The following is a 57,671-nucleotide window of genomic DNA, read 5'->3' as shown; positions in this document are numbered from 1 at the left end:
TTTCCCGAAGAGGGGTACGTGGAGGAGTACGACATGCCGCAGGGCAGCGATGTGACCGACAAACCGGGATCGAGTCCCGGCAGGCTCAAGGTATTTCTCGGGGCTGCCCCAGGGGTGGGCAAGACCTACCGGATGCTGGACGAGGGCCGGCGCCGGGCGGCGCGTGGCAGGAACGTGGTGGTGGCCTTTGCCGAATGCCACGGCCGTCCGTCCACCGAGGCCATGCTCGAAGGGCTTGATGTGCTGCCCCGCGTGACGCGCAGGCATGGCGGCTCGGACGTCACAGAGCTCGACCTCGACCTGGTGCTGGAGCTGCGTCCACAGGTGGTGCTCATCGACGAACTCGCCCACACCAACGCGCCGGGCGGCCGCAACCCCCATCGGTGGCAGGACGTCGAAGAGCTGCTCGGGGCCGGGATCGACGTGGTGGCCACGCTCAACATCCAGCACCTGGACTCACTCAGCGATGTGGTCGAGAAGATCACCGGTGTGCCGCAGGACGAGACTGTGCCCGACGAAGCCGTCCGCCGCGCCGACCAGATCGAGCTGGTCGATCTGCCCGCCGAGGGACTGCGCCGCCGTATGGCGCACGGCAACATCTTCCCGCCCGAAAACGTCGACGCGGCACTGTCGCACTACTTCCGGGTGGGCAACCTCACCGCGCTGCGGGAGCTGGCGCTGCTGTGGGTGGCGGGCCGGGTGGACGAAGCGCTGCGCAAGTACCGGTACGAGCACAGCATCGGCCGGGTGTGGGAGACCCGCGAACGCGTGGTGGTCGCGCTCACCGGTGGCCCGGAGGGCGCAACCCTGATCCGCCGCGCCGCTCGGATCGTGGGCCTCCCCCGAGCTCTCAGCTCCGTTCGAGCAGGGGAGACCCCCATCTCCGGTGGTGACCTGCTGGCCGTCCACATCACTCGCAGCGACGGCCTGTCCGGCTCCTCGCCCGCCGCACTGGCCGGGCAGCGGCAGCTCCTGGAAAGCCTCGGCGGCAGCTACCACTCGGTGGTCGGTGACGACGTCCCCGCCGCCCTGTTGGACTTCGCCCGTGCCCAGAACGCCACTCAACTGATCATCGGGGCCAGCCGTCGGGGGAGGCTCCGGCGGGTGCTGGAGCCCCGTGGGGTGGGGGAGACGGTCGACGGACTCTCCGGCGATATCGATGTCCACACGGTTGCTCATGAAGGCGCCGGTCAGGGGAGGAGACGGGCCGCCCCCGGCGGTGGTCTGCCGCGTTCACGCCGCGTGGCCGGACCGGTCGCGGGTCTCGTACTGCCCGTTCTGCTGACCATGGGACTGCGGGCGAGTTCCGGCCCGCTCGCGCTCAACCTCACCAGCGAGGCTCTGCTCTTCCTGCTCACGGTGCTGGGCGTGGCCTGTATCGGTGGCGTGGTCTCCGCGCTGCTCGCCTCGGTGACGACCTCGCTGCTGCTGAACTACTACTTCATCCCGCCCCTCGACCACTTCACCTTCGCCGAGGCCAATATCGTCGTCGCCCAGGCAGCCTTCACCATCGTGGCCGTCACCGTCGCCGCGATCGTCGACCGGTCGCTGCGCCTGAGCCGGCAGGCCGCGCGGGCGACCGCGGAAGCCGAGACCTTGACCTCGTTGGCGGGCGGCATCCTGAGAGGTGACCGGGCCGTGCCCGCACTCCTGGAACGCACCCGCGAGACCTTCGGGATGGACAGCATCGAACTGCGGCCCCGCAGGCGAGAGCCAGAACTGGGTGTCGTGAGCGGCCCGGCGTCCGAGCACGAGACCAAGGTCGCGATAGGGGACGACAGTGTCCTGGTGCTGAGCGGGCGCCGGCTGCCCGCCTCCGAGCACCGCGTGCTCACGGCCTTCGCCGCGCATCTGACCGCCGCCGTCGAGCGCGCCCGGCTCGCCGAGGCCGCGGCCGAGGTCGAGCCGGTCAAGGCGGCCAACCGCATGCGCACCGCGCTTCTCGCCGCGGTCGGGCACGACCTGCGTACGCCCCTGGCCGGATGCTGGGCCGCGGTCAGCTCGCTACGCAGCCAGGAGGTGGACTTCTCCCCCGAGGACCAGGAAGAACTCCTCGCCACTGCCGAGGAATCCCTGGCCAAACTCAGTCGCCTGGTCGACAACCTCCTCGACATGAGCCGGCTGCAGGCGGGCGCGCTGACCCTGCACCTCGAGCCGATCGGGCTCACCGACGTGCTCCCTGCGGCGCTCGACACCCTGCCCGACTCGCCCCCGCAGGTGCTCGTACACGTGGTGACCCAGGGGCTGGAGACCACCCCCGCTGTACTCGCGGACCCACCGCTGCTGGAACGCGTCATCGCCAATCTGGTGTCCAACGCGGTACGTCATTCGCCCCCCGGGCGCCCGGTCACCATCGGCGCCAGTGCGCTGGCCGGGCGTGTGGAGCTGCGGGTCATCGACCGTGGCCCCGGCATCCAACTCCCGGACCGGGAGAGGGCGTTCGAGCCTTTCCAGCGTCTCGGGGACACCGACAACACCACCGGGCTCGGGCTCGGCCTCGCGCTCTCCCGCGGTCTGACGGAGGCGATGGGCGGCACGCTCACGCCCGAGGAGACCCCCGGAGGCGGCCTGACGATGGTGATCTCCCTACCGGCTGCACCACTTCCCCTTGCGGTCTCCTCCGGGAGGGAGCGCCGGAGCGAGCAGGAGACACGAGCTGAGGTGTGAGAGGTTACGCACGAGGCACGCGCCGGGTGCCGAGGCTCCGGCGCACCGCGGCAGCGCGAGAGGAACGACGCGGCCGGCTGTCCCGTTTCCTCGGCTTCGATGGTGAGCACCCGGCGTACGGACTCGTCGGGCGTGATCGGCGCCGTGGCGGAGAGGGCTCCCGGGAGCACCCTCGCCGCAGGGGGCGGTGCACCTGCGTCGTGGGCGTAGGCCAGTCGGGTGTATGCGCCGTTCGGATTCCGTTAGGGAACCGATCGCCGTGTTCGTGAGTCGTCGTGTGGGCCGTCACGGTGGAGTCGGTCGGGGTGGTCGGCGAATTGAGGAGGTTCCTTGATGTGCGGAGACATGATGTCGGCGGTGATGTCGTGAGCGCGGAGCGCATCGTGGGGCTGCTGGTGGCGGCATCGCTGGTCGGGATGCTCGTGATCGTCGTCAAGTTCCCGGACCGGTTCTGAGGTTGGCGTCCGCGTCCCCGGGAAACGGGGAGCACGTCAGGAATCACTCGTCGCCGAGCCCGGCCTCTTCGAGGTCCAGCCTGCGTTGCAGCCGGCGCCGGGTGATGTCGCTGATGTGGTTGTCCGCATACAGGCTCTGGAGTTTCGCGGTTTCGGCGGCAATGACGGTGCGGCGCAGATCCCGGTAGCCGGTGACGGAGGCCGAGGAGGACGGGGCGGTGTCGTCGTCCTGGTCGGCATCGGCCTGGTCGAGCCGGGCCAGCAGGCTGCGGCGCAGTTGATTGAGGAGAGTGGCAGGCGCTGCCTCGACGGCTTCGAGTTCGTCCAGACAGTCCAGTCCGGCCCTGGCGATGCCGGCGCGAGCGCGGGCCTCTTCGCGTGCGGTGTGCTCCGGTTCCAGCGCGATCTTGGACCAGCGGACCACCGGGGCCAGGGTGAAGCCCTGCAGGACGAGGGTGAAGACGACGACGCCGCTGGTGAGGACCAGGATCAGCGGGCGGTGCGGCAGCGGGCTGCCGTCGTCGGCGGCCAGGGGGATGGACAGGGCGGCGGCCAGCGGCATGACCCCACGGGTGCCCGCCCAGGAAACCACCGCGGGGATGCGCCAGGTGACCGTGCCGTTGCCGCGGCGGCGCTGCATGACGGCGGAGAGGGGCAGGACCCCGAGGAGCCGTACGGCGATCACGGTGGCGGCCACCGCGAGCACACCGAGCGGCCAGCCGTGCTCGTCCGCGGTCAACTGGCGTACGAGGGGCGGGAGTTCCAGGCCGATGAGGGCGAAGACGACACTCTCCAGAAGGAAGACCACGGTGCCGTAGACGGCGTGCACCTGGAGGCGGATGGTGGCGGTGGTGAGCTTGTGCCCGGTACTACCGAGCACCACCCCGGCGACCACGATGTGAGGGCTGCCCGGGCTACGTCAGCCCCACGGGCTCCTCCGCGGCAGCGGCCCGCAAGGAGAGGACCATGGTCAGCCCGCCTCCGGGGGTGTCCTCGGGTGTGAGGGTGCCGCCCATCGCCTCGGCCAGGCCTCGGGAGAGCGCGAGCCCGAGACCCAGACCGGCGGTGTTGTCGCTGTCGCCCAGGCGCTGGAAGGGTACGAAGATCCGGTCCCGGTCTTCCGGACGCAGGCCCGGCCCCCGGTCGACGACCCTCAACTCGACGCGCGGGCCGAGGGCGCTGGCACTGATCAGCACCCGCTGATGTCCGGGTGAGTGCCGTACGGCATTGACGACCAGGTTGGCGATGACGCGCTCCAGAAGGGGCGGGTCCGCGAGCACGTCGCAGATCTCCGCCAGCCCCTGGGACTCGATCGGCACCGGTGTCGCGGAGAGGGTGTCGAGTGCCAGGGGGAGAACATCGGCGAACGCCGTGGGCTGAAGATGCAACGTCAGGGCACCGGCCCGGAGTCTGCTCATGTCCAGGAGGTTGTCCACCAGGCGGTTGAGCTTGGCGAGCGACTCGTCGGCCGTCGCCAGCAGCTCGTCTCGTTCTTCCACGGAGAAGTCCACGTCCGTGCTGCGTAACGAGCTGATGGCGGCCCGCCCGCCGGCCAGTGGCGTCCGCAGGTCGTGGCTGACCGCGGCGAGCAGCGCCGTACGCATCCGGTCCGCAGCCTTCACCGGCTCGACCTCGGCGGCAGCCTCGGTGAGGCGGGCGTGGTCCAGCGCAGCGGCCAGGTGCGCCGCGAAGGCGGTGAGCACCCGGTGCTCGGAGGCAGGAAGGCTGCGGCCTCGGAGGACGAGCATGCGGTCCGGCCCGGCCGGCACCTTCACCAATCCGTCGCCGCCATCAACCGCTTCGGTCTCCTGATCCGAACGCGGGACGAGTTCAGCGGACTCCATGCCGAAGGTCTCACGGGTGCGCTCCAGGAGGATCGGCACCGCTTGGTCGCCCCGGAGGATGTTCCCGGCCATGGAGGACAGGGTCTCCGCCTCCGCGGTGGCCCTCGCCGCGCGCCGTGCCAGTCGCAGCGAACGGTCGACGAGCGCGGCGACCGTGACGGCGACCACCACGAAGACCGCAAGCGCGAGCGCGTTGTTGGGCTCGGTGATGGTGAATTGGTCGCTCGGCGGGATGAAGGAGTAGTTCAGCAGCAGCGACGCGGTGAGCGAGGCGAGCAGCGCGGAGACCACACCACCGAGGCAGGCCACGCCGATCACGGTGACCAGGAAGAGCAGGGCCTCGCTGGTCAGGTTGAGGGTGCTGCGGGTGTGGGCGAGGACGGCGGTCAGCAAGAGGGGGAGCACGACGCCGGCCAGGGGGCCTGCGACGTGGCGTGCGTGCGGCAGCTGCCGCCCGGGGACGGGCAGCCGGCGTCCGCGGCCGGCCCGTTCGTGGGTGACCATGTGGACGTCGATGTCGCCGGAGAGCTCGACCGTGTCCTCGCCGATACCGCGCGGCGCCAGCAGGCGGGAGAGCCAGCTGCGGCGGCTGGTGCCCAGGACGAGCTGGGTGGCGTTCTCGGCTCGCGCGAAGTCCAGCAGCGCGGTGGGCACATGGTCGCCGACGACCGAGTGGTAGCTGCCGCCCAGGCTTTCGACCAGTTCGCGCTGTTTCGCCAACGCGGCAGGGGAGGCGTCGGCGAGGCCGTCGCTGCGGGCGACATGTACGGCCAGCAGATCGCTGCGCGAGATGGGGGTCCCCCCTGCTCGAACGGAGCTGAGAGCTCGGGGGAGGTCCGCGATGCGTTCGGCCCGGCGGATCAGCGTTTCGCCCTCCGGGCCGCCGGTGAGCGCCACCACGACACGTTCCCGCGTTTCCCACACCGTGCCGATGCCGTGCTCGGAACGGTACTTCTGCAGAGTCTCGTCCACCCGCCCGGCGACCCACAGGAGCGCCAGTTCCCGCAGAGCCGTCAGGTTGCCGACGCGGAAATAGTGCGCGAGCGCGGCATCGACCTTCTCCGCCTGGTAGATGTTGCCGTGCGCCATCCGCCGGCGCAGCGCCTCAGCGGGCATATCGACGAGCTCGATCTGGTGGGCGCGGCGGACGATTTCGTCAGGGACGGTCTCTCGCTGCGGGACGCCGGTGATCTTCTCCACGACGTCATTGAGCGACTCAAGATGCTGGACGTTGACAGTCGTGACCACGTCGATCCCGGCTGCGAGCAGCTCTTCGACGTCCTGCCACCGCTTGGCGTTGCGTCCCCCGGGAACGTTGCTGTGGGCCAGCTCGTCGACGAGAGCCACCTCGGGCCGGCGGGCGAGGACACCGTCGAGATCCAACTCGCTGAAGGTGCCTCCACGGTATGCGCGGCCCGTCCGGGGCAGTATCTCCAGTCCTTCGAGCTTTTCCTCGGTGTGCGGCCGGGCGTGGCACTCGGCGTATGCCACCACTACATCGGTGCCGCGTCGGGCACGTCGACGCCCTTCGTCCAGCATCCGGTAGGTCTTGCCGACCCCGGGCGCTGCCCCAAGGAACACCTTGAGCTTTCCTGGCCGTACGCCTGGCGTATCGGCTGCGACAACCCTCGGCGCCACCGAAAGCCCCTCCCTTACCGGTCCTGCACAGCCCCACGTCGCCTGGTGCTGCGAGGGGGACCTCGGGTGGCCGAGCGGCATAGGTGGTGTTCCATGGTCACATCGGCCCGCCAAGATCGTGGTTGAGCTCGACGATGTTGACGCTTTCCTGACTCCGGAACCCCGGGATGCGGCACTGGATGTGGTGGGCGATCAGCTGCTTGACCTTGGTGGGGGGCGAGGCGGCGGGCCTGCGCCCGAGTTGCTTGCCGATCTCGACGGTCGCGACGGTCTCGACGGTCTCGATGAGCTTGGTCGCACGGTCCGGCCGAAGGGGCCTCAGAGCCAGCCGTTGCGGCGGAATCCGCGGTACATGAGGCAGCAGGCGAGGGCCATGCCGGCGAGGACCAGCGGATAGCCGAAGGTCCAGCGCAGCTCGGGCATGTGGTCGAAGTTCATCCCGTACACGCCGCAGACCATGGTGGGGACGGCGATGATGGCGACCCACGCGCTGATCTTGCGCATGCCGTCGTTCTGAGCGATGGATATCTGGGCCATGTTGGCCTGGAGGATCGAGTTGAGCAGCTCATCGCAGGAGGTGACGTGCTCGTTGACCCGGGCCAGGTGATCGGCGACGTCACGGAAGTACTTCCGGATGTCGGCGTCGATCAGCTGCGTGGGCTGCTCGGCGAGCAGCTGAATGGGCCGGTCCAGCGGTACCACGGCGTGCTTCAGCTCCAGCAGCTCACGCTTGAGCTGGTAGATCCGGCCGGCATCCACGCCACGTCCCCGGTGGTCCGAGAAGACCTCGCTCTCGACCGCATCGATGTCGTCCTGCACGGCGGATATGACGGCCAGGTAGTCATCGACGACATGGTCGGCTATCGCGTGCAGGACGGCGGAGGGGCCCTTGGCCAGATGGCGGGGCAGCGCTTCCAGGCTCTCCCGAAGCGGCCCCAGCGAGCCGTGGCCGCCGTGCCGGACCGTGATCACGAAGTCGGGCCCCGTGAAGACCATGATCTCCCCGGTGTCCACCACCTCGCTGGTCGCGGTGAGACGGCCGTGCTCGACAAAGGTGACGGTCTTGAGGACGGTGAAGAGCGTGTCGTTGTACTTCTCCAGCTTCGGCCGCTGGTGGCCTTGGACGGCATCCTCCACAGCCAGCGGATGCAGGCCGAAGATCTCGGCGATGCCGGAGAACTCCTCCTCCGTCGGCTCGTGCAGACCGATCCACACGAAGCCGCTGCCGGTCTCGCGGACCTGCTCGATTGCCTCACGCGCCGGGCAGTGGCTGATCTGGCGCACACCGTCCACATAGACCGCGCAGTTCACGACGCAGTTGCCCAGCGGGGACCGCGCCGGATGGCTCAGATCCACTCCGCGCGGGTGCGTGCTCGGGAGGCTCACCGCCTTGCGAAGGCTGTGGATCATCGACATCTCGTCTCCTGCCTGGTGGGGTGGCCGCCCAGTATGCCCAGCCCCGGAGCGCCGAGCCGCGGTGGGTGGGCCGGAGACAGGCTCTGGGCGGGGTCTGCGCGCGGTCTCGTGGCGCCCCGAGGAGGCCACGCACCCGCGATCGCCCCGACCCGTTCGGCCGCCATGGCAACCCGCCCGCCGCGGCACCAGCGTGTCAGGGCCGTGCGCAGGCTGTCACGGCTGGAGGGGGATGACGCGGCTCGAAGGGACCCGGAGCAGAGGTCGCGGACACAGTGAACGAGACGTAACGGGCCCCTACGGGGGAGAGCCATGGGCGCCCCTACGGGGGAGAGCCATGGGCCTGAAGCATCAACCTGTGGCCTCCGTCGGCGGTGTTGACAGTGGTGGCGAAGCAAATGACACGGATCGTCGACACCGAGTGTGCCGACGACCTCGCCTGACCCTTACTCACTGATGTGATGGGAATACGGCGTTGGTCTCAATATCTGTACCCCGGGGACGGGATACCGGAGTGCAGATGGTGTGACGAGAGCGCGATGCCTGAAGGTAATTAGTCAAGGCGGGGAAGTGGGAATCCAGAGAGCGACCAGTGGGCACGCTGAGTACACGAAAAACAGCAATTTTCCCTTAACTTTCAGCCTTTTTCGGTTTGATTTCGACTCGCGTGGCGGCGTAGCGTGGGGAGTGGTCCAGCTGGACAGCTGGATGATCATCAGAGATCCAAGGAGGCACGATGGGCTTCCGAAGTGTATTCCCCCGCAGGCACGGCGACGATTGGGACGGCTACGGCCGACGTGGATACGGTCGTGGACGCCGCTATGGGCGCGGTCGTGGACGCGGTCGTGGCCGTGGACGCGGATTTGGCCGAGGCCGTGGATTCGGTCGCGGAGGCCGTTTCTAGCGACCCCACGGGTCAACTTCGAGGCTGGTCCCCACTCGTGAGGGCTGGCCTCGACGGTGCTGCGAGACCAGCGCTGCCGATCGCGCCAATTCCCCCTTCGCACTATCCGTATCGGGGTGCGAATCCGATGCAGCTTCCCATTTGCTGCCCTCGATGAGGGAAGCGTCATCGGCGCAGGCGGTTCATCACCTTGCGCTCGCGCACCATGAACCCTCGTTCGTTGACAGCTCATTGAGTCTACGGATTGCCGTCGGTGGATTGCATTGCACCGCAATTGTCGATTGCCGTGCGTGCGGCGGCGATCACGGATGTCCAGAACAGCAGCCACACCAGCACGACGGCTATATGCGCGACCGTAAGCGTGGCAATCTGTGGCGCGATGGGGCGGCTGGAGGTCAGGAACTGCGGCACCAGGGTGAGGTAGACCGACGCGGTTTTCGGATTGAGGACGTTGGACCAAAGCCCCCGGCCAAATCCTCCGAGTTGAGCCCACGGCAGGCGCCACCGCCTGCGCGTCGTTGGTTTGACGCCTCGACGTAACGGGAGTGCGCCCAAACCTCCAGTTCCCCCAGTCCAGTTCGAGGCAGGCCAGGACGCGAGCCACCTTCTACCGGTTCGCCGAGGCGGGCGGCCACTCCCAGTGCATCCCGGTGTGGTGGACGAACCGGATCCCCACAGAACCCTGTGGTCGTCCAGGGCATTCCTGCGGGGGTGCCGAGGGCTGCGGTGTCTGACAGCGGTGGCTCGGTCACCGCCCAGAACTTCTCGTCAGCGAGCCGCGGCTGCGTATCCGGATCCACCCGCTCCAAGGGTGCGGTGCAACAGGTGGGCGAGATCGGCGTCAGGTGCTGCCCGGACCATCCTTCGTGGTCGCCGTGGTCGCACTGGTGCGGGTGTAGCGCGCCCGCATGGCGTGGCTGGCGGCGGGGCCGGCGGCGAACGCGCCCGCCGCCGTGGTCGACGAAGCCACCCGCCGCCTGGGCGGGATCGACATCCTGATCAACAACCTGGGTGGCTCCGAAGCACCCTCGGGCGGATTCGCGGTCCTCACCGAAGACGGGGGTGGCGAGATCGGCGGTGATGATGTCCGAGGGGGCGATGCCGTCGGGTCGGCTGCGTGCGGTCACGAGTACGGTGGCGCCCGCGTGGGCGCCTCGCCGCCGTCCGCCTGGACCGCGGCCTGCTGCCCGGAATGATCAAAGCCGGCAAGGGCGTCATCATCCATGTCTCGTCGATCCAGCGCCGCATGCCGCTGTGGAACGGCACCCTCGCGTACGCCGCAGCCAAGGCCGCGCTGACCACCTACAGCAAGGGCCTGGCGAACGAGGTCGCTCCACACGGCATCCGCGTCAACACCGTTTCCCCCGGCTTCGTCCAGACCACCGCCGCCGACAACCTTGTCGCACGGATCGCCGAGAGCGCCGGCACCACCCACGAAGCGGCACTCCAGCAGCTGATGGCATCACTGGGCGGCATCCCCCTGGGCCGTCCCAACCGCCCGGAGGAAGTGGCTGAACTGGTCGCCTTCCTCGTCTCTGACCGTGCATCGGCCATCGTCGGCGCCGAGCACGTCATCGACGGCGGCACCACCCCGACCGTATGACTCCTCCACCGTCAGGAACCGCCATGCGCGACAATCACCCCAAGACGTCGCCCCGGACGCCCTGCCCGATGTGATCACCCGCTACCTGAACGCCCACCGCACCCATGACACCGCCACGGCAATCAGCGCCTTCCATCCAGACGCCACTGTGATCGACGAAGGCAAGACCCACGAGGGAACAACAGCGATCGAGACCTGGCTGACCCGTTCCGCCAGCGAGTACACCTACACGCCGCAGCACCGCTGGACGACGGTACGGATCACACGGATCACACGGATCACACGGATCACACGGATCACCAACGGCTACCGCGACGCGGCCGGTTCTGCGGTCGGACCGCGAAGGCAACGTCGTTCCTTTGCCTGTGCAAGTGCTCATGCGTGGTGGCGGGAACCGTCGCTGTGGGACGCCGAAAACACGCGCACACGGCAGTGAAATGGGCAGGGAGAACTCCTGATGTGCAGGCCGGGTTTCGCGCATGCCGGTTTCGCGCCCGCTGAATGCGGGGGGCTTTTTCGGCCGGGCGCGCAGAGTCGGCACGACGTGCTGCGTCGAGCGGTTTGTGCTGTGCGCGACGCACCCGTTACCCCGTTACTCAGTTCGCGGCTGCTCTGATGAAATCGAACTGACGGGCTTTTTCGTCGCAGCGGTAGCTGACCTGCGGTTTACGGCCAAAAGTACGGATTGCCACGTACGTGCTGCGTGCTGATGTGGCATCGAGTGGTCCGCTCTGCGGTGATTGATGAGTCGACGAAAGTAGCTGAAGCGGACATATCTCTTGAAGTGAAGTGACGGGAGGTGGCAGGGGTGCGGAGCGGGCTAGTGGCCGGATACTTCGACTTCCGACACGTGGGGTTGCGACGACCTGGTAGAAATCGAGCGCGGAAAGACGACTCCGTGATTTTCTCGCGCTGCGGCCGGTTTCAGGTCTTTTGGTCTGCGTGGCGGGAGGCCCCAGTTAACCAGGGTCACATGCATGACGGGGGATCAGAAGTGAGCAATCCTTTCGAGTCCGAGAACGCCTCATATCTGGTCATGGTCAACAATGAGAGGCAGTGCTCTCAGCGGCGCGCATTCGCAGAAGCGCGGGTAGGCCGGGTCATGGTCTTCGGTCCTTCCGGGCGGCAGAGGCAGCAGAGGCGGCAGAGGCGGCAGAGCTGTCTTCGCCACGGAACCGTGGAACCGGAGGGCAACGCAGCCGAGTTGACGGACACTCCGGACTGCGATGCAGCCAAGTTGACGGTCACTCCGGACTGCCATGCCCAGGCGCTCCGCGGCGCGCTGCTGACCGCCTCGACCTGGGGATTCCTCCGCTCGGAGGGGTGCTCCGAGTGGAGAGCAGCATCGAGGTGAACTCAGGTCTCGGGGCCGCGACGAGCGATGTCACGGTAGCCCTCCGCGCCGTGCTCGACGCCTTCGGTCGGGAACTCGACCACTCGCGCCTGCGCCGGCCGGCCGTTCGGGCCCCCTTGACGCGGCCAGGCCGGGACACCCGGCCACGGCGGCATCCGACGTGAACGCCGTATGCGCCGGCGTTGTTATGCCCTCGGCGCCACGGATGGTCTTCTGCGGGCCGGGCCGAGCCGGGCCGAGCCGAACCGCCGCGCCTTCGTCGTCGACGCCGGACACCGACGCGGGCCCGAGCTACGCGGCTCAGGTCGTCCGAAGCCCCTGGCCGAGGACCGCATGTCCCGCCACCGCCCTCTCAGCGACCAGGAGGACACTCACGTGACCGGCCAGACGCGCACCACACGGTCCATGCTCTCCCGGGGGCTCTCGATCCTGAACTGCTTCCGCCCAGGGGACTTTGAGCTGGCCCTGTCCGAACTCGCGCGCCGTGCCGACCTGCCCAAGCCGACCGCCCACCGCTTGATAGCCGAACTCGTCGACGCGGGCATGCTGGAGCGCGGGGACCGGGGCCTGCGCCTCGGGCTCAGCCTGTTCACGCTGGGCACGCGCGTGCCCCGTCAACGCATGCTGAGCCAACTGGCGCATCCGCATCTGAAGCGGATGCATGACCTCACCCGGCAGAGCGCGTTCCTGTTCCTCCCGAACGGTCTGGAACCGGTCATGGCGGGAGCGGTGCTGGGCGGCCGGGGGACCGACCCCGGCGCCGGCTCCCCGGCGGAGAGCGAGGCGGCGGCGTGCGCGGTGGCGAAGCTTCTCCGGGTCCACTGTGCCCGGCTCGCCTCCTCCGGCACCGGCCGTGTCGAGTGGCGCGGACCTCGCCGGGCTGCCCGTGAGCCGTCGGCAGAGGAGCTGGCCCGCGTCGCGGAACAGGGCTTCGCGATCGCGCGCTGCGGACCGGAGACGGTGGCGGTCGCCGCGCCCGTGCTGGACGCTTCCGATGCCCTGATCGCCGCGCTCGCCGTCGCGGGCGCCCCGGAGCGGACACACCCGGTCCGGACGGCCGCGCACCTCCGGGCCGCCGGAGTGCGGCTCGCGCGCGCCCTGCGGAGCGCCTCCGGTCCGGTTCCCGCGCGGTGAACCGCCGATCCGTGCGCCGTCGGCTCCTGTCCGTCATCCGGCAACGGCCCGGCCGTGGGCGGCCGGCACCCTGCGACACCACCCGGGACACCCATGTGGTGGTCAAGCCGGACGGTGTCAGCCGCGGGCTGGCCCCGGAGGTGGTCCGGGCGTTGCGGCAGGCCGGACTGACCGTCGAACCCGTCGGCCATCTCCAGCTGACCAGGGCCCAGGCCGAGCGCTGGTACCCGGAGAAGCTGAACGAGCCGGACGGCACCCTCACGCTCGCCTACCTCTGTGAGGGGCCCATGCTGCTGCTGGCCGTCGTCGGGGACGACGCGCTGCGCCGGACGCGCCTCGTGAAGAAGGACATCCGACGCAGGTTCGGCGCGGACGAGCGGCGCAATGTCGCCCACTGCCCGGAGACCCGCGGCGAACGGGACCACGAGCGGGGCGTGTTCGGTCCCCTCGTACGGCCGTGCCGGTAGGGGGCCGCATCGGCCGCCCCCACCCGGCCCGTGCCGGAGCCCGCCCGGCCGTTCACCCACGGTGGAAGACGACCTGGGCCGAAAGCCGCTCCAGCCCACCCGCCCGGTCGCGCACCCGCTCCACGGCGTGCCAGCTGTCCTCGCCCCGTACGAGGAGGACTCCGGTGTTGGCGTGGGGAGGGACCCGCCGCGCCACATCGTCACCGGACGAGGAAGCCAGCAGCAGCAGATCACCGCCCCGCCCCGCGGGCCACGCCTCGTTGAAGTACAGGACGTGGGTGACCAGTTTCTCCGGCTTGTCGACATGCGGGTCCAGCCAGCAACTCGCGGCGTACCGCCAGGCGTTCACCTCGACGGGCGCGTCGCCGACCGGCAGGCCCGTCAGCTCGGCGACGGCCGCACGGTAGGCCGGCCCCGTGACCTCGGAGACCAGGCGCCGCCAGGGTCCGGCGAGCCCGGCGACGCCGGCCTCTCCGTCCTCCACAGGGTGCAGTTGGCGGTGGTACATCGCGTACGACTTGTCCAGGCCCGTGCGGGTGACCATCCGGAACCCGTCCCGGGGAAACGTCTCGCGCAGCGCCTTCGCGTCGGCGGGAGCGAACATGTCCTGCACGTGGTACCAGCGGAACGGGGCGTCCTCGGCCGTCGTCCGGTCGAAGGAGACCAGCGGTGTGCTCAACGGACCTCCCCGGCACGCAACGGCGCGGGGGCCCGGGGCGCCAGTTCCGTCTCCACGTCGAAGAGGAAATGCTGAAGCTCGGCCGCCCCCACCGCGTAATGGCAGTAGTCACGCCGGATCCGCTCCAGCGCGGCCTGTGCCGTCGTCTCTCCCAGGATCACGTCCAGGCAGGACAGCACGGTCCCGGTGCGTCCGTGTCCGCCGAAGCAGGCCACCTCCACCGTGGCGCCGTTCGCCAGCGCCGTCGCGGCCTCCTTGATCCGTCTCACCAGCAGCGACCTCTCCACCGGGGCTTCCAGCGTGGGCCAGTACACGAAGTACGGAGTGCGGGCGTCCGTCTCGCCGCGCCAGCGTTCGTCGAGATAGAGGCCGATGTCGGCCGGTTCGGCGTACGGTGCGTGCCGGCGGCGCTCCTCACTGTCCAGCGAGGTCCCCCATACCTCGTACGCGCCGACACGGTAACGGGTCCTCCAGTGACGGTCCTTCATGACGTCCTCATGTCTTCCCTCTCGTCCTGTACCGGCGCGCGCCGGCCGGCGCCCGTCCCCGGGATCCAGTAGCCGGCCGTGTGGTACTCATCCGGGCCGAAGGCCGTCTTGAAACGGGTCACCGACGTGCCGGGGTAGGTGTCTCCCATGTGGAGCGCCCGTGCGCCGCGCGCGCAGGCGTCCTTGATGACCAGATGCAGCAGGTAGGGCGCGGCGTAAGTGGGCGCGGACCGGGCCTTGTCCATGGCCCCCTGCCAGTAGACGACGTATGGCCCCTGGTAGAGCGCCACCACCGCCGCGGCCGCCTGACCGCCGTGGCGCGCCAGCCACACACGGCAGTGCCCGCCCAAGTGGTCGGCGACGGCGGTGAACTTCGTCAGCGGGTTCTTCGCTCGCACCCGCCGGCGCAGTTCCCCCGCCGGCTCGTCCGACTGGTGGTCCCAGCGGTCGAGCGACAGCTCGAAGAGCCGGTCGAACTCCGGGAGGAGCCGCCCCGAGCCGTCGTGTTCGACCGTGAGCCCGGCCCGTTCGGCTCGCCGCACAGCGGAGCGCAGCTGGCCCCGGAAGCGGTGGCGCCAGACGTGGTCGAAGCCGTCTTCGAGGTTCAGGATCTGCATCATCCGCGGATTGCGCCGGGTGCCCGGTGGAACCAGCGCCTCCCACAGCGCTGTCGACGCGGGAGACGGACGCAGGTAGACCCGGTCCGCAGGCAGGGAGGCCAGGTCACGCAGCACGGCCCGCGCGCGGTCGGGAGTGACCGCGGCGGGAGCCCCGAGCACACCGCCCACACCCCACCCCACCGGCCACGACGCATACTCCGCACCCGTCCCGGCCGCGGACCGCACCAGTGGCACCAACAGCCTGGTGCCGCCGGGCCAGGTGTAGAGGCGCGTCGCGTCCCGCCAGCCGTGCGCGCACACGGCCGACCGCCATCCCGGCGTCTGGCTCGGCAGCGCGTCCTGGCCGGCCTCGGTGAGGATGTCGTGCCACTCGTGATCCGACACCGGCGTCCGCACCCGGACGCCGTCCCCGGGTGCGCGGGCGCTCATCGACGGCCCTCCGGCAGGTCGCCGGCGCCGGCCGGGTGCCGGGGACGCACGGGCGCGGGCACGGCCAGCAGCTCGCGGACCTGTGCCACGTCGTCCGCCGCCACGCCCAGCGCCAACAGCGCTTCCTCGATGCTGCCATGACGAACCGTCACCTCGGTCAGCCAACGCTCCATCGTCAACGGGGAGGTACGCAGCCGGGAGAGGTACTCCTCACGGGTGTGGCCGCGCCGGAGCCACTTGTCCGTGAAACGGTCGGCCTTGGCGAGCAGGTCGGCCATGCCGGCGGCGTAGTCGGCGGTGATCTCGTGCCGGGAGGCGCCGACCAGCGCCAGCACGGCGGCCACGACCACACCGGTGCGGTCCTTGCCGAAATGGCAGCTCAGCAGGAATGGACGGTCCGCTGCCCCGGAGAGCTCCCGGAACAGGAAGCGCCAGCTCCCGGGGGCCGCTCCGGTCAGGATGCCGTGCAGGTAACGCGTACGGTCGGCGACGCCGGGCTGCCGCGCGGCGATGGTGTCCCGCGGATAGCCGGTGAGCGGTACGCGCAGCCAGCGCACGCCGTGGGCGAGCAGTCCGCGCGGAGGCCCGTAGCGTTCCACCTCGGAATCCGAGCGGAGGTCCAGTACCGAGGCCAGGCCGTGCTGTGCCACGAGCACACCGGCCTCGTCCGCCGTGAACGCGGTGAGGTCACCGGACCGGTGCAGAATGCCGGGCCGCAGACCGGAAGCTCGCGGCATGCGGTAATTGATTCCGGGTGCGGCGGACACGGCGCTCACCGCGCCCGGCCTGGCAGGGCGAGCGCCGCGGTGACCTCGCCCCAGAACCGCGGGAAGTCGGCGTTGACGTCCGGACCGTAGCGGACCCTGATGCACGGCAGGGCACCGAGCGCGGCGAGGACGTCCGCGCGGACCGCGGGCTCGGGGTGCGGACGTGGCAGCAGACCGAGGTAGTCGGTGTAATGCCGCAGGTCCGGCCCGGACAGCAGGGCGCCGTCGAGCGCCTCCGCCCGGTCGGTGACGGGCTCGATCGTCCAGCCCCTGACATTTCCGTCCGCCCGCGGCAACACGATGCCCGCCGGGCGGGCGTCCGTGGCCACGGCGGCTCCGGTCAGCGAAGTGAACTCGTCCAGATCCGCGAAGACCCGCTTCCTGCCCTCGGGCGCGGTGCTCCACGCGGCGTCGGCGGACACCCGTGGAGTGCCGGAACCGTGGCGCCGCAGCGACGCGCGCGCGAAGGCACCGCGGGCCGGATGGCCGGCGAGCAGGGCCGTGGCGATGCCGATGCGTTTCGGCCAGCCCCGCAGGACCGGCGGGACACCGGTCCGCTGCGCCCAGGCGACGAGGGTGTCGTCGGACACGAAGTCCGCGCCGCACAGCGTGACGGCGAGGAAGGCCAGCGACGACTTGCCCCGGTGCCTGGGCCCCAGCATCACCACCGAGGAACCCTTCACGGCCACGGCCGATCCGTGCAGGAACACCGCCCCACGACCGGTGAGCTGCGCGCCGAGGAGCGTGCCCAGAAACCGGACGACGGCCCGTACGGAGGCGGGCCCCGCGTCCGGCGCCTCGGCGGACACCGCTCCTGTGCGCGGTGTGGCGGTGACGACGAGGGGTGCGCTGTCGGCCTCGCCGTCGCGCAGGAGCACGGTGCGGTCGGCGGAGCGCTCCAGAACGACGAAGCGCGGCCCGTCCGGGTGCACCAGCAACTGCGGGGCGGTGCCCAGTTCCTGTGGGCCGGGCAGGGGGGTCCGCGTCGTCACCGTCAGGCGCGGTGCCGTCGGGGACACGGTGTCGCTCACCTCGAACAGGGGGTGCACCAGGGCACGGACGGCCGCTCGGAGCCCGGGCAGCGCACTGTGCACGGTCAGTTCCGCCGGTGGAAGAGCGAGCCGGAACGACTCGGCGGCCGGAAGCGGGCGCGCGGGACGGGAGCCGGTCTGTGCGGATGCGGCGGTGACGGCCATGGGCCTCCTTCGTCGGGGGCGTGGAGGCACGAAGGCTCCGCGGGTCCTGACGGTGTGATGGTGGCCGACCCGACGGGGCTGGAGAAGGCGGTGTTCCCCCACGTGGAACGGTGATCTGCGCGGTTCGCCGTTTCGTTCCGCTCGGTGGAACGCCGGAGGGGCCCCGAACGGTGCGGTAGTACGGACAGGACCGGTGGCAGGGACAGGGCCCGGCGGCGCGGACAGAGCCTGGTGGCAGGGCCAGGGCCTCGGGTGGCACGGACAGAGCCCGGCGGCGCGGACAGAGCCCGGTGGCACGGATAGAACCTGGTGGCAGGGACAGGGCCCGGTGGCACGGATAGGGTGCGGTGCGTGATCGAGATCGTGGAATACCGCGATGCCTGGCCAGAGCTCTTCGCGGAGTTGGGCGGCCGCTTGCGGGCCGGGCTCGGGGACGTCGCACTGCGTATCGACCACATCGGCTCGACCGCGGTGCCGGGGCTGAGGGCGAAGCCCGTGATCGACATCCAGGTGTCCGTCGGCGCGTTCGAACCCGCCGCCTTCCGCGCACCGCTGGAGGCGGCGGGGTTCGGGTTCCGCGCGGGCAACCCCGACCTCACCAAGCGGTACTTCCGAGAGACGTCCGGCCCCCGCACCCATGTGCACGTCCGGCGGGCGGGCAGCTTCGCGGAGCAGTTCTGCCTGCTGCTGCGCGACTATCTCCGGGACAGTCCCGCGGAAGTGGAGCTGTACGGAGCGCGGAAGGCCCTGCTGACCGAGCAGTACGGCATGGACCGGCGCGCCTACACCGCGGAGAAGTCCTCGGTGGTGTGGGAGCTGATGCGCCGAGCCGATGCGTGGGGGCAGGAACGCGGATGGCAGCCCGGCCCGAGCGATGCCTGACCGGTGCTGTCAGGCGCCCGGACCGCCCCACCCGGTGTCGTGGCTGAGTGGTGTCGTGACCACCGTGAGGAACACGATGGCGGCCGTGACGGCCGCACCGGGGCCCGTCGGCATTGGGTCGGCCAGGGTAAGCGCCGTGGCCGAGAGCACCAGGGCGTACAGCACGGGCAGTCGGGCGCGCACGCCGTCGGCCGCGGCGCGGCGCGCGGTCCGGGCCGTGGCCGTCGCCACGCGCGCGGAGAACTCCGTGTGGCGCAGCAGGAGCAGCGGGACGAGCGCCGCCCCGGACGGGCCGGTCCAGGAGTCCTCCGTGGCGGTGCGCACGATACGGCGCACCGCGCGGGCCGCTTCGGCGTCCGCGCCGCTGAGGGCCGGCGCGGCGGGGGCCGGCCCGGTACGGCACAGCGGCAGGAAGGCCAACGGCAGCACCGGGTGCACGGCGAATGCCACCCCCAGGCGTACGGCACGGTCCACGGTATGACGGACCGTTGACGGCGGGGGACCGGCGAGTGCCTGCCCCGGCGTTCGTACGGCGGCGGCGCGGGTGCCCGTCCAGCGGCCCACGACGCCGGCGCAGCAGAACGCGACGGCCGCGCCGTACAACGGCGGTTCCAGGGCCCCGCCGGTCCGCGCCGCGTGCGCCAGCAGGCCCACGGCAGCACCCAGCAGGGCGGCCGTCGCGCCCAACAGCCCCGCGACCAGCTTCATGGGACAGGCGCGCTTCACTACGCGGCTCCGTCGGGTACGGCCTCGTCGGGCGTGGCTCCGTCGGGTACGGCCTCGTCGGGCGTGGCTCCGTCGGGTACGGCCTCGTCGGGCGTGGCTCCGTCGGGTACGGCCTCGTCGGGCGTGACGTCCTCGGGTACGGCCTCGTCGGACGGGACCCCGTCGGGCTCGGCAGACACCCGCACCCGGACACCGGTGTGGGAACTCCAGTCGGCCAGTACCGCAGCCAGGAAGGGGTCGGGCTCCCTGGGCAGCAGTACCTCTGTCGCACCCAGTTCGAGGAGGGCACTGACCCGCGCGGCGGCGATCCTCCGCCACGTCTCCTCGTCCAGGTCGACACCGCCCGAGAACTCGGCGGACGGCACGGTGCGCCAGCCGTGCGGCAGGGACTGTGCGAGATCTTCCAGGTGGCACAGCCGTACGGTGCGGGGAAGCTGTTCCGGTACGGAATCGTCCGGGCCGAGCGCGCCCAGGTGCACGTTCTCGGCGAGGCCGGCGAAGCCCAGGCGGCTGGGCCGCACCGGGACGACGACGAGCCCGGCGGGCGCGGCCCCTGGCTCCCCGCCGTCCGGTACCGCCGCCCGCTCGACCTCCCGCAGATGACGCCGCGTCACCCGCCAGTGCCGTACGGCCGTCAGGTCCACCGCCGTCAGACCGTACAGAACGCGGGCGAGCAGGAGCGCGGCCGCACACAGACCCACGGCGGCGTCCGGACGGCGTGCCGCGGCGAGCACCGGTAGCAGCGCGGCAATGGCGGCGAGCACACCGATGAGCACGGTGACGGTCCGCGCCTCGTGACGGCGGGCATCCCAGCCGGCCCGCCCGGTGCCCCCCGCGCGCAGCCCGCGAGGCCGCACCACCAGACCGAGCGCGAGCGCGACACACAGGCCCGGACCGACCGCCAGAGAGGGATCCACAACGGCGAGTGCCGCGCACAGACTTGCCGGTGTCAGCAGGGAGTTGGCGAGCTGGGCGAGGACGGCGACGGCCGCACCCGGCTTCGGCTCCCAGCGGATCGCTACGCCCGCCGCGGCGTACAGGTGGTCCCGCAGCGGTCCGGGGTCCGGGTGGCCGGGGGCCGCGCCCAGCCGCTGCACGGCGCCCAGCAGCCTGACGCGGGCGGCCCGGTCCCGGGCGCGGGCGGTGGGGGCCAGCGCGGCGGTGCCCAGGGCGGCCCCGGCCTGGTACAGCAGCCAGCATCCGATGAGCCACCAGAGCACGGCGGATGGTGGGCGGACGAGCAGCAGGACGCCCGTCGCGCACCCGGCGCCGCGCAGGACGGCGCCGCCGATGACTCCCAGCGGCCCCCACATACCGGTCACGGGCCCGCGGCACGACGGCCGGACGGAGGGGCACCGGGCGCCTCCGCCAGGACGCGGTCCAGGGCCTCCTCGGCTCGGTGACGGACCGGATCCCAGGCAAGGGCGGTCCGGGCCACTTCTTCGGCAAGGGCGGTCCGGGTCACTTCTTCGGCAAGGGCGGACGGGGCCACCTCGTCGACAAGGGCGGACCGGGCCACCTCGTCGACAAGGCCGGCGACGCCCCGCACCCCGGCGGGACCGCCCGGGGCCGGCCACACCAGGCAGCCGGCATCGGAGGGGAGCGAGTGCGCCCGGACGGCCGCGGCCGTCACCTCGGGGGCGACCGCCCGCGCCACGGGCACGTCGCCCGCCGCCGGGGACAGGACGACCAGCCTGCCGAGCGGGGCGCAGTCGGCGGTGCGGACGTCCAGGACGCGCTCCGACTCCGCAGGGGTGAAGACCACTTTGGCCGGTGTCAGTGGCAGGTCGGCCACCCGGCAGCAGCCGTCACCGTGGCGCAGCAGAGCGGCGTCGCGCACCCGGTTCGCCAGACCCAGCCCTTCCAGCGTGCCCCAGTGGAAGCGGGGCAACAGCCCGGACCCCACGGCCCACCAGCCACCAGGACCCGGTACCAGCAGGGTCCGGTCGCCGCTCACGAAGCGGCCACCGGCCCGGGCGAGACGCAGGGCGAGCGTGCTCTTGCCCGTACCGGAGTCGCCGAGGAACACGACGGCCCGTCCGTCCCGGCCGGTCACGGCGGACGCGTGCACCGTCATGCCCCCGAGGGCCGCGAGCGCGGCGGCCACCAGGGCCCGCAGCACGATGTCCCCGGTCCGCGCGCGCTGACCGGTACCGCTGCCGTCGTCGTGCAGGATCGTCCACCGCCCGTCATGACGGGCGACGGCATGCCGGGGGAGCGCCGGCTCCGTCGCGTCCGCTGGCCGGTTGCCGCAGCACAGCCACGTCCCGTCCGGGGCCCGCCGGTAGTTCTCCTCACGCAGCCGCTGGGCGGGCCCTGATGCCACCTGCTCCAGCCGGTCCAGCGCTGCCGGGTCCCGCGTCGAACGCACACCGAGGCGGATGCGGCCGTACGAGGGCCAGACCGAGGGCGTGGTCGTCATGAGCTGCGCCGCGACCCGTGCGGTCTCGGCGTCGTCGCCGGCCGTGTACGACCAGGCCACCGGCCCCCACTGGGCGGACGCCGTCCGGCGGTCGGGCGGTTCGGTCGTCATGTCAGGCGGCCTCCGCCCGGCGTGCGGTGAGCAGCGAGGGCAGCAGCCGACCGCCCAGGTATTCCTCCCGGGCGGTGGTGAGTGTGCGGCGGATGAGTTCCACCGGCTCCTCGCCGTAGATGCGGACCACGCTCCCGTGGAACAGCCGCACCACTTTCAGCCGGTCCGCCAGCAGCGAGACGGCCCACTCCCGCAGATCCCTGCGGACCACCCCGGTGAACCCGGCCTCGCGCAACTGCCGCAGCCGGTCCGGCAGGGACGTGACGAAGAAGACGTCCGGCGGGTGCACCTCATGGAAGGCAGCGGACGGTTCGCGGCCCGGCGGCGCCACGCTCACTTCCTCGGTGACCACGAGCAGACCCCCAGGGCGCAGCAGCCGGGCCGCCTCCCGCAGTACCGCACCGGGCCGCGGGAAGTGCGGCATCGAACCGGTCACGACGACGACATCGAGCGCCCCGTCGGGCAGGGGCACCTTGGATGCGTCGGCGCAGATCTCGGTCACGTCGGAGCGTCCCTGAGCGGCGGTGATGCGCCGGCTGACCGCACAGTGCTCGGGGACCAGATCGATGCCGTACATCCGTGCCACGCCTCCGCCGCCGGTGGTGAGCGCGTCCGCCATGTACCGCAGCGCGCCGCCGAAGCCGCTGCCCAGTTCCCCCACGGTCAGTACGTCGTCCGGGAACGTGTCGCGGACGAGGCGGGTGACGAGATCGCAGCCCTGCGGGCCGAAGTGGCCCATCTGGTCCAGGCCCAGCAGTCCCTTGGGGCCGCTCTCCCCGGTGAACTCGACGATGGAGGCTTCCGTCCGCTCCCAGTCGTGCAGGGCGGGGAAGAGCTCCCGGTGGTAGCGGTGCTGCACCCGGGTCTGCTCGGTGTCGCCGTGGCGGCCGTGTGCCGGGGTCACCATGTCGCGCGCTCCTCGGACACGAAGTGCAGGAGCAGCACGCGCCGGTCCTGCTCCGCCCCGTCGGCGACCGGCATCACGGTGTGCCACGAGTCGGGTGAGGGGACCAGCAGGACCGAGTCGGTCAGTCCCGGCAGGACCTCGGCGGCGACATCGTCCACGGCGGGGGAGCGCAGGATGCGCAGCGCTCCGCTCCATTCCGGGCGCCAGCCCTCGTTGAAGTACCAGGTCTGCGTGACGATCTTGTCGGCGCGGTCGGTGTGCGGGTCGATCCACGACCCGGAGCCGTACCGTACGGCGCGCACCTCCAGGGCACAGCCGTCGAGGTTCCGGCCGGTGGCTTCGGCGACCGCCGCGCGGTAGCCGTCGTCCAGCAGGGACGCGACCAGGCCCTGCCAGAGCGGCGTCAGCCGGCGCATGCCCTCGGGCAGAGGGACGCCGCCTCGGACCAGTGTCAGGTTCCATGTGCGGTACCCCTTGCCGGCGGCGGTGCCGCCCGCCCGCTCGGTGAGGGCGAACCCCTCGGAGGGGAACTCCGCGGCGAGACGGCGTCGGACGGACTCCCCGGGCAGGGAGTCCGTCACCAGCCCCCAGGCGAAGGGCTCGCGAGCCATGGTCGTGCGGGCGATGGCGTCCCGGTCGAGCACTGCGGTGGCCGTCATGCGGTCTTTCCCGTCTCGCCCGTCTCTCCTGTCTGTCCCAACTCTCCCGTCCGTCCCAACTCTCCCGTCCGTCCCAACTCTCCCGTCCGTCCCAACTCTCCTGTCTCTTCCGGCACTTCGATGCGTGCTCCCAGCGCGGCGAGCTTGGCGGGCAGGTCTTCGTAGCCGCGCGCCAGGTGGCCGACGCCGTGCAGCTGGTGCGGGGCGCCGGTCCCCAGCGCGGCGAGGAGCAGGGTGGCGGCCGCCCGCAGGTCACCGGCCAGCAGGGGACCGGGGGACGGCTTCAGGGGACCGGGGGAGATGCGCAGCTCGTTTCCGGCCCGGTCGAGCACGGCGCCCATACCGCGCAGGCCCTCCGCATAGCCGAACCGGTTCTCCCATACGCCGTCCGTCAGCCGTGACGGTGCGTCCGCGCCCAGCAGCATCAGCGCGAACAACGGACCGGCGTCGCTGTACACATGGTGCGAAGCGGCCAGGACGTCGGTGCCCCGCAGGCACTCCGGCGGCCTGATCCGCAGTAAGGACCCCTCCCAGCTCAGTGGCACGCCCATCGCGGCGAGGCATGCCAGCTCCGGGGCGAGACCCGAGCGGACCACATCGGGCCGCTGGAGCGTCAGGTCCAGCTCGCGGCGCAGATGGACCGCCCACGCGATGAACGTGACGATCTCCATCAGGTCGGAGGGCAGCGTGATGTCCGCACCGCCCAGCGGGCCCCTCAGACCCTCCACCGTGATCCGCTCCCGGGACACCTCGACCCGCGCTCCGGCCCGGCCCAGCACCCGCGCCAGCTCCAGCGCGTCGGGCTTGGGGTACGGGTTGTCCAGCACCGTCGTTCCTCGTGCGGTGACCGCAGCGAGCAGCGCCGTCTTGGTCGCACCCGAGTAGTGCGGACCGGTGGGAGTCCCCGTGCGGGGCTCCGGCTCCGCGAAGTCCGCGAGGTCGATCCGGGCGCCCCGCAGCCCGCCCCGGGGCGCCGTGGCGCGGAACCCTTCAGCGCTTACTTCGCACACGGCACCGAACCGCTCCAGGACCGCGGCTATGTGGGACAGCGGACGGGAGCCCTGCGTCCCACCCCCGATCGCACAGCCGCCGTGCCGGCCGGAACTCACCTCGCCGCGCGTCGCGAGCACCGTGGGCAGCAGGTACACACCGCCGTGGATGCCGGCACTCCAGTGCGTCGGAATGCCGGCTCCGTTGAGGCCGGACGCATCGACGGTGACGCGGGGCCCGTCATCGTCCACCGTGGCACCGAGATGCCGCAGCATCGCGGAGAGCAGCCTGCGGTCCTCGATCCAGGGGGCGTTGGCGAGGCGCCACGGGCGGTCGGAGAGGCAGGCGGCGGCCAGGCTCGGCACGAGCAGGTGCTTGAAGCCGCCCGGGGTGAGCGTGGGGCGCGGGACGGCCGGTCCTCCGCGGACGGTCCAGTGCGCCGCCGGTGCGGTGGGCGTGCGGTGGTCGTCGGGCCGGCCGCCGTCCACGACGGCCACGGCGGATGGGGTGTTCGGCACGCGGCTGCTCCTTGGGATGTGGTCAGCCGGGCGGCGTCACCCGGCGGTGTGTGCCGTCCCGCCCTCGGTGAGGCCGCCCGGATGACCGAGGACCAGCACGAGGAACCACGGCTTGCGCGACAACTTGTCGAACCTCTTCCCGAACTCCTCCCGCCGGGCCGGGTCGGCCCGCGGTTCGTACAGCTCACGCAGGACGAGCCCGGCGCGGTGCACATCGGAGACCATGCTGCCGAGCGGGCGCCGGAAGAACCGGACGACCGGGGTGGGCGGTCCGAAGCCGGCCCACTCGTCCTGCAGTTCCTCGATGCGGAAGTAGTCGCCGCTGGGGGACATCTCGAAGTCGTTCAGCGGATGGTGTGTGGAGAGCACCACGGTGCCCCCTGGCGCGAGGACCCGGCGGAACTCGGACAGCGCCGGGACCCAGTCCTCCAGATAATGCAGGGTGAGCGAGGACACCACCACGTCGACGGATGCATCGGCCAGGAAGTCCAGCGGCTCGCGCAGATCGTGCACCCGCACCTCGGCCCGGTCGCCCAGCCGCTCGCCGGCCAGCTTCACCAGGGTGGGACTCGCGTCCAGCGCGACGACCCGCGCCGCCCCCTGGTCCACCAGCCAGCGCGTCAGCTGTCCGCCCGCGCATCCGGCCTCCAGCACCCGCCGCCCCGCGAGCGGAGGGCACTTGCTCTGCACCGCGGGACGGTCCAGCAGCGTGTTGTAGATGTTGTCCGCACTGCCCCGGTCGTACTGGACGGCGAATTCCTCGTAGCTCCGGTCGCGAGCCATGGTTGCTCCACTCCTCATCGCACTCGGCAATGGTCGGGCACCGGTGCCCGGCCCTCCGCGTGCCGTGCCGTGGCGGCCCCCTCGGCGCCGGTCTCCGGGCCGGTGGCCGGACCGGCGGCCGGGTCGGCGGAGGCGCCGTCCTCCGGCAACCTATCGCGGGCTCCGGGCCCGGCGTCGGACGTGTTTCGTGCGGCGGAACGGAATTCGTCGGGCACCGCCGCGCAGGTCGCGTCCAGGATGCCCAACGCCTCCTCGGCCTCCTCGTCGGTGGCCACCAGCGGCGGGAGCAGGCGGATCACCTCCGGCTGTCCCAGGCACGGGGACACCACGAGCCCGCGCCGGCTCAGTTCGAGCAGGACGTCACCGGCCGCACCACCCGGGCCGAACTCGACGCCCCACAGCAGCCCTTGGCCGCGGACCCCGGTGACCAGCCCGGCGTGACGGCGCGCGATCCGGCGGAGCCCGTCCGCCATGAGGCCCGCAAGCCGCTCGCCCCGGGGCGCGAGGACCTCCACCGCACGCAGTGCGGCGCTTCCCGCGGCGGTCGCGAGGGGGTGGCCCGAGAACGTCGTGGTGTGCACGAACGGGTCGGTGGCCAGCGGCCGGTACAGCTCCTCGGTCGCCACCAGCGCGGACAGTGGCTGGACACCGCCGCCCAGCGCCTTGCCGAACAGCACCGCGTCGGGCCGCAGCCCGGCGGCGACACTCAGCGCCCGCTCCCCGCACCGCCGCAGGCCCGTCTGGACCTCGTCGGCGATCACGAACGCCCCGTGCTCACGGGCGGCAGCGGTGAGGGCGGCCAGGAACGCCGGCGGCAGTGCCCGGACGCCGCCCTCGCCCTGGACCGGTTCCACGATCACTGCGGCGACGTCCCCTTCCCCGAAGGCTGCGGGCACCGCTTCGGGGTCGGCGGGGAGGTGCGTCACCCCGCCGAGCAGCGGCTCCAGGGACTGGCGGTAGCGCCGGTTCCAGGTGGCGGCGAGCGCCCCCAGCGACTTTCCGTGGTAGGCGCCCTCGACGGCGATGACCCTGGTCCGGCCGGTGGCCAGCCGGGCCAGCTTGAGCGCGGCCTCCACCGCGTCGGAACCGTTGAGACCCAGCCACACCCTGGTCAGGCGACCGGGGTCGGTGTACTCGACCAGCTCGGCCGCGAACCCGGCCGTCGTGCCGTTCGCCAGGACGCGCGTGGAGACCGGCATCGTCTCCAGTTCCCCGCGGACCGCACGCAGCACATCCGGATGCCGGCGGCCGAGCAGAGTGACCGCGTAACTGCCGAAGTCCAGTGCGGACCGCCCGTCCGAGAGGACGATCCTGGCCCCGTCTCCGTGGGACTCGACCGCCCCCGCGCCGTTCATGCCGTAGACGAGGGCCAGCCCCGGTGAAAGGTGCGCCCGCACCCGGCCCAGCACGGCGCGTGCGTCCGGGCCCGCCCCCGCCCGCTCCGGTGCCGCACTCACGCGCGCCCGCCTCCCGCCGGCACAGCTTCGGTGGCCGCGGGGTCCGGCGCGCCGTCACCGAGCGAGCCGGGGATCTGGACGAACCACTGGTGCACCGCTGTCGTCGCGTAGCCGCCGGACGGCAGAAAGAAGGAGAGGGTGCAGGCGAAGTGGCCCGGGTGCAGAGGATCGGGCTCGACGCGGTGAACCGAGAGGTGCGTCTGCAGCACGGTCGGGCGTGCGGCGGTGCTGCGGACGCACACCCCGTCCGTCCAGCGGTAGCGCACGTAGTCCAGCTCCGGGCAGCGCGCCGCGAGGGCGAGCACGGCCCGGCGCGTGGTTGCGAAGGCGTAGGGCAGGCCCTCTCGCTCGACGTGGGCCACCTCCGCGCCTGCCGGCTCCCGGAGCAGCTCCCGCACCTGCGCATTCCACTCGAACGAGGCGTGCGCGCACCGGTAGAAGACGGGGACGCGAGGATCCAGACGCTTCCAGAAATCGCGAGCAGGCCCCTGGTACTCCAGCGCCTGCGCACCCTCGGCGGACCCGGAGCGGCGCAGCAGATCCAGCGCCGTGTCCTCGTCGCCGGCGAGCAGGGCCCCGCCGATCAGATGGGTCTGCTTCGGCCCGCCCGGCACGCCGAAGCGCTGTGTGTCGTAGTAGTTGACGAAGTAGAGGGTGTGCCGTCGCGGGCCCTCGGCCAGGGCCGTGGCCGAGGGCCCGTCCACACCCCGGACGACCAGCCGGAAACAGTTGCCGTCCAGCTCTCCGGTCCGCAGCGCCGTGGCGCCGGTCCCATGCGGTGTGACCTGCCACTCCCGGTCCTTGCCCTCGGAACGGCCGCGGGCGTTGGCGCGTTCGACGTCACCGGACGACAGCGCGGCGCGCACCGAGACGAACTGCTCCGTGATGCCGTCCTCGTCCTTCAGCCCGGCCGCTGCCACGTCCTGCACCTCCACGCCGAACGCCTCGGAGAGCGCGCCGAGCGCCTCATGAGTGGTCAGGCCGCGCTTCCACAGCAACAGGTAGGTGTGCGTGGACGCGTCGGGCGATGCCGTCTCCAATCCGAGGGTCTCGGTGACGCGGAAGTCCTCCGGCCGGACCTTGAGCAGGGGCAGGCGCATCGCATCTCTCCGGACTCTGGACAGCCAGCTGACGGGCAGCCGGCCGGACGACAGGGCGACAGGGCGGGGGTACCGCCGGGAAGCAGCTCCGGGGACGGTCGCCGGGCATGCGAGCCCCGGCGAGGTCCGCCGGCCCCCTCCCGGTGATCCGCTCCCCGCGCGCCAGCCGCCGTGATGACCGGTGGTTGCGCCCTGCTCGCACGGAGGAGCGTCTACAGGTGACTGCCGCCCGCTGCCTTCGGCGTTCCCGTACCCGAACGGGGAGCCCGACCGTCCGGCGCACGGGCCGGAAGGGCGCCTCGCCGCGCACGACCGGCACGACGACCACTGAAGTGGATCACATGGGATTCAAGAGGCGACAGGTGATGACTCAATGGCGTCGAGCCGTGGCGGCAGTTCTGCCTCGGCAAGTTGTACCGGTCGTCCGCTTCCCGGATAAGGGCTGTTCCGCGCACCGGAACACTTCCCGGTCCTCCTTGCCGCGCCCTCCGCCGCCTGCCTACGGTGACCGGGCTGTCGGGCCCGAGGAAGTCCGCTCCCCAGCTCTCTTGCTCATCGCCAAGCTGCCGCCGGGAGGCCCCAGACCGTCATGGAACACACCTCTGCACCGGCCGCCTTTCCGGAGCGGCACGTTCTCGAAGGGCGCTTGCGGAAGTTCCTGGAGGAACGCGGTCTCGACATCGGCGAGGTGATCGGCGAGACCGATCAGGGCCTCGGCCGGCCGGCCCTCGCAGTGGCCGCCGGTTCGGTGCTGGCCGGGTTCGGCAACCACCGCAGTGACCTCGATCTGCTGGTCCTCGTCGAGAACGATCAGCTCACCAGGTTCCCCATCCAGTCGCACCAGCACGGCACCCTGATCGACGTCAACATCCGTCAGGCGAGCGCGGTCCGGGACCGTACCGCACACCTCCGCGACAGTTCCTGGCCCCACTTCGCCACGGTCACCCAGGAGGCGTGGAACCACCGGCGCCGCACCCTCAAGACCGCGAGCAGACTGGCCCTCGGACTGGAGCTGCTCGTCACCGAGCCGTGGAAGAACTGGCACGCCGGCCTGCGGGAGCCCTGGCTCGCGCGGGTCGTCGAGCAGTGGTGGACGGTCGAGGCGCACCGGCTCGCCCGCGCCGCTCAACTGCTCGCCGCGGAACGGCCCATGGCCGCCGCGGTACGGGGCCGGGAGGCCGTCGTGGCCGCCCTGAACGCACGGGCCGCCGCTGCCGGACAGCTCTACTTCACCGAGAAATGGGTCGGTGAGAAGCTCAGGGCCGCCGGGGACCATGACGCCCTCGCGCTGCTCCGTGAGGTCCTCACGCCCCCGCTCGCCCCTCTCGACCGGGTGGCGCGCTGCCTCGGTCTCGTCCATGAACTGACCGCCCCCGAGGCGCCCTTGCACACCGTGCTGCGCTGGGCGACCGGGATCGGCACGGCACCGCTGGACGACCGCACGGTCGTCGACCGCTGGCAGCTGCGCGCGCTGGAGATTCCGCGCACCGACCTGCCGCCCGCCGGAACCGACGACATCCTCTGGTCGGGTCCGCCCGACGCCGATCCGCCCGCGGACCTCAAGCGGCTGTTCGTCCACGACATGCTGTGGCTCGCCGTGGCGGTTGCGCAGGAGGGGGAATCCGGACGATGACAGCACCGCACAGCACGACCCACGAGCCGCTGCCGGATGTGCGCCGGCTCATGGCGTTCCGCGCCCATGGAGCGGTTCGCCTGCTGCTGAAGTGCCGCGCCGCACAGGAGGACGTCGAGGGCGCGGTATCGGCGGGACAGCCCGAGGTCGCGGTCCTCATGGCCTACGACCTGGTGCAGCTCTCCCTCTCCGTACGGGGTCTGCGCACCCACGGCGAACTGATCTACACCGGTGAGCAGGCGGGCTTCGACCCGTTCGCCGGAGTGCCGGCACCGGACGTCGAGGACGGACTGCGCCTCGCCGCCGCCGGGCTGGAGGCCATCCCCCTGGGCCGGGGCGAGGCGTGGCTGGACCGGCTGCGCGCCCATCTGGACGTCACCGAAGGGCAGTTGGGCTATGCGCAGAAGCTGCCCAACGTCCGTGCCGGCAGCGGTCTGATGAAGGGGTTCAAACTGGCCCGCACCTGGTCGCCCCATCTGGAGCGACTCGGTCTGCCGGACGTCATGCCGAGCAACTGGACCCGGCGTGCCGACTGAACCCCGCACCGCCCCCGGCTCCGACCGGGCGGGCGACGGCCCCGCCCTGACCTTGCATGGCATCAGCAAGCGGTACGGAAAGCTGACGGCGCTCAGCGAGGTGGATCTGGACATCGCGCCGGGGGAGATCGTGGGCCTGCTCGGGCACAACGGCGCCGGCAAGACGACCCTGATGTCCATTGTGGCGGGGCTGTTGCGCCCGGACAGCGGGTACGTCCGGGTCCTCGGCAGGGACCCGGTGCGCGAGCCGCACGAGGCCCGGCGCCGGCTCGGGCTGGCGCCTCAGGAGCTGGGCCTCTACCTGCCGTTGACGGTACGGCAGAACCTCCTGTTCTTCGCGGAGCTCGCCGGACTGCGCGGCCGTGCCGCGGACCGCCGCATCGAGGAGGTCGCCGAGCCCCTGGGGCTGACCGAACTGCTCGGCCGGCGGGTGTCCCGGCTGTCCGGCGGGCAACAACGACGCGTGCACACCGCGATGGCCCTGGTGCACCGGCCGCCACTGCTGCTGCTGGACGAGCCGACGGCCGGGGTGGACGTACAGACCCGTGAACAGCTCCTGGAGATGGTCCGCACGATGGCCGCCGACGGCACGGCCATCTGCTACTCCACGCACTACCTGCCCGAGGTGGAGACTCTCGACGGTTCCGTCGCCGTTCTGAACGGCGGCCGCATGGTCGCCCGCGGCACGCTGAAGGAACTGGTGAGGCAGTACGGCGACAGCGGCATTGAGCTCTCCTTCTCCGGCGGCCCGCCCGACCTGTCCCTGCCCTGGCCCGTGGTGCGCGACGGCCGGGTCCTGCGCGTGACCGTGGAGCAGCCGCATCTGGCCGTGCCGCAGGTGATGGAGGCTCTGGGGGACGCGGCCGGTGAGCTGGTCAACCTCCGGCTTGTCCAGCCCAGTCTGGACAGTGTGTTCCTGCGGGTCACGGGGCGCCGGTACGCCGCGGCCGCCGAGGAGGCAACCACATGAACGAGGGTTCGCCGGGACGGATCGCCGCGCTGGTCCGGCACGACATCCGGCTCCAACTGCGCGACCCGGCCCCCTTGCTCGTCCGTACGGTGATGCCCCTGCTCCTCATGGGGTTCATGCAGCCCCTCTTCCGCACGGCGCTGCGGGCCGACCGGGTCGAGGGCGCCACGGGCGCGGAGCAGGCGGTGCCCGGTATGGCGGTCATGTTCACGTTCTTCTTGGTGAACCTGGTGGGCTTCGGGGTCTTCCGGGAGCACGGGTGGAAGACCTGGGACCGGCTCCGGGCGGGACCCGCCAGGCCCGGCGAGGTCGTCGCCGGCCGTGTCGTCGTCCCGCTGGGCATTGCCATGCTGCAACTCGCGGTGGTGTTCCTGACCGGCGGGCTCGTGTACCACCTGCGGGTCAGCGGGTCGTGGCCGGCGCTCGTGGCGGTCGGCGCGGCACTCGCGCTCTGCGTGGTCATGTTCGGCATGGCGCTCGTGTCGCTGTGCCGGACGGTCTCCCAGCTGGCCGTGTTCGCGAACCTCGGGGCGCTGCTGTTCGCCGGCCTCGGCGGTGCGCTGACACCCTTGTCCGCCCTGCCGGACTGGGCGCTCCCGCTGGCACCGGGAGTGCCCAGCTACTGGGCGATGCGCGGCTTCACGGCCGTCGTCATCGACGGCGGCGGAGCCGGTGCGGTGGTGCTGCCCGTGGTGGTGCTGCTCGGCTTCTCCGCCGTATTCGCCGCGGTGACGCTGACGTTCTTCCGCTTCGAGCACCAGAAGGTCTCGTGGTCATGACGGCGGGTAAGGCGGACACGGGGGACGACATGGATGACATGGACGACAGGGCACGCAGCACGACCGTGGTGGTCTTCGACTGCTTCGGCACGATCATCACCGAGCGGCTCCCCATGCCGGGCCCCGAGGACTTCACCCGGGCGGTCGCCGATGTGCTCGGCCTCGACCGGAGGCTGGCCGACGCGGTCGTGAAGGGGGTGTTCACCACGGTGTACACCGCGCTCGTCGACAAGTCGGCCCTCCAGCCGGCCACCCGGGGCGTGCTCGACACCGCCCTGCGGGACCGGGGCGTGGTCCGCCCGGCGGAAGACCTGGACCGGGCGCTGTGGCGGGCTCTCGGCTGCGAGGACGACGAACGGTACGCGTTGTGCGAACCGGCCGCCGATGCCATGCGCCGGACGGCCGGGGCCGGGCACACGGTCCGGCTGCTGTCGAACTGCTATCTCCCCGGCGACCTGATGCGCCGCCTCCTGGCCAACCTCAAGGTCCCCGAGGTGTACGACCGCGCCCACTTCACGGCAGACGGCGGGCCGAAGAAGCCGGACGCCCGGGCCTTCGAGCTGATCACGGCCGGTCCGTTCGGGCGCAGGATCATGGTCGGCGACTCCGACGACAACGACCTCACCCCGGCCCGCCGGCTCGGCTGGGACGTGGTTCCCGTGGATCCCGGCCGCCCGGACTTCGGGGGCCTGGACACACTGCTGTTCAGTGACGCGCCGGAATTCCGTTCCGTACAGAGAAACGCCCGCTGATCGACCGGTCGTCCACGGCTAGTTTTGACGGCACATCGGCACATCGGCACATCGGCACATCGGCACATCGGCACATCGGCACATCGGCACATTGGCACCTCGCACCGCATGGCCCGTCCCGCCCTTCGCCCTTCCGCTCCGCGCCATGCCGAAGGAGTTCCCTGTGAGAGTCCTGGTCATCTGGCCTCCGCATGTACCCAGTTACTTCAACGCAGGTCACCACACCCCGCTGTACATGACGGCCGGGCACCTGCGCCGGCTGCCGTCGGTGGACCGGGTCGACGTGCGGGACGCCGGTGTGCTGAACACGCACTGGAAGGCGATCGGCGATCTCCTCTACCAGGGCCGCTACGACGTCATTGCGATGATGAACGACTTCGACGTGATCGACGGCTTCGAACGGTTCACGGCCTACGCCCGCGAGCTCTCCCCGGACAGCCGGCTGATCACCTTCGGCCGGCTGAGCAGCATGAACCCCGGCTTCTTCCAGCGGTACGGGCTGGACGCCATCGTCCGGTCCGGTGACTACGAACCGGGTGTCGCGCACTACGTCGCATCCCTCGCCACCGGTGCACCCCACGCCGCCCTGCCCGGCGTCGCCGTACGCGACGGGGAACGCTGGCAACCGCCGTCGCGCGACGGCGACAGCCTGGCCCCCGAGACGTGGGCCCTGCCCGAGGTGCGGGAGATCCCGTACGAGCACTACGACCGGCTCTACGCGCGGGACGAGGACAAGTTCTGCGGCATTCCGTTCCGCCGTGAACTGGTGGTCCCGGTCGCCCGCGGCTGCCCCATCGGCTGCGAGTTCTGTGAGGTGCACGAGATCTTCGGGCTCCGCGAGCGGCGGCTGTCCGTCGACGCGACCGTCGCGTACATCGAGGAGAGCCTGCGCGCCCTGCCGTTCGAGTACGTTTCGTTCTACGCGCCCACCTTCACGCTCGACAAGCGGTGGGTGCGCGAGCTGTGCGAACGGTTCCTGGCCGGCCCCGTGTCGCCGCGGTGGAAGTGCGCCACGACGGTCCACCATCTCGACGCGGAACTGGTGGAGTTGATGGGCAGGGCGGGCTGCGTGCGCATCTCGGTGGGCCTGGAAACCCTCGAACCCGACGGCCATGGCTCCCTGCCCCGGGCCAAGCGGATCGAGGAGGAGAGGTTCCGGGAACTCGCGGAGCAGTGCGCCCGGGCGGGCATCGAACTCAACGCCTTCGTGATCATTGGCCTGCCCGGCACCGGACCGGAGGGCGCCAGGCGCACACGGAAACTGGTGGAGCAGGTGGGCGCGCGCTTCCGCCCCACGATGTACACGCGTCTGCACGACATGACCCCTTCCATGACACCGATGCAGATCAGCAGGTACAACCGTCACTTGATCGCGGACGCTCACCATGCACCGGACGACGGCCTCTACGACTTCCTGTTCGGCCGGGAGGTCCGGGTGACGTCCGTGCATGAGCGGATACCCACGGCCCCGGCTCGGAGCGGCGCATGAACGCGCCCCCGGCCGCCTCGCTCGCGGCGGCCGTGCCGTTCCCCACCCGGCCGGCAGTGTGGGGGCTGCCCTGGGAGCCCCGGCGGCAGCGGGCCGGTGTGCTGAACCTGAAGAGCTGCGAACTGCGCCACCCCCTGGCGGCCGAGCTCGTGTCGGCGGCCGCGCACCGGCTCGGCACCGCGGACCTGATGTACTACCCGTACCAGCAGAAGCTGGTGGCCGCGCTCGGCGACCACCACGGCCACGAGCCGTCCGGCATTCTGCTCACCGCCGGTTCCGACTCCGCCGTCGGCTTCGTGGTGGACGCCCTGGCGACCGGTGGCGGGAGCCTGATCCTGCACGAGCCGGCGTTCGAAAGCTGGCGGTACTACGCGGCCCTGCGCGCCGTGCCCGTCGTGGGCTGCGCCGCACTGGAGGCCGGGGCCTCCCGCCTCGACCTGGCCCGGCTGCACCGCACCATGGCGGACCACCCCCCGGCGGTGGTGGTGGTCACCAATCCGGCCAGCCCGTCCGGTCTCGCCCTGTCCCCGGCGGAGATGGCGGAAACGGCCGAACGCGCACGGCAGGCCGGCCATCTGCTCGTCGTCGACGAGTGCTATGGCGCCTTCACCGGCATCACCCACGTCCCGCTGGTCGCTACGTCGCCGCACCTGCTGGTCCTCCACTCGTACTCCAAGACCTTCGGACTCGCCGGGGCACGTATCGCGTCGGTCTTCGGGTCGCCTGCGCTGGTGTCCTACCTGTCCCGGTTCCGGCCGGACAGCACGGTCTCGTCCACGGCCCTGGCGCTGCTGCACACCCTCCTCCAGGACGTGGACGGGTTCGCCGAGGTGTGGCGCGAGGTACGGGCCATCCGCTCCGGCTTCGTCCGGGAGGTCCTCGCCGCACACCCGGGGTGGAGCGCACTCGACCCGGGCGGCAACTTCGTGACGTTCCGGACCGGTGACCGCACCTGTCCGCTGCGGATGGCACACCACCTGGACAGCCACGACGTGCGCATTCGCCCGCTCGACGACGTGCCCGGACTGGAGGGGTGCCTGCGGGTCTCCCTTGCCGACGCGCCCACGATGCGGAAGGTGGCCGCGCTGATGAACGACCCGGTGGCCCCGCGATGACCCACCCGGGGGCGAGCAGGATCGTGGTGCTGGGCAGCCCCGGCAGCGGCAAGTCGACCTTCAGCCACGCCCTGGCGGCCGGCACCGGACTGCCCCTGGTACACCTCGACGACCTGTACTGGCGACCGGGCTGGAGCAGGCCTTCGGCGCCGGAGTGGGAGCGGACGATGGAGCGGCTCACCGCAGAGCCGTGCTGGATCATCGACGGCAACTTCGCCGGCACCGTCCGGCAGCGGGTCGAGAGGGCCGACGCCGTGGTCCTCCTCGACCGGCATCCGTGGCTGTGCGCGGCGGCGCTGGTACGCCGCTCCCGGCGGCTGCGGAGGGACGTGCTGCGCGGGCGGCAGCCTCGGGACTATCTGCCCGCCGGCCTGGCGGCGGACGACCCGCCGGTGCGCAGCCTCACCGCCCTCGTACGCAAGGCCGCCGGATTCCGCGGCCGCGAACTGCGCGGGATGCGTCCCGCGCTGGCGGCCTGCGCCGCACCCGTCCTGCGCTGCCGCAGCCGCCGCTCGGCGGAGCGGCTGCTGCGGCACCTGTCGGCGCGGACCCGCCCGCTGCCGGCCGCTCCGGCCGGGACCGCGCCGGCACCCGTGTGCACCTGCGTACAGCGGCGGCACCACGCCGGTCCGCCCTCCCCTCCGCCCTGTCCACCGTCACGCCCTGCCCGCCCGCTCCAGGAGAGGAGCACCTGAGCCATGGGTAACCGCGCAGAGGAGCCGCCACCCCATAGGGCGCTGCTCGACTCCGGCTGGCACACCGACTGGGCGCCGGGCAGTGGGCCGGACGGTGCCCCGGGCCCGGACCGGATCCGGCGGGTGGCCGCGAGCGGCTTCGCCGCACTGGCGATCCCCCGGGAGTTCGGCGGTGGCGGCGCCGGGCTGGTCGAAGTGGCCTCCGCACAGCGGGCCTTGGGCGCCCTCGACCCGTCCGCCGCCATCGCCCTGAACATGCACTCGTTCACCGTGGGGCTGATGGCCGACTACTGGCAGCGCCACCGGGACACCACCTGGATGCTGCTGGAGGGCATCGCCGGGTCGCACGCCCTCGTCGCGTCCGCCTTCGCGGAGCCGGGAGGCAGCCCCAATTTCATGAGCAGCCGGTCATCGGCGGCCGAGACAGGCAAGGGCTACCGGGTCTCCGGGGTGAAGTACCCCTGCTCACTGGCCTCCACCGCCACGCTGGTGTGCCTGACCGCCCGCGTCGAGGCAACGGACGAGACCATCCTCGCCCTGTGCCCGGCCGCCTCCCCGGGCGTCACGGTGGAGGGCGACTGGCCGTCCCTGGGCATGACCGGATCGGACACGGCCAAGCTGGTGTTCCGGGACGTCGATATCGACGACCGTCTGGTCTTCCACCGGGGCCCGGCCGATGTCATCGACGACACGGTGATCTCCGGAACGGTCTGGTTCTCGGTGCTGCTGAGCGCCACGTACCACGGAGTCCTCAGCGCCCTCCTCGACCTGGCCTACCGGCAGGTGACCGGTTCCGGCCAGTACGGTACGCGGGTTTCCCTGCTGGGCCGCGCGACCAGGGAGGTGCTGACGCTCGGTGGTGCCTGCCGCCAGCTCGGCGCGGACTTCGAGGCCGGCAGGCTCTCCGGCCGCCCGGCCCTCGCGGCGGCCCTCGCGCTGCGCGCCACGCTCAGCGACGTCCGCGACCGGTTCCTGTCGGCCGTCACCCCCGTGGTCGGAAGCCGCCTGTACACCCGCGACCAGCCCGCCGCGAGGCTCCTGGTCGACTCCCTGGCCGCACACCACCATCCGCCGAGCCTGCTCGTCTGCGACCAAGTCGTCGGAGACCACTGCACGGGGCGTGAGATCAGCTTCGATCCGGCCGGCTGAGCCGGCCCGCACACCCCGGAGAACCGTCCCGCGAGGAGAGAGAGCCCGCAATGCCCCATGTCGAAGTGAATCTGCGCATCCAGGCATCGGCCGAGGAGACGTGGCGAGCCGTCACACGGCTGGAGGACTACGCCGCGTACATGGAGAACGTCGAGTCGGTGACCGTACGTGGCGCGTCGCACGGCAAGCGCGTGAGTGCATGGTCAGTGCTCCTCAAAGGGTCGGTCCTCGAATGGGTCGAGGAGGACGAACTCGATGAGGTGACACGCACTATGACGTTCTGTCAGACATCCGGGGACCTGGACCGTTTCACCGGGTTCTGGCGGGTGGATCCACAGGACGTCGACGCGTCCCTCGTGACGTTCTCCGTGGACTTCGAGATCGGCATCCCGCTGCTGGCCGACATGCTGAACCCGGTCGCCACCAAGGCACTGCGGGAGAACTCCGAGCAGATGCTCCGGGCGATCGAGAGGCGGCTCGTCGTCTCGTGACTTCCCCCGCACGCATTCTCGTCACGGGTGCCACCGGCGCGGTCGGCGGCGCCATTCTGCGCCGGCTGACCGCGGCGGGCCACGACGCGTACGGGGTCAGCAGTCGCGGCGGCCGCTCCCCGCGCCAGTTCGCCTGGCGCATCGGCACCGAGGAGGCCCCCGGCGCGCTGCGCGGCCCCTGGCACGCGGTGGTCCACTGCGCTGCCGACACCCGCTGGAACCTCTCGGCCGAGGAGTCGGAGCAGGCGAACGTGGCTCCGCTGCGTGCCCTGCTGAAATGGATGGACCAGGACACCCGCCTCATCCACCTGTCGTCCTCCTACGCGACCGGACTGACCGGCAGCGTGGAGCCCACGTCATCCGACGCGTACCGGAACACGTACGAATGGTCCAAGGCCGCCGCCGAGCGGTGGATCGCCGCCGAGTGCGCGACAGCGGACATCGTCCGCTTCCCCATCGTGATGGGTGCGCGCCAGGACGGCTTCCTGGACCGGTACAGCGGCTTCTTCTGGCTGCCGTCCGCACTGTGCACCGGCGCCGTCCCCGCGCTGGTCGGCGACGAGGACGCGTACCTCGACATCGTCAGCACCGACGACATCGCCGGGCACATCCGGGAACTGGCCGGGGGAGACCGGCCTGCCGGGGTCAGGCTCTCGGTACTGGGCCGCGGCGCCGGCGCACCGCGCGTGGCGGAGGCGTTCCACACCATCCTGACCGCGCTCAACAGCTGGCGCGCCGAGAACGGTGTGCCGGCGCTGGAGCAGCTGCGCTATGTGTCGGCGGACCAGTGGAACCGTTTCTATCTGCCTTTCGCACGGGAACACTTGGACCGGGCACAGTTGCTGCGTGTCACGGCCTTCCAGGCGTACCAGAGTTACCTGTCGATCACCGAACCGTTCGAGGTGACGCACAGGGCGGAGCCCATCACGTCCACGCTGTACCGCTCCATGCGACGCTGGGCCGAGACCCATGCCGCGACCGCTCGCCGCGTCCCGAGGCCCTGGCGTCCGTGAGCCGGTCTGCCGGCGCAGTGCGCAGCGTGGTGGCGCACGCCCGGCCCGCGGCGGCGGCCAGGGCCCGGTGGAACTCCGGCTGGTGGGCGAGCAGTCCGCTCAGCAGCGAGCGCAGGTCCAGGCGGCGCCGGGCGCCGGTGGTGTCCGGAGGGCCGCCGGCGCCCGGTCGTGGTCAGGAGCAGGGCTTGTAGAAGTGCTTCCAGCCGTCGCCGGGCATGGCCGGCGGCTCCGGCGTGGTACCGAACTCGCCGTACTTCAGCTGCAGTTCGTAGTCGTAGTTCCCCGGTCCGCTGCCCGGCTTGGTCAGGCGCACGTGCCGGTCCAGCTGCCCGTCACCGGAGTTGTTGAGGATCGCGAGGTCCGGATACGCGTCGCCGCCGTAGTTGGCGATCCGAAGCTGCTGCGCCTCCCCGTGGTCGCCGATGTCGGAGTGCCGGGACTTGGCGGAGGCAAGGTTCGCCCGCTTGAGGGGGCCGGGGCGGTACTCCGCGACGCGCGCCGTCGAGGGGTCGTCCCCACCGGCCGGCGTGACGAGGTTGACGACCATGTCCAGGGTGCCGTCGCGCTGGAAGTCGGCGACCGCGGCGGAGGTGACCTCCCCCTTCTTCGCGCCGAGAAGGGCGCTGACGGCGTGCTTGGTGCCGAACGAGCCGTTCGCGGTTCCCCACTGGATCGTCATCCTGGTGCCGGTGAGGCCGGGGTTGCTGATCTTGTCCCGGTGGCCGTCGCCGTCGAGGTCGCCGACCAGTGTCGTGGCATCGGCCAGGCAGGGGGCCGTGGCCGTGGCGGCCTTGCTTGCCCGTGCCGCGCCGCCCGGGGCCGGCGCGGCGGCCGCCTCGGCCTGGAAACCGGCGACAGCCAGGGGCAGGGTGACGGCCGCGACCGGCACGGCGATCAGGCGTAAGCGCTTACGAAGCATCGTGAACTCCTCATGTCGTTGCTGCGAGGTGAGATGCCGGCAGCGCGCTGCGCGTTGATGCCCGGGGCGCTGTATTACCCAACCGTGATGTGGGCACGGGGGAGAGCGGGGCCAACAGCAGGCGGTCCGCCCGGCGATCAAACTCAGCGGCTCCAAAGCCGTCTGCGCCGCGATCACATCCCGAAACCACCAAGGACAACGGCGGCATCGAGTTCACGTTCCGCATCGCGGGCATCGGCACGTCCGCTTCGAACCCGGCGAGCCGTCTCCACCGGTCCCGTCACCGTCGAGAAGCCCATCGTCACCCACTGACACACCGCCTCTGCGAAGAGCCCGGGGTGTTCGGTTGCTGTGCCTGCCAGTTGCCACCACGACGGCTCCCACGGCCGGTCAGGATGATCCCGGGTCGTGGACGGGCCCGGGGCCGGCGTGCCGCTTCCGCAGAAGGCGCGCTGTCGCGGCCATGGCCTCGTCCACCATTTCCCCTTCGAACGACACCGCCCCTGCCCCGTCGGCCTGCGCGGCCTCCACCGCGGCTATCAGCCGTGCGCAGCGGTCGAGTTCGCGGGGCGTGGGGGAGAACGCCTCGTTGATCACGGGGACATGGGAGGGGTGGACGGCCATCATGCCCTCGTAACCGAGGGAGCGGTTCTGTTCGGCGAAGGAGCGCAGCCCGGCGAGATCGTCGAGGTGTGTCCACAGTCCGGTGACGGGGTGGGGGGCTCCGGCCGCCCGCACATCCAGCAGGACCCGCGAGCGCAGGGCCAGTGTCTCGGTTCCCTCCTGACTCCATCGGTAGCCGACCGCGCGCGCGACATCGCCGCCGGAGGCGGTGACAGCGCCCGGGTACGCGACGCGTGCGGCAGCCGTGGCGATGTCGTGGGCGTCGTGCAGTCCACGGGCCGTCTCCAGCAAGGGGACCAGGGCGACCGTGCCGCCGGGCAGGCCCTGTTCCTGTTCGCACCAGGTGAGCAGCCGGTCGGCGAACCGTACATCTTGGGCACAGCGCACCTTGGGCAGCACGATGCCGGTGAGCCCGGGGCGTACGACCGCACGCAGTTCCCCGGCCGTCGCCCAGCCGTCGAGCGGGTTGATACGGACGAAGAGCGCCATCGCGTCCGGAGGATCCCCGGCGGCCAGGGCCACGGCCTCGGCGACCCGGCCCCTGGCGGACGGCTTGTCCGCCGCGGGCACCGCGTCCTCCAGGTCGAGGATGGCCGCGTCGGCGCCGGCCGCACGCGCTTTGGGCAGCCAGCCGGTCCGGTTTCCGGGGACGAAGAGCAGGGAGCGCAGCAAAGGCCGGTGCGGGACCGTGGCGTCGGTCTCAGACGACATCGTTCTTCTCCAGCTCCCGCAGTTCCTCCTCGCTGAGCCCCAGCCACTCCCGGTAGACCAGGCGGTTGTCCTGGCCGAGAGCCGGGCCGGTCCGCCAGACGTGCCCGGGCTGCCGGTGGAAGTGGGGGATCACGGCCTGCATGCGCACGGGGCCGAGGTCAGGGTCGTCGACGGTCACGATGTCGCCGCGCTCGGCGTAGACGGGGTCGTTGGCGATGTCCTCGGCGCTGAACACCGGGGAGGCCACGACCTCGGCGCGGTCGAACGCCCGTAGGCACTCGGTGGTGCCACGCTCCGCGATCCATGCCCGTAGGCGCTCGTCGAGTTGCCCGCGCCCTGCGTACTGCTGCTGTGCGGTGGCGAACTCGTCTTCGGGGAGGCCGAGCAGCCGGGCCACATTGCGCACCGAGCGCAGCGTCGCGGATGTCACCGTGATCCAGTCGCCGTCACCGGAGCGATAGGTGTTGATCACGGCCGCCGGGGCGACCGCGAGCTGGTTGCCGGCCCGCTCGGGGATCTTCCCCAGCTGGTCATGGACGATGACCTGCCATTCGACGAGCCGGAACAGGGGCTCGAAGAGGGCCAGGTCGATCCATTCGCCGTCGAAGTCGGCGTCGTGCTCGCGGCGGTGGAGTGCGGCGAGGACGGCGAAGGCGCCCATCAGCCCGGTCACCGCGTCGCCGTGGGAGAAGCCGGTGTGCACGGGCGGGCCGTCGGGGAACCCCGTCAGGTGTACGACGCCGCTGCGTGCCTCCCCCATCTTGCCGAAGCCGGGGGCGTCGGCAAGGGAGGAGGTGGCGCCGAATCCGGAGATCTGCAGCAGTACGGCCTTCGGGTTGATCCGGTGCACGGCTTCCCAGTCGAGTCCCCAGCTACGCAGCCGCCCCGCGCGCAAGGTGACGATGACGATGTCCGCCCAGGCGACGAGGCGTTCGGCGACGGCCCGGCCGTCTTCGTGGTGGAGATCAAGGGTGACGGATCGTTTGTTGCGTCCGGCGACCTTGAACCACAGGGGGACCCCGTCTCGCCGGGGGCCCATCGAACGAGCTGCGTCGCCCGAGCTGGGAGGTTCGACATGCACGACATCGGCTCCCTGGTCGGCCAGCATCGAGCCTGCCAGCGGCCCGGCCACCACATGGGCGAACTCGACCACTTTCAGTCCGCGCAGCTGCCCGCGTCCGGGGGTTTTCCGATGCTCGTGCGGCATGTTGTGCTCCCTCGCAGTGGTGTGCTCCCGTCTCCTCCGCCAGGGCACCGGGGCGCTGCGTCCCGGAGGCCTTCGGGGAGGTTTTCAGCATGTCGAAGGCGAGAAATACCTGTCCAGCAAAAAAATCCCATCAATCCATGCGCTGAGCGCATGAATGGCGAGGTGTCGCGGCGGGTCTGCCGCGGCCCGGGGGCGTTCGCGCCGAGAACGGCGCTGACGCAGTTCGGGCTCCGTGCGCCGAGGCAGGTGCGTTCCCGCTCGATGCCGACGCGCAGGTGCCCGGCGGTACGCCGCACGCAGCACGGAGTGGTCGGCGCGATGCCCCGGTGCGGGCCGTGGTGTGGTCTTGTCCTGGCGCGGCGGCTCGGCGACGGGGGAGAGGGGCTTCCTCGTCGCTGTTCGGCTCCTTCGTGATGTCGGAGTGCCGGCGCCGACCTGCGTGCCACCTGCCGGGCGGCTGCGCCGCGGCCCGATGCGGAGGAACGCTCAAGGGCCGGAAGGCCGACGTCGCTGACATCTGGCAGGTGATGTCTCATGCGCGTCATGTGGGGCGGTTAAATAGTGCATACCCAACATTGGATGTGGATAGATTGATAAACTGCGTGCATGAATGTCTCTGGGCTCACCCCTGGCCGCTTCCGACGGTCGCGGGGGTCGGGTCGGCGGGTGAGCCGCCTTGCGTCGACCGCCTCGGGGGGCATCTGTGTCCTTCCGGCACTAATCATCGAGTCACCTGGAATGCATCCTCATGGATCTCTCGTTGCGCCAGCTTGAGGCCTTTGCCGCGGTTGCCCGCGCCGGCAGCTTCACCGCTGCCGCCGGTGAGCTGCACGTATCGCAGTCCGCACTCAGTCGTACGGTGGCCGAACTGGAGCGGACGGTGCGGGTGCGGCTCCTGGTGCGGGATACGCGCAATGTGGCGCTGACCCCACAAGGTGCGGAGCTACTGGCGGTCGCGGAGCGCGTGCTCTCCGCCCACCGGGCGGAGATGAACCAGCTCAGCCGTTTCCTCGCCGGAGAGCGTGGAACGGTCACGATCGCCACGCTGCCGTCCGTGGCGGCGGTGTTGCTTCCGCCGGTGATCTCGACGCTGCACGCCGAGCGTCCGGAGATCAGCGTCTGCATACTCGACGGGCTGGCACGCAGTGTGATCGACCATGTCACGGCCGGTGAGGCCGACTTGGCGATCACCGTCGCCGGACAGCTTCCCGACGGTCTGGTCGCCCGGCCGTTTGCGCAGGACCGCTTCTTTGCCGCGGTACCCCCCGGTCATCCACTCGCGGATCGGGGCGAACTGCGGTGGGATCACCTGGCCGGCGAGCAGTTCGTCTCCATCGGAGCGGACTCCAGCGTGCGCTCCTTCACTGACGCGGCGTTCCGGCAGGCCGACGTGCGGGTGGCCGGTGTCGTCGAGGCCAGCAACGTCGCCACGGTCGGCGGTCTGGTCGCGGCCGGGCTCGGGGTGACCGTGCTCCCTGCGCTGGTTCAGGCGCTGATGAGCTTCGCCGTGCTCACCCACCGGCCGATCGTGGCGCCGGTCGTGGAGCGCAGGCTGGATATCGTCACGCGTGCCGACCGGGCCGTCTCGCCCGCCGTGCAGCATGTGCTGGGCCTGCTCGGCGAACTCCGGGTCACCGGGCATCAGTTGCCGCCCGGTGTGAGCTGGACGGACATGCCGGACCACGAGGCGGACGCCTCGCCGGACGTCTCGGGCTCGATGGAGTAGGGCGTCCTTGCGCATCAGCGGGCCGCTGGTCGGTTGGGTTGCCGCCGCGGCGCGTACGACGGCGGCCGTCGCGCCGGCGAAATGCCCCAACACGCCTACCTCCCCAGGAAGTTCGCGCTACGTGCGGGAAACCGCCGTCGGTCGTCTTTCGAGTCGCCGCCATCCATGATCTGACCGCATGAATCAATGCACTATTGATGCTAGACGACGGCATGTGGCTGGGACACGATGGTGGCGCAGACCACAGGCGTACCCGGCCCGGGAGTACGGGGGGACGCCTGACGGCGAACATCAGGAGGCGGAATGCGGGACATGGAACGGGCGAGGGACGCGGCGGACCGTCTCGCGCCGGAGCTGACGGAGCTCAGGCACGCCCTGCACCGTCATCCGGAGATCGGCCTTCACCTCCCGGTCACCCAGCAGACTGTCCTGAAGGCACTGGCCGGACTGGGGCTGGAGATCTCCACCGGGAAGCAGCTGACGTCCGTCACTGCCGTGCTGCGCGGCGGGCGTCCTGGACCGGCCGTCCTGCTCCGCGCGGACATGGACGCCCTGCCGGTCCAGGAGCGAACAGGTGTGGACTTCGCCAGCCGGATCGACGGAGTGATGCACGCGTGCGGACACGATCTGCACACCGCCATGCTGGTCGGCGCGGCCCGGATCCTCGCGGAGCGGCGTGCGGACCTGGCCGGCGATGTGGTCTTCATGTTCCAGCCCGGAGAAGAGGGCTGGGACGGCGCCCGGCTCATGATCGAAGAAGGCGTGCTCGACGCCGCGGGTCCCCGGGTGACCGCGGCCTATGCGCTGCATGTGATGTCGGCCCGGCTCCCGCGCGGGGAATTCGCCACGAGGCCCGGCACGGTGCTCTCCGCTTGCAGTGAGCTGACCGTCGAGGTGCAGGGGCACGGCGGGCACGGCTCGGTACCGCACCTGGGCCTGGATCCGGTACCGGCCACCGCCGAGATGGTGCTCGCGCTCCAGACGATGGTGACCCGCCGGTTCGACATCTTCGACCCCGTCGTCCTCAGCGTGGGCACGATTCACGGCGGCACCGCGTCCAACGTGCTCCCGGACCAGGTGCGGTTCCAGGCCACTGTGCGCACCTTCTCGCCCGGTTCGCTGGCTCGGATGCAGGAAGAGACGGTGCGGCTGTGCCGGCAGATCGGCGCGGCACACGGACTCACCGTGGATGTCTCCTTCGACACCCAGTATCCGGCGACCGTCAACGATCCAGGCTGTGCAGAACGTGTCGCACGGACCGCGGCCGATCTGTTCGGACCGGAACGCTATACGCACATGGACTTCCCCCATGCCGGCTCGGAGGACTTCTCCCGCGTGACCGACCAGGTGCCCGGATGCTTCGTCGTGTACGGCGCCTGCACCGGCGACGACCACACCGTCGCCGCCGACAACCACAGTGGGTCCGCTGCGTTCGCCGATGAGGTGCTGGCCGACGGCGCGGCACTGTACGCGGCCCTCGCCATGCGCCGGCCGGCCACGGAGGGATCCCGGTGAACAACATCCTCCAGACGTTCTTCGACTGGCACACCATCGCCGGCATCCTGCCCCGACTCCTTACCGAGGGCCTTGCCAACACCCTGCTGATCGCCGCGCTGGCCGTGACGATGGGCGTGGTGATCGGGCTGATCGTTGCCGTAGGCCTGCTCTCCCAGCGGTGGTGGGTACGCCTCCCGGCCCGTACCTATGTCGACATCTTCCGGGGGCTGCCCTCCATCCTGACCGTGATGATCTTCGGGATCGGGCTGCCCGCCGCAGGTATCCGTCCCTTCGGCAGCAACCCATTCGGCTACGCCGTCCTGGCCATCGGCGTCATCTCCGCCGCCTACATGGCGGAGATCTTCCGCTCGGGGATCCAGAACGTCGAACGCGGCCAGCTCCATGCGGCGCGCAGCCTGGGCATGGGTTACCTCCAGGCCATGCGTCTGATAGTGGTGCCGCAAGGGATCCGTGCCGTACTGCCCGCCATGGCCGGCCAGTTCGTGATCGACATCAAGTACACCTCGCTCGTCTATCTCCTCGGGCTCGGCGTCGGCCAACGGGAACTGTTCTTCATCGCGCAGGAGGAGGCCACCCGCACCTACAACATGTCCCCCCTGACCGCGGTGGCCCTGTGCTACCTGGTGATCACTGTCCCGCTGACGCATCTGGTGAACTGGCTCGACCACAGGCTGCGCGAGGGACGTCGCCAGGCGGCGGTCGCCGTCGAGGCGGCGGCGGCCGGCGACACCGTGATCTCCCCGCTCCAGGACGAGGACCGTTCCGCCGGCTCTCCGGTCCGGACGACGGCCGATACCACGACCGGTCCCCGGCCGGCCCCCGCCGTACCGCCCGTGGCGGCCGGTGACGCGATGGTGAGCGTGCAGGACCTGCGGAAGTCCTTCGGCGAGACGGAGGTTCTGCGCGGGGTCTCCTTTCACGTCCCCCGTGGACAGACGATGTGCGTCATCGGACCGTCCGGCTCGGGCAAGTCGACCCTGCTGAAGTGCCTGAACCTCCTCGAAGCACCGAACGGCGGCACCGTCCTCATCGACGGCGAGGCGGTCAACGAGCCGGGCTGCGACGTCAATCGCGTCCGCACCCGGGTCGGCATGGTGTTCCAGCACTTCAACCTTTTCCCGCACATGTCCGTCCAGCGGAACGTGGAGCTTGCCCTCACCAAGGTCCGCGGACTCTCCTCGCAGGAGGCGCAGCAGCGCGCCCACCGTGCCCTGGAGCAGGTCGGCCTCGCCCACCTCGCCGGGCAGCGCCCCTTCCGGCTGTCCGGCGGGCAGCAGCAACGCGTGGCCATCGCCCGCGCGCTGGCCATGGAGCCCGACGTCATGCTCTTCGACGAGGCCACCTCGGCTCTGGATCCGGAACTGGTCAAGGGCGTCCTGGCGGCCATGCGTGACCTGGCCAGGTCCGGCATGACCATGATCGTGGTGACGCATGAGATGGGCTTCGCCCGCGAAGCCGCCGACCAGGTCGTCTTCATGGACCAAGGCGTCGTGGCGGAACAGGGCCCGCCCGACGAGATCTTCACCAACCCCACCACCCGACGGCTGAAGGAGTTCCTGGCCCAGGTGCTCTGAAGCCCTCCTGCCCCGGCCCGTACGAGCTCGAAAGGAATTCAGGTGAAAGGAATGCAGGTGAAGGCACGACAGACGAACCGTCCCAGAAGGAGCTTGCTTCTGGTGACCGCGCTCACCGTGTGCGCCACCACTGCGCTGGCAGCGGGCTGCGGCAGCACAGCGGGCGCCGGCAACCCCTACGGTCTGGCCCAGCCCGGCGTCCTCATGACCGGCGCCGAGAGCGACCAGAAGCCCTTCGCCTTCGCCGGCAAAGAGGGGGCCACCCAGGGCTTCGCCGTCGACCTGATCAACGAGTTCGCCCACCGCCGAGGCCTGAAGGTCCAGTACCGGTCCACCGATATCGCGGGCCTGCTCACCGGTATCAAGACCGGGCGCTACGACATCGGTGCGTCCGCGCTCAATCCGACTCCCGAACGCAGCAAGAATGTGGGCTTCACCAAGCCCTTCTACTGGGGCTACACCGCCGTGCTCACCACCCGGTCCACCTCCGCGGACGCGAGCGGCGACTTCGACGGCAAGAAGATCGGGGTCACTCTCGGCTCCGTCCAAGAGGCGTATGTCGCCGAGCACATGCCGAAGGCGAAGATCATCCGCTTCCGGGACGCCACCGGAGCGGTCAGCCAGCTGCTGTCCGGCGGCATCGACGGGGTGGCACTCGGCGGCACCGTCGCCGAAGACCTGATCAAGCAGTACTCGTCGCTGCGCATCGCCATCGAAACGTCACAACCCGCCGGGGCGAGCCTCCCGCTCCCCAAGGACAGCCCGCTGCGGTCCGCCTTCGACAGCACCATGGCCCGGATGGTGAAGGACGGAACGTACCTGAAGCTGTACCGCAAGTGGCTGGCCAAGCCACCGCGCAAGCAGCTGATCGGCGTGTGGCCGGACCTCAGCACCCAGTTGAAGAAGGGCTCGCCGACGGCCTCGGCGACCGGGTCGGCCCCCGGGAAACCGTGACGTCCGCAGGTCGCCGCCCCGCGCCACGGTCACCGCGTCACAGCATCTGGATGACGTGTCTGCCGCGTACACCGCCCTCCTCCAGGGCACGGTGCACGGTGCGTGCCGACGATCCCGGACAGCCACCCGGCCTGGGTCTCGCCACGCCGCACGCCCCTCGGGTCCACGACTGGCGCAGACACCACCCCCGGCACGGCCTGTGCGGTGCCCGGTGCGGCTGCCAGGCTGGGCGGACAACGATTCCCTAGACCTCTGGAGCGGAAACGTGCAATCCCCTTTGACGGCGGGGCAACTGGAGATCTGGATATCGCAGGTGCTCGAACCGAGCAGCCCGGTCTACAACGTGGGTGACTACTACGAAATCACCGGCGCCATCGACCCGAAGCTTCTCGAAGCCGCCGCCCGCACCGCCGTGGACGAAGCAGGATCGCTCGGCGCACGGTTCCTCGTCGCCACTGACGGGACGCCCTACCAGGAACTGGGGCCGGCGGAATGGTCCTTCGAGGTCCTCGACATGAGCGAGCGGCCCGACCCCGACGCGGAAGCGGTGGCCTGGATGCGGGCCGAGATGGCCCGCCCGGTCGACCTGACCTGTGGTTCTCTGCTGGCCGGTGCGCTGATCAAGGTAGCGGAGCACCGCCACTTCTGGTATCGCCGTTTCCACCACATCGTCACGGACGGCCATGGAACTGCCGCCCTTGCCCGCAGGACCGCAGCCCTTTACCACTCGATGCACACCGGTGCCTCTTGCGAACCCAACCCCTTCGCGCCGGTCACGGCCGCCGTCGAACACGACCGCGCCTACCGGGCCGGCCGGCTGTACGCAGCCGACCGGGACTTCTGGGAGCAGATCGCGCGCGACTGGCCGGCCACCGGCCGGCTCCGGGCGGACGCTCCGCCCGCACCTGTCACCTTGCAGAACACCCACCATCTGCCACGGCCGGTGGTCGAGGCCGTCCACGCCCAGAGCGAGCGGCTGGAGATGTCCACCGCGCGCTTCCTGATCACCGCCGCAGCCCTCTACCTGTGGCAGGCCACCGGCGCCGACGAGGTGACCTTCGCCTGTTCCGCGACGAGCCGGCCCACCCGCCTGTTGCGCAATGTCGTCGCACCGATGGCGAACCTCCTGCCGTTCCGGGTGCCCGTGGAGCCGGAGCGGTCGGTGACCGACACCTTCCGGCGGACGGACCGGCAGATCGGGCAGGCGCTGCGCCACCACCGTTACCGCTACGAGGAGTTCCGGCGCACGCTCTCCACGGCCCCGGAGCACCACAGCGTCGGACCGGTGGTCAATATCGTCAACTTCGACCGCGATCTGCGCTTCGGACCAGCCACCGGCGTGGTGCACACACTGGTCACCGGGCCCATACCGGACCTCGGCCTGTACTTCGACGTGCACTCCGAGCACGCCGGCACCAGCGTGTGTGTGGAAGCGAATCCCGCCAACTACACGGCCGGGGAAGCAGCCCGGCACGCCGAGGGCCTCGGCGCGCTCGTACGGGAACTGGCCGGCGCGGATCCCGGCCTCCCCGTACGAGCCATGGGCCGGCTTCGGTGACGTGCGGGCGGCTCCGGGCTCACTCCCGGTCCTGCGCGGCGGCGTGCAGCCGCCCGAGCGCATATCCGGCCTGGAACCGGCTCTTCGCACCGACCGCCTTCATGATCTCCGAGGCGTGGCGCTGACAGCTGCGTACGGACATGCCCAGGCGCCGCGCGATCGACTTGTCCTCCAGCCCCTCCGACAGCATGGCGACGATCGACTCCTGAATCTCGCCGGAGATCCGGACGGCAGCGGCCGAGTCGAATCTGACCGGGAAGGGCGAGGAATCGCGCCACAGACAGTCGAAGAACACCCGTATGTAGTGGACGACATGCGGCTCATGCACCAGCAGGGCCGCCTCCGGGTCGTCTCGCAGCCCCAGCAAGGCCACGCGGTGGTCGAAGACCAGCAGCCGGCACACGCCGTCGGTCCGCGTCCGCACCTCCGCTCCGAGGTCCATCACACGCCGGACGTGGTCGACCGTCGGCTGGTCGTAGCGGGCGGGATGCTGATAGAGGGTGCGCATCCTGACGCCGCGCGCAAGCATCCGCCGGTCCCGCTCATCCGCCTCCTGGAGTGCGCGGGCGGAACGGGCACCGCCCGGCTGGGCGGTGAGCACCTCTTCCCGGGCGCCCATCGTCAACTCCTCGATGGTCTCCTGGACGGTCCCCAGATCGGTGAGCAGCTCGATCGGCTCGGCGTCCGAACGACGCGCCCGCCCCGACTCGTAGGCAGGGAGCAGCGATTCGAACGTCTCCCGGAGCCGCTCGATCTCCTCATAGCGTTCGCGCACCTGGCGTTCCAAGGGACGCAGCAGCCGGACAGCGGCGGTCCGGGGCGGCACCACGGCCAACCGGCCGGCCTCTCCTTCGGCACGGCACAGTAATCGCATTTCCACGAGTTCTTTTACCGCTCGTTCCGCGTCCGCACTGTCGAGCCCCAGCGCGGTGAGTTCCTCGATGCCGCAAACGGCGCGCTGCGCAGCGTAGGCAAATACGCACGACGCTTCCTCGCTCAGCTCAATTCGTCCGAGTGGTTCTGACGTATTCATCATCCCTCAGCCCGCATCAGGTATATCCCCCGATCGGAAGGCACGCTAGACATGCTTGATCAACAGCCAGTCAACGTGGAGCAGACAGGCACTTCCCCGTGCCGGTGAACACCGGGCACCGGGCGGCGGGGCGCAGTGCCGGTGGCGGACTGTTACGCCGCCACCGGGACTTCCGGCAGCTGTGGTACGGGGAGACCGCAGGCAAGTTCGGTGTGTCTGTCACGAGTGTGCTGCTGCCGCTGGCCGCCGTCTCCGTACTGCATGCCGGAACCCTTGCGGTGAGCCTGCTCAACGCCGCGACCTGGCTGCCCTGGCTCGTCATCGGGCTGCCCGCCGGAGTCTGGGTGGACCGGCTGCGCCGCCGCACGGTCATGCTGGTCTGCGACGCCGTCTCGTGCGCACTGTTCCTGAGCGTGCCGGTGGCCGCATGGCTCGGTGTGCTCGGCATCGGCCAGCTGCTGCTGGTCGCCCTGCTGGTGGGTTCGGCGGCCGTCTTCTTCCAGACCGCGTACACCGCCTATCTCCCCACCCTGGTCAGCGGCCCGGATCAGGCCGAGGGCAACGCGAAGCTGCACGGAAGCGCCGCCGCGGCGCAAATCGCCGGTGTGGGATGCGGAGGCCTGATCGCACAGGCCGCCGGTGCGGTCGACGGCATGCTGACCAACGCGGCGACCTTCCTCCTCTCCTTCCTGTGCGTAGGCCGCATCCGGCACCGTGAGCCGCCGGCGGCGGCCTCCCGGTCAGGATGCCGCACGCCGCTGCTCGGGGACGTACGGAAGGGGGTGCGGCTGGTCGCCCACGACCCGTATCTGCGCAGCCTCACCCTCTTCGGAGCTGCCTCCAATCTCGCCCTGGGGGGCTGCCAGGCCCTGCTCGTCGTCTTCCTGGTGCGGGACATCGGCCTTTCTTCCGGTGCGGTGGGGGCGCTGGTGGGACTCGGTAGCGCAGGGGGCGTCCTGGGCGCGCTGCTGGTGCGCCGCGGTGCGGCCCGGCTCGGCACCGCCCGCGCCCTGCTGCTGTTCGAGCTCGGGGTGCCCGCCCTCGCCCCGCTGATGGCGCTCACCCGTGACGGTGCCGGACTGGCGTTCTTCGTCGTCGGCTATGGCGCGGTCGCGCTCGGCGTGGTGGCGGGAAACATCATCAAGGCAGGCTTCATCCAGGGGTATTGCCCCTCCGGTGTGCTCGGCCGGGTGACCGCCTGCTCGGCGTTCCTCAACTACGGAACCCTGCCGCTGGGCGCACTCCTCGCAGGTGGCCTCGGCACGCTGCTGGGTGTGCGACCGACGATGTGGCTGGTGACCGCAGCCATGCCGCTGGCCGCGTTGATCCTGTTGTGGTCCCCGATCCGCTCCCGCCGCGACCTGCCCACCCGCGAGGCCGCACCGAGCTGACCGGACGACGGCCGTGTCCCTCGTTCACGCCGTGCCGCCGGGTACCGGCCGCTCCGGACCCACAGCCACCGATGCCCTTTTTGCCCCCTCTCCTTTATACGACAGGCATGAACACCATCCCCGAACGCTCTTGGTGCACGCCTTTCCCAATGACAGCGTGAAGCGCGTCGGCACCGGCTGGAAATGGCGACCGGCGCCCGGGGCCGGACCAATTCCGCAGCGCATTTCGGCAGAACACCCGGTGCGCAGTGCGCAGGACGGACCGAGCCGAGTCCGGTGCCGATCCACGTACTGCACCGGCCCCCTCCGCGGAACTTTCCACCCCTTCGGAACGACATGAAAGGAATCCATGTTTCCGCTCCCCAGCCCCGCGCAGGACATGCCCCACCCGTCCGAGGACCGGCACGACACCGGATGGAGCTGACCTCCCCCGACCAGCGTCCGAGGACATCCGTCAGCAACGACACGAGAGGCAGCGCACAAACCATGAGCTCTTCCCGGTCCGCCACCGCGGAACCCCCCGCCTGGACTTTCGAACCCGGTAAGCCGGCGATGGCACACGTCCCCCGGTTCGCCGACGCCGCCGGAGCAGCTGAGTGGCTCGGCTCGGTCCACACGGAGCTGCGCACCGCACTGCACCGGCACGGTGCGGTGTACCTGCGGGGCCTCCCGGTCCGTGACGTCGACGACTTCGCGAAGGTACGCGACGTCCTGGTACCCCGCCGCACCCCCTACCGCGAGAAGGCCACCCCCCGCAGCAGCTACGGGAACGACGTCTACTCCTCCACCGACCTCCCGCCCAACCAGCCGATCCGTATGCACAACGAGAACAGCTACACACTGACCTTCCCCGGTCTGCTGTTGTTCTCCTGCCTGACGGCACCGGAGGAGGGCGGCGCGACACCGGTCGCCGACTGCCGCGAAGTGCTCCGCCGGATACCCTCCCCGCTCGTCGAGCGGATGCGCTCGGCCGGCTGGTTGCTGACCCGCAACTACTCCGACCACATCTCCCTGGACTGGCGCACCGCGTTCGCCGCCGACACCCGGGAGCGGACCGAGAAGTACTGCGCGGACAACCTCATCTCCTGCGAATGGGACGCCTCGGGCGGACTGCGTACCCGGCAACTGCGGCCCGGGATCATCCGGCATCCGCAGACGGGGGAGGAGGTCTGGTTCAACCACATGGCGTTCTGGAACTCCTGGTCGCTGGACGAGGAGATCCGGGAGGCACTGCTCGACGAATTCGGGCCGGACGGCCTGCCCTTCGAGACCGGCCTCGGCGACGGCGTCCCGCTGACCCGCGACGAACTCGACGCCATCAACGCCGCCTACGAGGGCGCGACGGTGCGCGAGACCTGGCAGCCGGGCGATGTGCTGCTCGTCGACAACGTGCTGGCCACCCATGGCCGCGACCCCTTCCGCGGCGACCGCCGCATCGTCGTCGCGATGGGCGAACCCGTCGAACTCGCGGGCTGCCGGCCCACCGTGCCGCCCGCCCCGGGAAAGGAGTGAGCAGCATGACCGAGCTCCTCGAAGACGCCCACCACACCGCACCGGATCACGCCGTCGATCTGCTGACCCGCTTCCAGCAGGCCGTCGCGGCGGCCCCGGACCGGATCGCGGCCAGCAGCCATCGCGGTGCGCTCACCTTCGCCGAACTCGACCGGCACACCGCCCGGTTGGCGGCAGCGCTGGCCGGCCACGGCGCCGCGCCCGGCCGGCGGATCGGGGTCAGCCTGCCCCGGGGCACCGACCTCGTCGTCGCGCTGCTCGCGGTCTGGCGGACCGGCGCCGCCTACGTACCGCTCGACCCCGCATATCCGCAGGAACGCCTGCACGCGATGGTGCGCGACGCGGGCATCGACGTGGTGCTGACCGGCGGAAGCGACGGCCCGGGGTGGCCCGAAGGCGTCCGCACCCTTCCGGTCGTGCCCCATCCGGAGGCCCCGGAGCACCCTCCGGCACCGCCCGTACCGGTCCCCGCTCAGACCCCGGCATACGTCATCTACACCTCCGGCTCCACAGGCGTACCGAAGGGCGTCGAAACCACCCGGGGCGCGGTGGCCGCACTGGTCGCCGGGCTGGAGGAAGCGGGCCTCTACGACCAGTGGCACCGGGTCGTCGCCTGGAACGCCAGCGTCTCCTTCGACGCCTCGGTCCAGCAGTGGGCACGGGTGTGCCGGGGCGACACCGTGGTCGTCCTGGGGGAGGCGGAGCGCACCGACCCGGCCCTGCTGAGGGCAGTCCTGGACGAGCACGGGGTGCACGATCTCGACCTGACCCCCTCGCACTGGCCGCTGCTCCGCGACGAACTGCTCGAACGCTCCACCGAGGGACGACGGCTCCGGCTGTTCATGGGCGGCGAGCCCGTACCGGAGCACACCTGGCGGGAGCTGGCGGCCGCACACGACACCCGGCGACTGGAAGCGGTCAATCTCTACGGCCCCACCGAGTGCACGGTGGACGTCACCGCAGCCTGGATCGAGGACATCGATCCGCACATCGGACGCCCCCTGCCGGGAGTACGGTGCCACGTCCTCGACCCCGAGCTGCGGCCGGTGCTGTTCGGCGAGGAGGGCGAGCTCTACCTCGCCGGACAGCAGCTGGCCATCGGCTATGTGAACCGGCCCGCGCTCACCGCCACCCGGTTCGTCGCCGACCCGTTCGCCGCCGACGGCACACGGATGTACCGCACCGGAGACCTGGTGCGCCGACGCCCCGACAACTCCCTGGAATACCGGGGACGCAGCGACCGTCAGCTCAAACTCCGCGGATACCGCGTGGAGTTGGGCGACATCGAGGCTGCGCTGACCACCCATCCGGGTGTGGCGGCCGCCGTGGTCACGCTGCACAGCGGCGCGGCCGCCGGCGAGCAGCTCGCCGCGTACTACGTGGCTACGACAGCCGCCGCGGGCGACACGCCTGACACCGGCATCCCCACTCCCGGGACCCTCCGCGCGCATCTGGCCGCCGTCCTGCCACAGTTCATGCTCCCGACCGCGTACCGCGCACTCGACGCGATACCGCTGACCGTGAACGGCAAAGTTGACCTCGCCGCCCTGCCCGCGCCCGAACCGGCCCCGGCGGCCCCGGACAGCGCTCCGGAGGGCGAGGCCGAGACGCTGATAGCAGCCGTTTGGTCCGAAGTCCTCGGCCGTGAGCACATCCGGTCCGACGACGACTTCTTCGCCATGGGCGGCCACTCGCTGATCGCCCTGCGTGTCGTGGCCCGGCTGAAGAAGCAGCTGGGGGTCGCCCTGTCGGCCCGTGAGGTCTACCGCCATCCGCAGCTCAGGGACCTGGCGCGGCACGTCGAGAGCCTGCGCGCCGGCAGCTGACGGGCCCGCAGCCACCCGCGGCCCCGCGAATCCCGTGCGCCACCGTCAGCGCGTCGCATGCGCGGATAGCGCGATCGTCACCACAGAGACAGGAGATGGCCACGATGGCCGGACATCAGGACACCACCGTCATCCCGATCAAACCGCCGGACCGCCACACCGTGCGCACGCTCGTCTGCCTGGGCTTCTGCGGCGGGGGCACCGGGCCGTACCACTCATGGAGCGACAGCTTGCCGGCCGGTGTGGCCCTCTCCGCCATCTGCTACCCCGGCCGGGAGGGGCGCTTCCTGGAGCCGTACGCGGCCGACTGGGAGGAACTCGCCGCGGACGCCACCACCGCCGTGCTCTCCGCGGCCGACGGGCCGTATGTCCTGTTCGGCCACAGCATGGGCGGATGGATGGCCTTCGACGTCGCGGCCCGGATCGAGGATGCGGCCGGCCAGGCACCGGAGGCGCTGGTCGTCTCCTCGTGCAATGCACCCGACCGCGGACTGACTCCACGGGACATGTTCCCCGCGTGCCAGGACACCGACGCCGAGCTGCTGGACTGGATGCGCACCAACGGCCTGATGCCCGAACACGTCCTGGCGGACCCGGGACTCCAGGAGATGGCTGTGGAGCTCATGCGTGCGGATGTCCGGGTCCGTGACACGTTCCGCTACCGGCCGGGGACCACGGTGGGCGTCCCCGTCCAGATGCTCTCCGCGACGGACGACGACGTCATCGAGCCGGACGCCGGAAACCAGTGGCGCCGGGTCGCACGCGGTGCGTACCGCCACGATGTGCTGCCCGGCGGGCACTTCTACACCCCGGAGATCTGGCGGCAGCTGCCGGCCCACATCGCACCGCTCACCGCACCGCTCACCGCGCCGCTCACCGCGCCGCCTACCCACGCCGCAGTCTGAGCCCGCGGGACGGGACTCGTCTGCTCGTCCCGCACCGCTCCCTTGCGCACACCGCTCCGTCCCGCACGGCTCCCTCGCGCACTCCGCTCCGTCCCACATGGCTCCGTGCCCCCTGAAAGGACCTTCCCCGTGACGCACACGCACCCCTTCGAAGACGTCGACGGCACCTATCTCGTCCTGGTCAATCAGCACCACCAGCACTCCCTCTGGCCGTCGCACCTGGCACCTCCCCAGGGCTGGACGGTGACCCGGGGCGCCGACGGATATCAGGCCTGCCTCGACCACATCGAGGAGCACTGGCGCGATCTGTCGCCGCAGCCCGCCACCCGCAACTGACTCATCTCGGTCTCCAAGGGAGGAGCACCATGACGCAAGCGCACAGCCCCGCGGCCGCGGAGCAGACCGACGAGACAGTCCCGTCCGGGGACGGCCCCGGACGCGCCGGGAGGGGCGAGCGTGGTCCGCGGTCGGCGCGGGAGGAGGTGTTGTGCCAGCTGTTCGCCCAGGTGCTGGGTGTGCCGGCGGTGGGGGTGGCGGACAATTTCTTCGCCCTGGGCGGCCATTCGCTGAGGGCCGCCCAGTTGCTCAGCCGGATCCGCTCGGTGCTGGGTGTGGAGCTGGGCGTCCGTGCACTGTTCGGTGCGCCGACCGTCGCCGGGCTGGCGGATTTGCTGGCCGATGGTGCTGTGGCGCGGCCGGCGGTGACGGCGAGGGCGCGGCCGGCGGTGGTGCCGCTGTCGTTTGCGCAGCAGCGGTTGTGGTTCCTGGACCGTCTGGAGCGGAGTCCGACCTATAACGCGCCGTTCGCCTTCCGGGTGCGGGGCCCGGTGGATGTGGACGCCCTCCAGTCCGCCGTCAACGATGTGGTCGGGCGCCATGAGGCGCTGCGCACGGTCTTCCCCGTCCGTGACGACGAGCCTTTCCAGGAGATCCTGGCGCCCGAGCACGCGGCGGCGAAGGTGGCGGTGGTGCCGTGCGCCACGGAGGAGCTGGTCTCCCTCTTCCAGGAGGCGGCGTTCGCCCCCTTCGACCTGGCGGTCGAACTGCCCTTGCGGGTCGCCCTGTTCTCGGCCGCGCCGGATGAGCACGTCCTGCTGCTGACGTTGCATCACATCGCCAGCGACGGCTGGTCGGAAGCTCCGTTGCTGCGCGATCTGTCGGCCGCCTATCGCGCCCGCCGCACCGGAACCGCTCCGACGTGGCAGGCACTCCCGGTCCAGTACGCGGATTACACACTGTGGCAGCGGGAGCTTCTGGCGGAGGTGGGCGGGCAGCAGGCGGATTTCTGGGCCGAGGCGCTCAGGGATCTTCCGCAGGAGCTGGCGCTTCCCCTCGACCGGCCGCGTCCGTCGCAGCCCACTCACTCCGGCGGCCTCGT

49 protein-coding genes and 2 pseudogenes are annotated in these 57,671 nt (G+C 71.0%); 29 read left to right on the top strand and 22 right to left on the bottom strand.

Annotated features, from left to right (window positions below; translation table 11 throughout):
• The first annotated feature begins 33 nt into the window (after positions 1–33).
• Complete coding sequence (locus tag AB0C46_RS32885) at positions 34–2,667, top strand: ATP-binding protein (RefSeq protein WP_362832376.1); 2,634 nt, start codon at positions 34–36, stop codon at positions 2,665–2,667.
• A 335-nt stretch (positions 2,668–3,002) separates the two neighbouring features.
• Positions 3,003–3,122, top strand: a complete 120-nt coding sequence (locus AB0C46_RS32880; protein ID WP_362832337.1) for a K(+)-transporting ATPase subunit F — start codon at positions 3,003–3,005, stop codon at positions 3,120–3,122.
• Between the two features lie 43 nt (positions 3,123–3,165).
• Here AB0C46_RS32880 and AB0C46_RS32875 read toward each other — a convergent pair.
• The 4 genes and pseudogenes from AB0C46_RS32875 to AB0C46_RS32860 all read right to left on the bottom strand — a co-directional run.
• Positions 3,166–4,020, bottom strand: a pseudogene (locus tag AB0C46_RS32875) (cation:proton antiporter); the annotation flags it as partial.
• 16 nt (positions 4,021–4,036) lie between these two features.
• Positions 4,037–6,604, bottom strand: coding sequence for an ATP-binding protein (locus tag AB0C46_RS32870; RefSeq protein ID WP_362832336.1), 2,568 nt, complete (start codon positions 6,602–6,604; stop codon positions 4,037–4,039).
• A 318-nt stretch (positions 6,605–6,922) separates the two neighbouring features.
• The gene (gene corA / locus AB0C46_RS32865; RefSeq protein WP_362832335.1) at positions 6,923–8,014 is read right to left on the bottom strand and encodes a magnesium/cobalt transporter CorA; all 1,092 of its coding nucleotides are present in this window, start codon (positions 8,012–8,014) and stop codon (positions 6,923–6,925) included.
• Positions 8,015–9,158: 1,144 nt separating this feature from the next.
• Positions 9,159–9,332, bottom strand: coding sequence for a hypothetical protein (locus AB0C46_RS32860; protein ID WP_362832334.1), 174 nt, complete (start codon positions 9,330–9,332; stop codon positions 9,159–9,161).
• 563 nt (positions 9,333–9,895) lie between these two features.
• Here AB0C46_RS32860 and AB0C46_RS32855 point away from each other — a divergent pair.
• From AB0C46_RS32855 to AB0C46_RS32840, 4 genes and pseudogenes are all read left to right on the top strand, one after another.
• Positions 9,896–10,524 (top strand): annotated as a pseudogene (locus AB0C46_RS32855) (oxidoreductase); the annotation flags it as partial.
• Between the two features lie 70 nt (positions 10,525–10,594).
• Positions 10,595–10,960, top strand: coding sequence for a nuclear transport factor 2 family protein (locus tag AB0C46_RS32850; RefSeq protein WP_362832333.1), 366 nt, complete (start codon positions 10,595–10,597; stop codon positions 10,958–10,960).
• Positions 10,961–12,253: 1,293 nt separating this feature from the next.
• A complete protein-coding gene (locus AB0C46_RS32845; RefSeq protein WP_362832331.1) occupies positions 12,254–13,012 on the top strand; it encodes a helix-turn-helix domain-containing protein in 759 nt (252 codons plus the stop codon).
• Positions 13,013–13,023: 11 nt separating this feature from the next.
• A complete protein-coding gene (locus AB0C46_RS32840; protein WP_362832330.1) occupies positions 13,024–13,479 on the top strand; it encodes a nucleoside-diphosphate kinase in 456 nt (151 codons plus the stop codon).
• 52 nt (positions 13,480–13,531) lie between these two features.
• Here the strand turns inward: AB0C46_RS32840 and AB0C46_RS32835 are convergent, their stop codons facing one another.
• From AB0C46_RS32835 to AB0C46_RS32815, 5 genes are read right to left on the bottom strand one after another with little or no spacing between them, the layout of a single operon-like run.
• Positions 13,532–14,158 carry a 2OG-Fe(II) oxygenase gene (locus AB0C46_RS32835; protein ID WP_362832329.1) on the bottom strand — a complete coding sequence of 209 codons (627 nt, stop codon included), beginning with the start codon at positions 14,156–14,158 and terminating at the stop codon, positions 13,532–13,534.
• A complete protein-coding gene (locus AB0C46_RS32830; protein ID WP_362832327.1) occupies positions 14,155–14,646 on the bottom strand; it encodes a hypothetical protein in 492 nt (163 codons plus the stop codon). The genes AB0C46_RS32835 and AB0C46_RS32830 overlap by 4 nt, the downstream gene beginning before the upstream one ends.
• On the bottom strand, positions 14,643–15,695 hold the full coding sequence (locus tag AB0C46_RS32825; RefSeq protein WP_362832326.1) for a GNAT family N-acetyltransferase: 1,053 nt from the start codon (positions 15,693–15,695) through the stop codon (positions 14,643–14,645). Before AB0C46_RS32825 ends, AB0C46_RS32830 begins: the two co-directional genes overlap by 4 nt.
• On the bottom strand, positions 15,692–16,432 hold the full coding sequence (locus AB0C46_RS32820; protein ID WP_362832325.1) for a tyrosine-protein phosphatase: 741 nt from the start codon (positions 16,430–16,432) through the stop codon (positions 15,692–15,694). The genes AB0C46_RS32825 and AB0C46_RS32820 overlap by 4 nt, the downstream gene beginning before the upstream one ends.
• A 35-nt stretch (positions 16,433–16,467) precedes the next feature.
• Positions 16,468–17,658, bottom strand: coding sequence for a hypothetical protein (locus tag AB0C46_RS32815; protein ID WP_362832324.1), 1,191 nt, complete (start codon positions 17,656–17,658; stop codon positions 16,468–16,470).
• A 351-nt stretch (positions 17,659–18,009) separates the two neighbouring features.
• Here AB0C46_RS32815 and AB0C46_RS32810 point away from each other — a divergent pair, with 351 nt between their 5' ends.
• Complete coding sequence (locus AB0C46_RS32810) at positions 18,010–18,540, top strand: GrpB family protein (protein ID WP_362832323.1); 531 nt, start codon at positions 18,010–18,012, stop codon at positions 18,538–18,540.
• Between the two features lie 9 nt (positions 18,541–18,549).
• Here the strand turns inward: AB0C46_RS32810 and AB0C46_RS32805 are convergent, their stop codons facing one another.
• Genes AB0C46_RS32805 through truD form a run of 9 tightly spaced genes read right to left on the bottom strand, consistent with a single transcriptional unit; the run spans position 18,550 to position 28,213 of the window.
• Positions 18,550–19,266: a hypothetical protein gene (locus tag AB0C46_RS32805; protein WP_362832322.1), complete on the bottom strand. Its 717-nt coding sequence runs from the start codon at positions 19,264–19,266 to the stop codon at positions 18,550–18,552.
• Positions 19,266–20,588 (bottom strand): hypothetical protein, encoded by a 1,323-nt coding sequence (locus tag AB0C46_RS32800; RefSeq protein ID WP_362832320.1) that lies wholly within the window; start codon positions 20,586–20,588, stop codon positions 19,266–19,268. The genes AB0C46_RS32805 and AB0C46_RS32800 overlap by 1 nt, the downstream gene beginning before the upstream one ends.
• Positions 20,585–21,799, bottom strand: a complete 1,215-nt coding sequence (locus AB0C46_RS32795; protein WP_362832319.1) for a hypothetical protein — start codon at positions 21,797–21,799, stop codon at positions 20,585–20,587. The genes AB0C46_RS32800 and AB0C46_RS32795 overlap by 4 nt, the downstream gene beginning before the upstream one ends.
• A gap of 1 nt (position 21,800) precedes the next feature.
• Complete coding sequence (locus tag AB0C46_RS32790; RefSeq protein WP_362832318.1) at positions 21,801–22,706, bottom strand: class I SAM-dependent methyltransferase; 906 nt, start codon at positions 22,704–22,706, stop codon at positions 21,801–21,803.
• Positions 22,700–23,365, bottom strand: a complete 666-nt coding sequence (locus AB0C46_RS32785; protein ID WP_362832316.1) for a 2OG-Fe(II) oxygenase — start codon at positions 23,363–23,365, stop codon at positions 22,700–22,702. Before AB0C46_RS32785 ends, AB0C46_RS32790 begins: the two co-directional genes overlap by 7 nt.
• Positions 23,362–24,873, bottom strand: coding sequence for a hypothetical protein (locus AB0C46_RS32780; protein WP_362832315.1), 1,512 nt, complete (start codon positions 24,871–24,873; stop codon positions 23,362–23,364). Before AB0C46_RS32780 ends, AB0C46_RS32785 begins: the two co-directional genes overlap by 4 nt.
• A gap of 36 nt (positions 24,874–24,909) precedes the next feature.
• On the bottom strand, positions 24,910–25,656 hold the full coding sequence (locus tag AB0C46_RS32775) for a class I SAM-dependent methyltransferase (RefSeq protein ID WP_362832314.1): 747 nt from the start codon (positions 25,654–25,656) through the stop codon (positions 24,910–24,912).
• Between the two features lie 14 nt (positions 25,657–25,670).
• On the bottom strand, positions 25,671–27,113 hold the full coding sequence (locus AB0C46_RS32770; protein WP_362832313.1) for an aminotransferase class III-fold pyridoxal phosphate-dependent enzyme: 1,443 nt from the start codon (positions 27,111–27,113) through the stop codon (positions 25,671–25,673).
• A complete protein-coding gene (gene truD, locus AB0C46_RS32765) occupies positions 27,110–28,213 on the bottom strand; it encodes a tRNA pseudouridine(13) synthase TruD (protein ID WP_362832312.1) in 1,104 nt (367 codons plus the stop codon). Before truD ends, AB0C46_RS32770 begins: the two co-directional genes overlap by 4 nt.
• A gap of 589 nt (positions 28,214–28,802) precedes the next feature.
• On the opposite strand from truD, the gene AB0C46_RS32760 reads away from it, so the two are divergent.
• The 11 genes from AB0C46_RS32760 to AB0C46_RS32710 all read left to right on the top strand — a co-directional run bounded on the left by AB0C46_RS32760 (position 28,803) and on the right by AB0C46_RS32710 (position 38,835).
• Positions 28,803–29,846 carry a hypothetical protein gene (locus AB0C46_RS32760; protein ID WP_362832311.1) on the top strand — a complete coding sequence of 348 codons (1,044 nt, stop codon included), beginning with the start codon at positions 28,803–28,805 and terminating at the stop codon, positions 29,844–29,846.
• Entirely contained in the window at positions 29,843–30,382 is a 540-nt protein-coding gene (locus AB0C46_RS32755) for a hypothetical protein (protein WP_362832310.1), read from the top strand. Before AB0C46_RS32760 ends, AB0C46_RS32755 begins: the two co-directional genes overlap by 4 nt.
• Entirely contained in the window at positions 30,372–31,352 is a 981-nt protein-coding gene (locus AB0C46_RS32750) for an ABC transporter ATP-binding protein (RefSeq protein ID WP_362832309.1), read from the top strand. The genes AB0C46_RS32755 and AB0C46_RS32750 overlap by 11 nt, the downstream gene beginning before the upstream one ends.
• Complete coding sequence (locus AB0C46_RS32745) at positions 31,349–32,131, top strand: ABC transporter permease (protein ID WP_362832308.1); 783 nt, start codon at positions 31,349–31,351, stop codon at positions 32,129–32,131. The genes AB0C46_RS32750 and AB0C46_RS32745 overlap by 4 nt, the downstream gene beginning before the upstream one ends.
• On the top strand, positions 32,128–32,883 hold the full coding sequence (locus tag AB0C46_RS32740; protein WP_362832307.1) for an HAD family hydrolase: 756 nt from the start codon (positions 32,128–32,130) through the stop codon (positions 32,881–32,883). The genes AB0C46_RS32745 and AB0C46_RS32740 overlap by 4 nt, the downstream gene beginning before the upstream one ends.
• A gap of 163 nt (positions 32,884–33,046) precedes the next feature.
• Positions 33,047–34,372 (top strand): radical SAM protein, encoded by a 1,326-nt coding sequence (locus tag AB0C46_RS32735; protein ID WP_362832306.1) that lies wholly within the window; start codon positions 33,047–33,049, stop codon positions 34,370–34,372.
• Complete coding sequence (locus AB0C46_RS32730; protein WP_362832305.1) at positions 34,369–35,487, top strand: aminotransferase class I/II-fold pyridoxal phosphate-dependent enzyme; 1,119 nt, start codon at positions 34,369–34,371, stop codon at positions 35,485–35,487. The genes AB0C46_RS32735 and AB0C46_RS32730 overlap by 4 nt, the downstream gene beginning before the upstream one ends.
• On the top strand, positions 35,484–36,182 hold the full coding sequence (locus AB0C46_RS32725) for a hypothetical protein (protein WP_362832303.1): 699 nt from the start codon (positions 35,484–35,486) through the stop codon (positions 36,180–36,182). The genes AB0C46_RS32730 and AB0C46_RS32725 overlap by 4 nt, the downstream gene beginning before the upstream one ends.
• A gap of 3 nt (positions 36,183–36,185) precedes the next feature.
• Positions 36,186–37,331, top strand: coding sequence for an acyl-CoA dehydrogenase family protein (locus tag AB0C46_RS32720; protein ID WP_362832302.1), 1,146 nt, complete (start codon positions 36,186–36,188; stop codon positions 37,329–37,331).
• A 50-nt stretch (positions 37,332–37,381) separates the two neighbouring features.
• Positions 37,382–37,822: an SRPBCC family protein gene (locus AB0C46_RS32715; RefSeq protein WP_362832301.1), complete on the top strand. Its 441-nt coding sequence runs from the start codon at positions 37,382–37,384 to the stop codon at positions 37,820–37,822.
• Positions 37,819–38,835, top strand: coding sequence for an NAD(P)-dependent oxidoreductase (locus AB0C46_RS32710; RefSeq protein WP_362832299.1), 1,017 nt, complete (start codon positions 37,819–37,821; stop codon positions 38,833–38,835). Before AB0C46_RS32715 ends, AB0C46_RS32710 begins: the two co-directional genes overlap by 4 nt.
• A gap of 172 nt (positions 38,836–39,007) precedes the next feature.
• On the opposite strand, the gene AB0C46_RS32705 is transcribed toward AB0C46_RS32710, so the two are convergent.
• The 3 genes from AB0C46_RS32705 to AB0C46_RS32695 form a co-directional block, all read right to left on the bottom strand.
• A complete protein-coding gene (locus tag AB0C46_RS32705) occupies positions 39,008–39,754 on the bottom strand; it encodes a VCBS repeat-containing protein (RefSeq protein WP_362832298.1) in 747 nt (248 codons plus the stop codon).
• A 390-nt stretch (positions 39,755–40,144) separates the two neighbouring features.
• Positions 40,145–41,089 (bottom strand): CoA ester lyase, encoded by a 945-nt coding sequence (locus tag AB0C46_RS32700; RefSeq protein WP_362832297.1) that lies wholly within the window; start codon positions 41,087–41,089, stop codon positions 40,145–40,147.
• Positions 41,079–42,296 (bottom strand): CoA transferase, encoded by a 1,218-nt coding sequence (locus AB0C46_RS32695; protein ID WP_362832295.1) that lies wholly within the window; start codon positions 42,294–42,296, stop codon positions 41,079–41,081. The genes AB0C46_RS32700 and AB0C46_RS32695 overlap by 11 nt, the downstream gene beginning before the upstream one ends.
• A 748-nt stretch (positions 42,297–43,044) precedes the next feature.
• Here AB0C46_RS32695 and AB0C46_RS32690 point away from each other — a divergent pair.
• The 5 genes from AB0C46_RS32690 (at position 43,045) to AB0C46_RS32670 (ending at position 49,626) form a co-directional block, all read left to right on the top strand.
• Positions 43,045–44,022 (top strand): LysR family transcriptional regulator, encoded by a 978-nt coding sequence (locus tag AB0C46_RS32690; RefSeq protein WP_362832294.1) that lies wholly within the window; start codon positions 43,045–43,047, stop codon positions 44,020–44,022.
• A 303-nt stretch (positions 44,023–44,325) separates the two neighbouring features.
• On the top strand, positions 44,326–45,537 hold the full coding sequence (locus tag AB0C46_RS32685) for a M20 family metallopeptidase (RefSeq protein ID WP_362832293.1): 1,212 nt from the start codon (positions 44,326–44,328) through the stop codon (positions 45,535–45,537).
• Positions 45,534–47,114 (top strand): amino acid ABC transporter permease/ATP-binding protein, encoded by a 1,581-nt coding sequence (locus AB0C46_RS32680; protein ID WP_362832292.1) that lies wholly within the window; start codon positions 45,534–45,536, stop codon positions 47,112–47,114. The genes AB0C46_RS32685 and AB0C46_RS32680 overlap by 4 nt, the downstream gene beginning before the upstream one ends.
• A gap of 102 nt (positions 47,115–47,216) precedes the next feature.
• Positions 47,217–48,068: an ABC transporter substrate-binding protein gene (locus tag AB0C46_RS32675; RefSeq protein ID WP_362832290.1), complete on the top strand. Its 852-nt coding sequence runs from the start codon at positions 47,217–47,219 to the stop codon at positions 48,066–48,068.
• A gap of 265 nt (positions 48,069–48,333) precedes the next feature.
• Complete coding sequence (locus AB0C46_RS32670; RefSeq protein WP_362832289.1) at positions 48,334–49,626, top strand: condensation domain-containing protein; 1,293 nt, start codon at positions 48,334–48,336, stop codon at positions 49,624–49,626.
• Between the two features lie 19 nt (positions 49,627–49,645).
• Here AB0C46_RS32670 and AB0C46_RS32665 read toward each other — a convergent pair whose 3' ends face one another.
• Complete coding sequence (locus AB0C46_RS32665) at positions 49,646–50,455, bottom strand: LuxR family transcriptional regulator (protein ID WP_362832374.1); 810 nt, start codon at positions 50,453–50,455, stop codon at positions 49,646–49,648.
• A 302-nt stretch (positions 50,456–50,757) separates the two neighbouring features.
• Between AB0C46_RS32665 and AB0C46_RS32660 the strand changes: the two genes are divergently transcribed.
• The 6 genes from AB0C46_RS32660 to AB0C46_RS32635 form a co-directional block, all read left to right on the top strand.
• Entirely contained in the window at positions 50,758–52,050 is a 1,293-nt protein-coding gene (locus AB0C46_RS32660) for an MFS transporter (RefSeq protein ID WP_362832288.1), read from the top strand.
• Positions 52,051–52,602: 552 nt separating this feature from the next.
• Entirely contained in the window at positions 52,603–53,562 is a 960-nt protein-coding gene (locus AB0C46_RS32655; protein ID WP_362832287.1) for a TauD/TfdA family dioxygenase, read from the top strand.
• Positions 53,563–53,567: 5 nt separating this feature from the next.
• Positions 53,568–55,388 carry a non-ribosomal peptide synthetase gene (locus AB0C46_RS32650; protein ID WP_362832285.1) on the top strand — a complete coding sequence of 607 codons (1,821 nt, stop codon included), beginning with the start codon at positions 53,568–53,570 and terminating at the stop codon, positions 55,386–55,388.
• 104 nt (positions 55,389–55,492) lie between these two features.
• Positions 55,493–56,293 (top strand): alpha/beta fold hydrolase, encoded by an 801-nt coding sequence (locus AB0C46_RS32645; protein WP_362832284.1) that lies wholly within the window; start codon positions 55,493–55,495, stop codon positions 56,291–56,293.
• Between the two features lie 129 nt (positions 56,294–56,422).
• Positions 56,423–56,629 carry an MbtH family protein gene (locus AB0C46_RS32640; RefSeq protein ID WP_362832282.1) on the top strand — a complete coding sequence of 69 codons (207 nt, stop codon included), beginning with the start codon at positions 56,423–56,425 and terminating at the stop codon, positions 56,627–56,629.
• A 29-nt stretch (positions 56,630–56,658) separates the two neighbouring features.
• Positions 56,659–57,671: condensation domain-containing protein (locus AB0C46_RS32635; protein WP_362832280.1), on the top strand; the 1,013-nt coding region annotated here is incomplete at its 3' end.

Origin of the sequence: Streptomyces sp. NPDC048637, assembly GCF_040650675.1 — a bacterium.
Classification (GTDB): Bacteria; Actinomycetota; Actinomycetes; order Streptomycetales; family Streptomycetaceae; genus Streptomyces.
This window is presented reverse-complemented; position numbering and strand designations above follow the sequence as displayed.

Excerpts from the sequence above, each read along its gene's own strand:
- AB0C46_RS32645 (WP_362832284.1), top strand. The coding sequence starts at position 55,493 with ATGGCCGGACATCAGGACACCACCGTCATCCCGATCAAACCGCCGGAC.
- AB0C46_RS32690 (WP_362832294.1), top strand. The coding sequence starts at position 43,045 with ATGGATCTCTCGTTGCGCCAGCTTGAGGCCTTTGCCGCGGTTGCCCGC.
- corA (WP_362832335.1), bottom strand. The coding sequence starts at position 8,014 with ATGATCCACAGCCTTCGCAAGGCGGTGAGCCTCCCGAGCACGCACCCG.
- AB0C46_RS32830 (WP_362832327.1), bottom strand. The coding sequence starts at position 14,646 with ATGAAGGACCGTCACTGGAGGACCCGTTACCGTGTCGGCGCGTACGAG.
- AB0C46_RS32655 (WP_362832287.1), top strand. The coding sequence starts at position 52,603 with ATGGCACACGTCCCCCGGTTCGCCGACGCCGCCGGAGCAGCTGAGTGG.
- AB0C46_RS32790 (WP_362832318.1), bottom strand. The coding sequence starts at position 22,706 with ATGGTGACCCCGGCACACGGCCGCCACGGCGACACCGAGCAGACCCGG.
- AB0C46_RS32775 (WP_362832314.1), bottom strand. The coding sequence starts at position 25,656 with ATGGCTCGCGACCGGAGCTACGAGGAATTCGCCGTCCAGTACGACCGG.
- AB0C46_RS32695 (WP_362832295.1), bottom strand. The coding sequence starts at position 42,296 with ATGCCGCACGAGCATCGGAAAACCCCCGGACGCGGGCAGCTGCGCGGA.
- AB0C46_RS32760 (WP_362832311.1), top strand. The coding sequence starts at position 28,803 with ATGGAACACACCTCTGCACCGGCCGCCTTTCCGGAGCGGCACGTTCTC.
- AB0C46_RS32825 (WP_362832326.1), bottom strand. The coding sequence starts at position 15,695 with ATGAGCGCCCGCGCACCCGGGGACGGCGTCCGGGTGCGGACGCCGGTG.
- AB0C46_RS32715 (WP_362832301.1), top strand. The coding sequence starts at position 37,382 with ATGCCCCATGTCGAAGTGAATCTGCGCATCCAGGCATCGGCCGAGGAG.
- AB0C46_RS32700 (WP_362832297.1), bottom strand. The coding sequence starts at position 41,089 with ATGTCGTCTGAGACCGACGCCACGGTCCCGCACCGGCCTTTGCTGCGC.
- AB0C46_RS32725 (WP_362832303.1), top strand. The coding sequence starts at position 35,484 with ATGACCCACCCGGGGGCGAGCAGGATCGTGGTGCTGGGCAGCCCCGGC.
- AB0C46_RS32705 (WP_362832298.1), bottom strand. The coding sequence starts at position 39,754 with ATGCTTCGTAAGCGCTTACGCCTGATCGCCGTGCCGGTCGCGGCCGTC.
- AB0C46_RS32820 (WP_362832325.1), bottom strand. The coding sequence starts at position 16,432 with ATGCCGCGAGCTTCCGGTCTGCGGCCCGGCATTCTGCACCGGTCCGGT.
- AB0C46_RS32650 (WP_362832285.1), top strand. The coding sequence starts at position 53,568 with ATGACCGAGCTCCTCGAAGACGCCCACCACACCGCACCGGATCACGCC.
- truD (WP_362832312.1), bottom strand. The coding sequence starts at position 28,213 with ATGCGCCTGCCCCTGCTCAAGGTCCGGCCGGAGGACTTCCGCGTCACC.
- AB0C46_RS32720 (WP_362832302.1), top strand. The coding sequence starts at position 36,186 with ATGGGTAACCGCGCAGAGGAGCCGCCACCCCATAGGGCGCTGCTCGAC.
- AB0C46_RS32755 (WP_362832310.1), top strand. The coding sequence starts at position 29,843 with ATGACAGCACCGCACAGCACGACCCACGAGCCGCTGCCGGATGTGCGC.
- AB0C46_RS32885 (WP_362832376.1), top strand. The coding sequence starts at position 34 with ATGCCGCAGGGCAGCGATGTGACCGACAAACCGGGATCGAGTCCCGGC.
- AB0C46_RS32795 (WP_362832319.1), bottom strand. The coding sequence starts at position 21,799 with ATGACGACCGAACCGCCCGACCGCCGGACGGCGTCCGCCCAGTGGGGG.
- AB0C46_RS32785 (WP_362832316.1), bottom strand. The coding sequence starts at position 23,365 with ATGACGGCCACCGCAGTGCTCGACCGGGACGCCATCGCCCGCACGACC.
- AB0C46_RS32740 (WP_362832307.1), top strand. The coding sequence starts at position 32,128 with ATGACGGCGGGTAAGGCGGACACGGGGGACGACATGGATGACATGGAC.
- AB0C46_RS32815 (WP_362832324.1), bottom strand. The coding sequence starts at position 17,658 with ATGGCCGTCACCGCCGCATCCGCACAGACCGGCTCCCGTCCCGCGCGC.
- AB0C46_RS32685 (WP_362832293.1), top strand. The coding sequence starts at position 44,326 with ATGCGGGACATGGAACGGGCGAGGGACGCGGCGGACCGTCTCGCGCCG.
- AB0C46_RS32745 (WP_362832308.1), top strand. The coding sequence starts at position 31,349 with ATGAACGAGGGTTCGCCGGGACGGATCGCCGCGCTGGTCCGGCACGAC.
- AB0C46_RS32730 (WP_362832305.1), top strand. The coding sequence starts at position 34,369 with ATGAACGCGCCCCCGGCCGCCTCGCTCGCGGCGGCCGTGCCGTTCCCC.